Origin of the sequence: Mesorhizobium sp. B2-5-7 (assembly GCF_006440875.1) — a bacterium.
Lineage (GTDB): Bacteria > Pseudomonadota > Alphaproteobacteria > Rhizobiales > Rhizobiaceae > Mesorhizobium > Mesorhizobium australicum.
The window spans coordinates 456503-511877 of sequence record NZ_VFUO01000003.1 but is presented as its reverse complement, the minus strand read 5'-3'; the positions used below and the strand labels follow the sequence as shown (position 1 = coordinate 511877).

At 64.0% G+C, this 55375-nt stretch carries 58 protein-coding genes (2 of these 58 cut by a window edge); 35 read left to right on the top strand and 23 right to left on the bottom strand.

Annotation, left to right across the window (positions count from 1 at the left end):
* Positions 1-1020, bottom strand: the 5' portion of a protein-coding gene (gene xylA / locus FJ543_RS16400; RefSeq protein WP_015314599.1) for a xylose isomerase. Its footprint begins 306 nt before the window's first position; the window shows 1020 of its 1326 coding nt (coding positions 1-1020); the start codon lies at positions 1018-1020; the stop codon falls past the left edge of the window.
* 113 nt (positions 1021-1133) lie between these two features.
* On the opposite strand from xylA, the gene FJ543_RS16395 reads away from it, so the two are divergent.
* Complete coding sequence (locus FJ543_RS16395; RefSeq protein WP_140620574.1) at positions 1134-1496, top strand: nuclear transport factor 2 family protein; 363 nt, start codon at positions 1134-1136, stop codon at positions 1494-1496.
* A gap of 299 nt (positions 1497-1795) precedes the next feature.
* Here FJ543_RS16395 and xylB read toward each other — a convergent pair whose 3' ends face one another.
* Together xylB and FJ543_RS16380 are read right to left on the bottom strand one after the other, a co-directional pair.
* Positions 1796-3250, bottom strand: a complete 1455-nt coding sequence (gene xylB / locus FJ543_RS16385) for a xylulokinase (protein ID WP_140875925.1) — start codon at positions 3248-3250, stop codon at positions 1796-1798.
* 80 nt (positions 3251-3330) lie between these two features.
* Complete coding sequence (locus tag FJ543_RS16380; protein WP_140875923.1) at positions 3331-4656, bottom strand: tetratricopeptide repeat protein; 1326 nt, start codon at positions 4654-4656, stop codon at positions 3331-3333.
* A 226-nt stretch (positions 4657-4882) separates the two neighbouring features.
* Between FJ543_RS16380 and FJ543_RS16375 the strand changes: the two genes are divergently transcribed.
* The gene (locus FJ543_RS16375) at positions 4883-7669 is read left to right on the top strand and encodes an autotransporter outer membrane beta-barrel domain-containing protein (protein ID WP_140875921.1); all 2787 of its coding nucleotides are present in this window, start codon (positions 4883-4885) and stop codon (positions 7667-7669) included.
* A gap of 30 nt (positions 7670-7699) precedes the next feature.
* On the opposite strand, the gene FJ543_RS16370 is transcribed toward FJ543_RS16375, so the two are convergent.
* On the bottom strand, positions 7700-8323 hold the full coding sequence (locus FJ543_RS16370; RefSeq protein ID WP_140875919.1) for a LysE family translocator: 624 nt from the start codon (positions 8321-8323) through the stop codon (positions 7700-7702).
* Here FJ543_RS16370 and FJ543_RS16365 point away from each other — a divergent pair.
* From FJ543_RS16365 to FJ543_RS16345, 5 genes are all read left to right on the top strand, one after another.
* Entirely contained in the window at positions 8322-8591 is a 270-nt protein-coding gene (locus FJ543_RS16365) for a hypothetical protein (RefSeq protein WP_140660229.1), read from the top strand. The genes FJ543_RS16370 and FJ543_RS16365 overlap by 2 nt on opposite strands.
* Positions 8592-8654: 63 nt before the next feature.
* Complete coding sequence (locus tag FJ543_RS16360) at positions 8655-9422, top strand: L,D-transpeptidase (protein WP_140620583.1); 768 nt, start codon at positions 8655-8657, stop codon at positions 9420-9422.
* 153 nt (positions 9423-9575) lie between these two features.
* A complete protein-coding gene (locus tag FJ543_RS16355) occupies positions 9576-10742 on the top strand; it encodes a diphosphate--fructose-6-phosphate 1-phosphotransferase (protein WP_140620585.1) in 1167 nt (388 codons plus the stop codon).
* A gap of 51 nt (positions 10743-10793) precedes the next feature.
* Positions 10794-11513, top strand: a complete 720-nt coding sequence (locus tag FJ543_RS16350; RefSeq protein WP_140620608.1) for an MBL fold metallo-hydrolase — start codon at positions 10794-10796, stop codon at positions 11511-11513.
* Between the two features lie 186 nt (positions 11514-11699).
* Positions 11700-13247: a DegQ family serine endoprotease gene (locus FJ543_RS16345; protein ID WP_140875917.1), complete on the top strand. Its 1548-nt coding sequence runs from the start codon at positions 11700-11702 to the stop codon at positions 13245-13247.
* Between the two features lie 56 nt (positions 13248-13303).
* Here FJ543_RS16345 and coaA read toward each other — a convergent pair whose 3' ends face one another.
* From coaA to hisB, 9 genes are read right to left on the bottom strand one after another with little or no spacing between them, the layout of a single operon-like run.
* Entirely contained in the window at positions 13304-14263 is a 960-nt protein-coding gene (gene coaA, locus FJ543_RS16340; protein ID WP_015314589.1) for a type I pantothenate kinase, read from the bottom strand.
* A 24-nt stretch (positions 14264-14287) separates the two neighbouring features.
* Positions 14288-14611 (bottom strand): phosphoribosyl-ATP diphosphatase, encoded by a 324-nt coding sequence (locus FJ543_RS16335; RefSeq protein ID WP_015314588.1) that lies wholly within the window; start codon positions 14609-14611, stop codon positions 14288-14290.
* A gap of 60 nt (positions 14612-14671) precedes the next feature.
* Positions 14672-15466: an imidazole glycerol phosphate synthase subunit HisF gene (gene hisF, locus FJ543_RS16330; RefSeq protein WP_041163598.1), complete on the bottom strand. Its 795-nt coding sequence runs from the start codon at positions 15464-15466 to the stop codon at positions 14672-14674.
* Complete coding sequence (locus FJ543_RS16325) at positions 15463-16299, bottom strand: arginase family protein (protein ID WP_015314586.1); 837 nt, start codon at positions 16297-16299, stop codon at positions 15463-15465. Before FJ543_RS16325 ends, hisF begins: the two co-directional genes overlap by 4 nt.
* On the bottom strand, positions 16296-17045 hold the full coding sequence (gene hisA / locus FJ543_RS16320; protein ID WP_015314585.1) for a 1-(5-phosphoribosyl)-5-[(5-phosphoribosylamino)methylideneamino]imidazole-4-carboxamide isomerase: 750 nt from the start codon (positions 17043-17045) through the stop codon (positions 16296-16298). The genes FJ543_RS16325 and hisA overlap by 4 nt, the downstream gene beginning before the upstream one ends.
* Positions 17046-17336, bottom strand: coding sequence for a DUF1330 domain-containing protein (locus FJ543_RS16315; RefSeq protein WP_015314584.1), 291 nt, complete (start codon positions 17334-17336; stop codon positions 17046-17048).
* Between the two features lie 3 nt (positions 17337-17339).
* Positions 17340-17990 carry an imidazole glycerol phosphate synthase subunit HisH gene (gene hisH, locus FJ543_RS16310; protein ID WP_015314583.1) on the bottom strand — a complete coding sequence of 217 codons (651 nt, stop codon included), beginning with the start codon at positions 17988-17990 and terminating at the stop codon, positions 17340-17342.
* Position 17991: 1 nt separating this feature from the next.
* Positions 17992-18468 (bottom strand): DUF2628 domain-containing protein, encoded by a 477-nt coding sequence (locus FJ543_RS16305; protein ID WP_015314582.1) that lies wholly within the window; start codon positions 18466-18468, stop codon positions 17992-17994.
* Positions 18469-18472: 4 nt separating this feature from the next.
* Positions 18473-19072, bottom strand: a complete 600-nt coding sequence (gene hisB / locus FJ543_RS16300; RefSeq protein WP_015314581.1) for an imidazoleglycerol-phosphate dehydratase HisB — start codon at positions 19070-19072, stop codon at positions 18473-18475.
* A gap of 233 nt (positions 19073-19305) precedes the next feature.
* Here hisB and hslV point away from each other — a divergent pair, with 233 nt between their 5' ends.
* The 5 genes from hslV (at position 19306) to FJ543_RS16275 (ending at position 23473) form a co-directional block, all read left to right on the top strand.
* Complete coding sequence (hslV, locus tag FJ543_RS16295) at positions 19306-19857, top strand: ATP-dependent protease subunit HslV (RefSeq protein ID WP_015314580.1); 552 nt, start codon at positions 19306-19308, stop codon at positions 19855-19857.
* Between the two features lie 47 nt (positions 19858-19904).
* A complete protein-coding gene (locus tag FJ543_RS16290; protein WP_140875915.1) occupies positions 19905-20420 on the top strand; it encodes a GNAT family N-acetyltransferase in 516 nt (171 codons plus the stop codon).
* Positions 20421-20428: 8 nt separating this feature from the next.
* A complete protein-coding gene (locus tag FJ543_RS16285) occupies positions 20429-21028 on the top strand; it encodes a DUF2585 domain-containing protein (RefSeq protein WP_140719332.1) in 600 nt (199 codons plus the stop codon).
* Positions 21029-21032: 4 nt separating this feature from the next.
* Positions 21033-22343 carry an ATP-dependent protease ATPase subunit HslU gene (hslU, locus tag FJ543_RS16280; RefSeq protein WP_015314577.1) on the top strand — a complete coding sequence of 437 codons (1311 nt, stop codon included), beginning with the start codon at positions 21033-21035 and terminating at the stop codon, positions 22341-22343.
* 170 nt (positions 22344-22513) lie between these two features.
* Positions 22514-23473, top strand: a complete 960-nt coding sequence (locus tag FJ543_RS16275; RefSeq protein WP_140875913.1) for a DUF1402 family protein — start codon at positions 22514-22516, stop codon at positions 23471-23473.
* A 288-nt stretch (positions 23474-23761) separates the two neighbouring features.
* On the opposite strand, the gene FJ543_RS16270 is transcribed toward FJ543_RS16275, so the two are convergent.
* Genes FJ543_RS16270 through FJ543_RS16260 form a run of 3 tightly spaced genes read right to left on the bottom strand, consistent with a single transcriptional unit; the run spans position 23762 to position 26430 of the window.
* A complete protein-coding gene (locus FJ543_RS16270) occupies positions 23762-24991 on the bottom strand; it encodes an FAD-dependent oxidoreductase (protein WP_140875911.1) in 1230 nt (409 codons plus the stop codon).
* Between the two features lie 5 nt (positions 24992-24996).
* Entirely contained in the window at positions 24997-25311 is a 315-nt protein-coding gene (locus FJ543_RS16265) for a MocE family 2Fe-2S type ferredoxin (RefSeq protein ID WP_015314574.1), read from the bottom strand.
* A 27-nt stretch (positions 25312-25338) separates the two neighbouring features.
* Positions 25339-26430, bottom strand: a complete 1092-nt coding sequence (locus FJ543_RS16260) for a fatty acid desaturase family protein (protein ID WP_140620604.1) — start codon at positions 26428-26430, stop codon at positions 25339-25341.
* 135 nt (positions 26431-26565) lie between these two features.
* Between FJ543_RS16260 and FJ543_RS16255 the strand changes: the two genes are divergently transcribed.
* From FJ543_RS16255 to FJ543_RS16225, 7 genes are all read left to right on the top strand, one after another.
* On the top strand, positions 26566-27597 hold the full coding sequence (locus FJ543_RS16255) for a LacI family DNA-binding transcriptional regulator (protein WP_140719326.1): 1032 nt from the start codon (positions 26566-26568) through the stop codon (positions 27595-27597).
* 41 nt (positions 27598-27638) lie between these two features.
* On the top strand, positions 27639-28466 hold the full coding sequence (locus tag FJ543_RS16250; protein ID WP_245262939.1) for a hypothetical protein: 828 nt from the start codon (positions 27639-27641) through the stop codon (positions 28464-28466).
* Between the two features lie 334 nt (positions 28467-28800).
* Positions 28801-29742, top strand: coding sequence for a sugar ABC transporter substrate-binding protein (locus FJ543_RS16245; RefSeq protein WP_015314570.1), 942 nt, complete (start codon positions 28801-28803; stop codon positions 29740-29742).
* Between the two features lie 108 nt (positions 29743-29850).
* Positions 29851-30927, top strand: a complete 1077-nt coding sequence (locus FJ543_RS16240; protein ID WP_140615379.1) for an ABC transporter permease — start codon at positions 29851-29853, stop codon at positions 30925-30927.
* Positions 30928-30929: 2 nt separating this feature from the next.
* The gene (locus FJ543_RS16235; RefSeq protein WP_015314568.1) at positions 30930-31712 is read left to right on the top strand and encodes an ATP-binding cassette domain-containing protein; all 783 of its coding nucleotides are present in this window, start codon (positions 30930-30932) and stop codon (positions 31710-31712) included.
* 115 nt (positions 31713-31827) lie between these two features.
* Entirely contained in the window at positions 31828-32823 is a 996-nt protein-coding gene (gene iolG, locus FJ543_RS16230) for an inositol 2-dehydrogenase (RefSeq protein WP_015314567.1), read from the top strand.
* Between the two features lie 35 nt (positions 32824-32858).
* Positions 32859-33653: an SDR family oxidoreductase gene (locus FJ543_RS16225; protein ID WP_140875909.1), complete on the top strand. Its 795-nt coding sequence runs from the start codon at positions 32859-32861 to the stop codon at positions 33651-33653.
* 35 nt (positions 33654-33688) lie between these two features.
* On the opposite strand, the gene FJ543_RS16220 is transcribed toward FJ543_RS16225, so the two are convergent.
* On the bottom strand, positions 33689-34114 hold the full coding sequence (locus tag FJ543_RS16220) for a type II toxin-antitoxin system VapC family toxin (protein ID WP_224622823.1): 426 nt from the start codon (positions 34112-34114) through the stop codon (positions 33689-33691).
* Positions 34111-34356: a type II toxin-antitoxin system VapB family antitoxin gene (locus FJ543_RS16215; protein ID WP_140615375.1), complete on the bottom strand. Its 246-nt coding sequence runs from the start codon at positions 34354-34356 to the stop codon at positions 34111-34113. Before FJ543_RS16215 ends, FJ543_RS16220 begins: the two co-directional genes overlap by 4 nt.
* 265 nt (positions 34357-34621) lie before the next feature.
* Here FJ543_RS16215 and FJ543_RS16210 point away from each other — a divergent pair, with 265 nt between their 5' ends.
* The 3 genes from FJ543_RS16210 to FJ543_RS16200 all read left to right on the top strand — a co-directional run bounded on the left by FJ543_RS16210 (position 34622) and on the right by FJ543_RS16200 (position 36688).
* Positions 34622-35713, top strand: a complete 1092-nt coding sequence (locus tag FJ543_RS16210) for a 3-deoxy-7-phosphoheptulonate synthase (RefSeq protein WP_140719322.1) — start codon at positions 34622-34624, stop codon at positions 35711-35713.
* Positions 35714-35829: 116 nt separating this feature from the next.
* Positions 35830-36195, top strand: coding sequence for a metalloregulator ArsR/SmtB family transcription factor (locus tag FJ543_RS16205; RefSeq protein WP_015314562.1), 366 nt, complete (start codon positions 35830-35832; stop codon positions 36193-36195).
* 10 nt (positions 36196-36205) lie between these two features.
* A complete protein-coding gene (locus FJ543_RS16200) occupies positions 36206-36688 on the top strand; it encodes an SRPBCC family protein (protein WP_224525077.1) in 483 nt (160 codons plus the stop codon).
* Positions 36689-36730: 42 nt separating this feature from the next.
* Here the strand turns inward: FJ543_RS16200 and FJ543_RS16195 are convergent, their stop codons facing one another.
* Complete coding sequence (locus tag FJ543_RS16195; RefSeq protein ID WP_140875907.1) at positions 36731-37366, bottom strand: LysE family translocator; 636 nt, start codon at positions 37364-37366, stop codon at positions 36731-36733.
* Between the two features lie 129 nt (positions 37367-37495).
* Between FJ543_RS16195 and FJ543_RS16190 the strand changes: the two genes are divergently transcribed.
* The gene (locus FJ543_RS16190; RefSeq protein ID WP_140875905.1) at positions 37496-38194 is read left to right on the top strand and encodes a YafY family protein; all 699 of its coding nucleotides are present in this window, start codon (positions 37496-37498) and stop codon (positions 38192-38194) included.
* Between the two features lie 20 nt (positions 38195-38214).
* Here FJ543_RS16190 and FJ543_RS16185 read toward each other — a convergent pair whose 3' ends face one another.
* Positions 38215-39324: a Gfo/Idh/MocA family oxidoreductase gene (locus tag FJ543_RS16185; RefSeq protein ID WP_140875903.1), complete on the bottom strand. Its 1110-nt coding sequence runs from the start codon at positions 39322-39324 to the stop codon at positions 38215-38217.
* A 151-nt stretch (positions 39325-39475) separates the two neighbouring features.
* On the opposite strand from FJ543_RS16185, the gene FJ543_RS16180 reads away from it, so the two are divergent.
* From FJ543_RS16180 to FJ543_RS16130, 11 genes are all read left to right on the top strand, one after another.
* Complete coding sequence (locus FJ543_RS16180; RefSeq protein ID WP_015314557.1) at positions 39476-40321, top strand: MurR/RpiR family transcriptional regulator; 846 nt, start codon at positions 39476-39478, stop codon at positions 40319-40321.
* 158 nt (positions 40322-40479) lie between these two features.
* Entirely contained in the window at positions 40480-42414 is a 1935-nt protein-coding gene (gene iolC / locus FJ543_RS16175) for a 5-dehydro-2-deoxygluconokinase (protein WP_140875901.1), read from the top strand.
* 38 nt (positions 42415-42452) lie between these two features.
* Positions 42453-44303, top strand: a complete 1851-nt coding sequence (iolD, locus tag FJ543_RS16170; RefSeq protein WP_140875899.1) for a 3D-(3,5/4)-trihydroxycyclohexane-1,2-dione acylhydrolase (decyclizing) — start codon at positions 42453-42455, stop codon at positions 44301-44303.
* 105 nt (positions 44304-44408) lie between these two features.
* Positions 44409-45326, top strand: a complete 918-nt coding sequence (gene iolE, locus FJ543_RS16165; RefSeq protein ID WP_140875897.1) for a myo-inosose-2 dehydratase — start codon at positions 44409-44411, stop codon at positions 45324-45326.
* A 40-nt stretch (positions 45327-45366) separates the two neighbouring features.
* Entirely contained in the window at positions 45367-45579 is a 213-nt protein-coding gene (locus tag FJ543_RS16160) for a DUF3329 domain-containing protein (RefSeq protein WP_015314553.1), read from the top strand.
* A gap of 176 nt (positions 45580-45755) precedes the next feature.
* Positions 45756-46568, top strand: coding sequence for a 5-deoxy-glucuronate isomerase (gene iolB / locus FJ543_RS16155; RefSeq protein ID WP_140711811.1), 813 nt, complete (start codon positions 45756-45758; stop codon positions 46566-46568).
* 152 nt (positions 46569-46720) lie between these two features.
* Entirely contained in the window at positions 46721-47428 is a 708-nt protein-coding gene (locus tag FJ543_RS16150; protein WP_015314551.1) for a DUF1045 domain-containing protein, read from the top strand.
* A gap of 36 nt (positions 47429-47464) precedes the next feature.
* The gene (locus FJ543_RS16145; RefSeq protein ID WP_140875895.1) at positions 47465-48604 is read left to right on the top strand and encodes an alpha-D-ribose 1-methylphosphonate 5-triphosphate diphosphatase; all 1140 of its coding nucleotides are present in this window, start codon (positions 47465-47467) and stop codon (positions 48602-48604) included.
* Positions 48601-49230, top strand: coding sequence for a phosphonate metabolism protein/1,5-bisphosphokinase (PRPP-forming) PhnN (gene phnN / locus FJ543_RS16140; RefSeq protein ID WP_181166462.1), 630 nt, complete (start codon positions 48601-48603; stop codon positions 49228-49230). The genes FJ543_RS16145 and phnN overlap by 4 nt, the downstream gene beginning before the upstream one ends.
* A gap of 132 nt (positions 49231-49362) precedes the next feature.
* On the top strand, positions 49363-50118 hold the full coding sequence (locus tag FJ543_RS16135) for a COG4280 domain-containing protein (RefSeq protein ID WP_015314548.1): 756 nt from the start codon (positions 49363-49365) through the stop codon (positions 50116-50118).
* A complete protein-coding gene (locus tag FJ543_RS16130) occupies positions 50115-50330 on the top strand; it encodes a hypothetical protein (RefSeq protein WP_140824239.1) in 216 nt (71 codons plus the stop codon). The genes FJ543_RS16135 and FJ543_RS16130 overlap by 4 nt, the downstream gene beginning before the upstream one ends.
* A 100-nt stretch (positions 50331-50430) precedes the next feature.
* Here the strand turns inward: FJ543_RS16130 and FJ543_RS16125 are convergent, their stop codons facing one another.
* The 3 genes from FJ543_RS16125 to FJ543_RS16115 form a co-directional block, all read right to left on the bottom strand.
* The gene (locus FJ543_RS16125; RefSeq protein WP_015314546.1) at positions 50431-51426 is read right to left on the bottom strand and encodes an ABC transporter permease; all 996 of its coding nucleotides are present in this window, start codon (positions 51424-51426) and stop codon (positions 50431-50433) included.
* A gap of 12 nt (positions 51427-51438) precedes the next feature.
* On the bottom strand, positions 51439-52983 hold the full coding sequence (locus tag FJ543_RS16120) for a sugar ABC transporter ATP-binding protein (RefSeq protein ID WP_140876194.1): 1545 nt from the start codon (positions 52981-52983) through the stop codon (positions 51439-51441).
* A 121-nt stretch (positions 52984-53104) separates the two neighbouring features.
* Positions 53105-54067, bottom strand: a complete 963-nt coding sequence (locus FJ543_RS16115; protein ID WP_140875893.1) for a sugar-binding protein — start codon at positions 54065-54067, stop codon at positions 53105-53107.
* A 618-nt stretch (positions 54068-54685) separates the two neighbouring features.
* Here FJ543_RS16115 and FJ543_RS16105 point away from each other — a divergent pair.
* Positions 54686-55375 carry the 5' portion of a LacI family DNA-binding transcriptional regulator gene (locus FJ543_RS16105; RefSeq protein WP_181173985.1) on the top strand. The gene runs 435 nt beyond the window's last position, so 690 of the gene's 1125 nt are visible here — the first part of the coding sequence; it begins with the start codon at positions 54686-54688; its stop codon lies off the right edge, out of view.

Genomic DNA, 55375 nt, shown 5'->3' with positions numbered 1-55375 from the left:
GGTGCCGCCGGTCTTGAAACCGCCGGCCTGGAGCACCTGGTAATATGCCAGCGCCATTTCCGGCACGTTGTTGGGGAACTGGTCGGTGTCCCAGCCCGACTGGTAGTCGTTGCGGTTCATGTCGATCGAGCCGAAGACGCCGAGTGCATTGGCCAGCGCCAGTTCGTGCTCGAAGGAGTGGCCTGCCAGGATGGCGTGGCCCTGCTCGATGTTGAGCTTGACCTCCTTCTCCAGGCCGAAGCGCTTGAGGAAGCCGTAGACGGTCGCGACGTCGTAGTCATACTGGTGTTTTGTCGGCTCCTGCGGCTTCGGCTCGATCAGGATCGTGCCCTTGAAGCCGATCTTGTGCTTGTAGTCGACGACGAGGTTCAGGAAACGGCCGGCCTGTTCCTGCTCGCGGGCAAGGTCGGTGTTGAGCAACGTCTCATAACCCTCGCGCCCGCCCCACAGCACGTAGTTCTCGCCCTTCAGCCGCTTGGTGACGTCGATGCAGCTCTTCACCGTCGCGGCCGCGTAGGCGAACACATCCGGATCGGGATTGGTCGCCGCGCCCGACATGAAGCGGCGGTTGGAGAACAGGTTCGCCGTGCCCCACAAAAGCTTGACGCCGGTCTGCTTCATCTTGCCGGCGAAATAATCGGCGATCTCATCGAGGCGGGCCGCACTTTCGGAGAAATCCTTGCCCTCAGGCCGCACATCGGCGTCGTGGAAGCAGAAATAGGGAGCGCCGAGCAGCGAGAACATCTCGAAGGCGACATCGGCTTTGAGTTTCGCCAGTTCCATCGTGTCGATCCCGCCGGCCTTGGGGAACCAGGGACGGTCGAAGGTCTGGCCGCCGAACGGGTCGCCGCCCGGCCAGGCGAAGGAATGCCAGTAGGCGACGGCAAAGCGCAGATGGTCTTCCAGCCGCTTGCCGGCCACCACTTCGTCGGGATTGTAGAAACGGTAGGCCAGCGGATTGGTCGAATCCGGTCCTTCATATTTGATTGTCTGGATATCGCCGAAAAAGCCGCTGCTCATGGTTCTCTTCCTCTCCAAGATAGGTTTGCCCGATTACCTCAGGCGTAATTGGTTTCACGCCGGCGCTGGTCGAAAACGGTCCTGTCCAAACCGTCAAACGAAGGAGACAGACCATGACCGACCTCAACACGATCGCCCTGAACTACATCACCGCCTGGAACGAAAGCGATGCCGACCGCCGGGCGGCCTTGCTCAAGGCTGTCTTCACCGAGGACGTCAGCTATCGCGATCCGCTCATGCAGGGCGACGGCCATGAAGGCGTCGCGGCGCTGATCGGCGGCGTCCAGCAGCGCTTTGCCGGCTTCCGCTTCTCGCTGAAGGGCACGCCGGACGGCTTTGCCGACAAGATCCGCTTCTCCTGGAATCTCGGGCCCGAGGGCACTGCTTCCGTCATCGAAGGCACTGACATCGGCATCATCGAGAACGGCCGCCTGAAGAGCGTCACCGGCTTCCTCGACAAGGTGCCGGCGCAGTGAGGTCTTGCTGGCAAGTTGAGTGGCTCCCACGCTTACAGTAGTTGCTTGTCCAATCTGTAGAGGGGACCGATTGGCGAAGTCGGCGCCGCCCCTCATCGCCCTGCCGGGCACTTCTCCCCGTATAGTGACGGGGAGAAGGGGGCCGGCGGCAATCTCGACGCCTTTCCTGCGACGTTGGTGATTGGCGAAACCAGCAATGACAGCGCCCCTCTCTCCGTCTCTATGCGGGGAGAGGATGCCGGCAGGCAGGTGAGGGGCAGCGCCAGCGCCCGGACGAAAGGAATGGGACAAGCGCCAACTCACGCGGTTACGGCCTTGATCGCCGGATAGAGCGCGCGGTAGCGGTGATAGGCATCGGCGAAGGCGCCGCCAAGAGCTGCATCCGGCTCGATCGTGGCATCTGTCCTCGGCGCGGAGCACACGGCCAGCGGATCGGCGCCCGTCGCCGCGATCAGGCCAAGCCTGGCCGCTCCAAACGCAGCGCCGAAATCGCCATCAGCCGGAATATCCACCGGCAATTGCAGCGCGGTGGCGATCGCCTTCAGCCAGTAGCGCGAGCGCGAGCCGCCGCCGACCGCGGTCACGCGCGTCAAGGTCGTGCCGGCGGTTTTCAATGCCTCCAGGCTGTCGCGGAAGGCAAAGGCGACGCCTTCGAGCACGGCCTGTGTCAGCACTGCGCGGCCCGATTCATGCGCCAGGCCTGTGAACGAACCGCGAATGGCGGAATCATTGTGTGGCGTCCGCTCGCCCGAGAGATAGGGCAGGAAGGATACGCCGGTCGGCGCCTTCAGCGTCTCGCCGAGTTCCGATGTCAGTTCGCCCGCGCCCTTGCCCGTGATCTCCGACAGCCAGTTGAGCGAATCGGTTGCCGACAGGATGACGCCCATCTGGTGCCAGGTGTTGGGCAGCGCATGGCAGAAGGTGTGCACCGCGCTGGCCGGGTTGGGCAGATAGGCGGCGTTGGCGGCAAACAGCACGCCCGATGTGCCGAGCGAGACAAAAGCGTGGCCGGCGCCGACCGTGCCCATGCCGCAGGCGGAAGCCGCATTGTCGCCGGCGCCGCCAGCCACCGGAGTGCCGGCCGCGATGCCCCACCGCAACGCGAGTTCGGCGCGCAGGGCGCCGGCTTTTTCCGTGCCCTCGACCAGCGACGGCATCTGCTTTTCCTCAAGCGAGGTCGCCGCAAGCAACTCGGAAGACCAGCGCCGCTTGCCGACATCGAGCCAGGACGTGCCTGCCGAATCCGACATTTCCGAAATATGCTCGCCGGTCAGCCAGAGCCGCAGGAAATCCTTGGGCAAAAGCACCTTTGCCACCTTGGCGAAGACAGCGGGTTCGTTGTTCTTCACCCAGGCGAGCTTGGGCGCGGTGAAGCCGGGAAAGACGATGTTGCCGGTGAGCGCGCGGAAGCGCGGATCGGCGTCCAGTGCCGCCGCCTCGACATGGCTGCGCGTATCGTTCCACAGGATGCAGGGGCGCAACACCTGATCGGCCGCATCGAGCAAGGTCGCGCCATGCATCTGGCCCGACAGGCCGATGCCCTCGATCGCCGCGAACTGCCCGGGATGTGCCGCCTTCAGGTCGGCGATCGCGTCTTCGCAGGCGCGTATCCAGTGCAGGGGATCCTGCTCGGACCAGCCCGGATGAGGGCGAGAAACATCAAGCGTGCCATGGCCGGAGCCGATGACGCCCTGTCCGGCATCGATCAGCAGCGCCTTGACGCCCGATGTGCCCAGGTCGAGGCCGAGATACATGGTTTCCTCCCACGTTCTTATTTTTTTCGGAACCCGAAAAATATGTTTGAGCCAGTTTTTAAGGCAAGATCCGCTCCGGGTCAATTCTCTGACAAATCGGCGGCGCGTCTCGAAAACAGCGCCGACAGCGGACTGTCCGGGCGTACGGTCGAGCGCTCCGTCGTCAGCGCCCTGGCCAGTGCACCGTCGCCGGCACGCAAGGCGGCTTCTATCAGCGTCAGATCGATGACGTCGCGCTGCGCGTGGCTGCCGCCAAATCGATGGGCGATGGCCCGGATCGGCCGGATCAGTCGGATGGTTTCGGCGTAGTTGCCCTCTCCGAACGCCTCGATCGCAAGCGTCAGGGGATGGCCGACATCCCGCGTGAAAGCGGCATTGTCGTCACCGCCCCGCATCGCTTCGCGCTGTGCCCCGAGCAAGGTCCGGGCCGGAGCATCGAGCCCGGCGCCGACAAAGGCCATCATCGCGTGGGCGTCGTTGAAGGCATAGTTGGAGGCAGCGGCCTTGGGCACCCAATTGGCGGCCAGCGCCGTCCAGCGGTCGCCGACGTCGACGCCGCCGAGGTGAAGCCGCCACAGGATCGCCGATGCATCGACCATGTTGAGCGCCAGCGTCGATCTGCTGCCATAGATCGGCCCGTCATAGAGCGCCAGCACCTCGCCGGTCTCGCCGAGATCGTAGTGGAACAGCGCCAGGTGCCACCAATTGTGGACCTGGAGGAAGCTCTCCTTCGTCCAGGCTTCGGGATCGGTACGCATCCAGGCGATGCCGTCCCTTTGCCGGCTTTGCATCTCCATCACATGCGCGACCGCATGTTGCGCCCAGCCATCGCGCGGTTCGATCTCGACCGCCGTACGGCCGAGCCTTTCGGCCTGCGCATACTCAGCCATCTCTTCGAGCCCGAAGGCCTGCATGCCGAGAATGGCGTGATACCCCGGCATGTCCGCCTGCCATGACGGCAGGGCGCGGGCGATGCGGTCGCGCAGCATGCGGGCGTTGCCGGTGAAGAAATCGACCTGGTGTCCGACCTGGAGCGCCACGGCGTCGAGCGGAAAATCGATCGCTATGTCCCGCAGAATGCCGGAGGCCTGATGCCAGCGCCCGTTGGCGAGGTGGCCGAGGGCCGAGACATGCGCCCGCTCACGCGTTGTCGCGGCAAGCGGCAGCGCCGCCTCGTGGCAGATCCTGGCCACGGCCGTCGCCTCCGGTTCGGTGGCAAGGCCGAAAAGGTAGCCCTTGAAGACATGCGCCATGACAAAACCGGGGTCCTGCGCGATGGCGCGATCGACGGATTTCACGGGATCGCCAATGAAACACTGCAATTCGCGCACGGCCTGGCCGTAGGGCGCGAATCCAGCTTCCGTCGCGCCCGAAAATGCCAGGCCAAATGCGTCCCTGATGGCCATGCGAGAGTCCCCGGTCGAGGCCCGATGGGCATGATGCCCACGGTCCAACGTGATCTTAAAGCATAGGCCACGGCTACGCCATTTCACGAGTCGCGCCGCGGCATGTCAGACATTTTTGCAGTTCATCAACCATGGGAGACAGAATAGGCTTTGTAAAACTGGACGAATTGTGGCTTGATTGCGGCGCGGGTAAGGGGCTTGAAATCGCGATCTGAGAGGGGACGCGATGCGGCATTTTGAAATACAGGTTCCGAACAGCGGTTCGGAGCACATTGGCAGGGCTGTTTATTTGCCGCAGCGAAAGCCCAGGCGGATCAATGCTGGGTTTATTAGCTTACTTGCAACTACGACCCTTATGTTGCTGCCGAACTCCGTGGCCCTGGCGGCATGCCTGCTGGTTCCGTCTCCGGGCAATGACGTCTTCACTTGCGATAGTGGCGATTCGGGCGGCAGCCTCAACGACACCATCGGCAACAACACGCTGAACTTTCCCGCCGGCGGCACCGGCCAGGTGAGCGGTAACGTCACCTTCGGCCCGGGCACGGACCGCATCAACATGCAGTCAGGCACCATCACCGGCACGGTCGATCAGGGCGACGGCACGGATTTCTTCACCATCGGCGGCGGCACCGTCGCCGGCAATGTCCAGCAGGGCGCCGGCATCGACGACTTCAACATGAGCGGCGGCCAGGTCGGTTCGCTGAACCAGGGCGACGGGCTGGACACCTTCACCATGACCGGCGGGCGCATCGTCGATTTCTTCGACGACGGCGACCGTGCCGTGATGACCGACGGCCGCATCGGCCGCGTCAACATGAAGCTCGACAAGAACTATTTCAACATGTCGGGCGGCATCATCGACCGCAACCTGGTCACCGGCTTCGACCAGGACACCATCATTCTCTCCGGCGGCACGATCGGCGGCAACATCAGCGTCAGCGGCGGCAACGACAGCGTGACGATCACGGGCGGCACCGTCGGCGGCGATGTGCTGATGAGCTTCGGCGCGGACAATTTCGTGTGGAATGGCGGCGGCATCATCTATGGCGCCGTCGACCTCGGCGGCGACAACGATACGGCAAAGCTGAGCAACCTGACCAAAGCCAATCTGGGCGGCGCCGACGCGCTGAATGGCGGTCTCGGCACCGATATGCTGACCTTCGATAACGTCAAGCTCGACGGCATCAGCCGGATCCAGAACTGGGAGACCGTCGACGCCACCAACGACACCCAGCTCACGCTGGACGGCAATCTCGTGCTTGGAGACAGCGGCACCGGCACGGGATCGCTCAATGTCGATGCCGCGAGCACGCTCTATGGCGGCGGCTTCAACGCATCGATCCAGGCCTTTACGTCGGGCCAGCTTGCGGACGTCGTCAATGCAGGCCGCATCGACCTGACCAATGGCAGTACCGGCGCGACGGACCGGCTGATGATTTCGGGCAATTACACCGGGCTCGGCGGCCTGCTGCTCATCCAGACCGAGCTCGGCGATGATTCGTCGGCGTCGGACAGGCTGGTGCTTTCGGGCGGCACGGCTTCCGGCTCGACCGGCATCGCGGTGGTCAATGTCGGCGGCGCGGGGGCCGAAACGATGCAGGACGGCATCATGGTCGTCCAGGCGGTCAACGGCGCCACCTCCACCTCAAGCGCCTTCGCGCTCGACGTGCCGGTCGCGGCAGGCGCCTTCGAATATTATCTGTTCAAGGGTGGCGTCACCGCAGGCAGCGCGGAGAACTGGTATCTGCGCTCGTCGCTGATAACGCCGACATCGCCGGCCGCGGCGCCGCCGGCGGCAGAACCAACACCCGCGCCGGAACCGGTGCCGCCCGAGGCCGAACCTCCGCCGCCGCCATCCGCGCTGCCGCCGGTGCCGGCGCCGACCGAGGGCGACATCAACACTCCGCCGGCCGACCCGACGCCGCCCGTGCAGGCTAGCGATCCGGTGCCCGTGCCGCCGCCGCCGCCGCCGCCGGCGCCGGCGGCTGATCCACCGCCACCGCCCCCGCCGGTCCCGACCGCCGTGCCCGATCTTCCGATGCCCGCGGCAGGGGAGGAAATCCTGCTCTATCGCGTCGAGGTGCCGGTCTATTCCGCGGTGCCGCCTGTGGCCGAGCATCTGGCGATGACGACACTTGGCACCTTCCATGAGCGGCGCGGCGAACAGAGCCTGTTGTCGAACACGGAGCTGTCGCCGGTCTGGGGCCGCATCTACGGCCAGGACGCCAAGATGGGCTGGTCGGGAACGGTGTCGCCGTCCTTCGACGGCACCTTGTTCGGCCTGCAGGCGGGCTTCGACGTCTTCGGACGCGAAACCGCGTCGGGCGGGATCGATCGCGCCGGCCTGTTCGTCGCCTATGCCAGCATGAAGGGCGATGTGCGCGGCCGGGCGCTGGGGCAGAATGATCTGTCCGTCGGCGGCATCGATGTCAGCGGCACCAGCGCCGGCGGTTACTGGACCCGCATCGGCCAAGGCGGCTGGTACCTCGACGGCGTCCTCATGGCCACCTTCTTCGGCGGCGACGCGACGTCGTCGCGCGATGTCGGCATCGACATTGGCGGAACAGGTGTCACCGCCTCGCTGGAGGGCGGCTATCTCATTGCGCTGGCGCAGGGCTGGACGCTCGAACCGCAGGCGCAACTGATCTGGCAGCATCTGTCGCTCGACGATGCCAAGGATCGTTTCTCGTCGGTTTCCTTCGATAGCGAGGGCAGCGTCACCGGCCGGATCGGGGCTCGGCTGCAGGGCGAGTCCGTTGTCAATGGAATAGCGCTGCAGCCCTACCTCAAGGCCAATATCTGGCATGATTTTGGCGGCACCGATCGTGTCAGTTTCGACACCACCGACATCTCGACGGAGGGCAGGTCGACCTCGTTCGAGTTCGGCGGCGGTATCGTCGCCAAGGTGACCGACAAGGTCAGCATCTTCGCCACCGGCGACTACACCACCAATCTCGGCGGCGACAAACGCCGCATCCTCGAGGGCAATCTGGGCTTCAGTGTTAAATGGTGAGGCCCTCCGGGCCTCACCCGCGTCGGGACGTCAATTGCCGGAACGCATCGCCACCGTGGCGATGCCGGCGCCGACCAGGAGCGTGCCGCCGGTGCGGTTGAAGATGCGGATCGCCTTGGGATTGCGCACCACGTTGCGGGCGCGTGCCGCGATCAGCGCGTAACCGAAGGCGTTGGCGAAGGCGAGCGCCAGGAAGGTCGTCTCGAAGATCAGCATCTGCGTCCGGAAGTCGGCGTGCCGGTCGAGGAACTGCGGCAGGAAGGCGACGAAGAAGGTGATGCTTTTCGGGTTGAGCGCGGTGACCAGCCAGGCATGCACCATCATCTTGGCCGACGACACCGCGTCGGTGCGTGGTTCAGCCTTCAGCGTGCCGCCGGCGCGGAACAGTTTCACGCCGAGATAAATCAGATAGCCGGCGCCGATCAGTTTCAGGATGGTGAAAACACCAGCCGAAGCGGCAAGCAGCGCGCCGATGCCCAGCATCGACAAGGTCATGGCGGTGAAGTCGCCGAGCGCCACGCCGACGGCCATCGGCAAAGCGGTGCGCCAGCCCTGGCCCAGCGCATAGGAGACGACCAGAAGGATTGTCGGGCCCGGGATGATGAGGAGGATGGTCGACGCGGCAGCGAAGGCGGCCCAGTTTTCGAAGGACATGCTCGTCTCCTTTGAGCTCAAAGAAGAGGATAAGTCCTTGGCTCCCGAAGAATGTAAAGGGACCGAATCCTTGTTTTTGCGTATTCCGGCCGGGCAACCGGCACGACTCTTACGGGACCGCGACGTCAATTGCGCCAGCGGCAAAAAGCTTGATGACGGTTTCAACGTCTTGCAGATGTTTAATGGCGACCGCGCGGGAGGGCGGAGCGGCGCCTCGGCAAGGCGCAAACGCAAGCAGCGCAAGGCATTCACGCTTTATCAACCATGAATGATGAAAATGCCCACTATCCGGCCGGACCGTGCTTCCCGCCGACAGCGTAGGGTTGGGTATATGCGTGAGTTGCCGCAAGGTCCGACGCCGCCACGAAACGGCGACGCAGTCGAAACCGATCTTCTTCTTTCCCGCCGCGCCGTCCTGTCCGGGGCGGGCGCTTTGGCATTGCTCGGCGTCGCCGGCTGCTCGACCTCGGGTGGTGGCGATCTGCCGGCGCTGCAGCTCGACGATACGGTCACCGGTTCGGTGCCGATCCGGCCCTCGATCAGCGTCGACAAGAACATCACCAGCCCCGACGTCATGTATGCCTCCTTGACGGATAACGGCTTCAACGTGCCCGAGGTGCCCTATCTCAAGGTCAAGCCGGAGTTCCGTCGCCAGATCGTCGTCGATACGACCGGCGAGGCGCCCGGCACCATCGTCGTGCATCTCAAGGAACGCATGCTCTATCTCGTCCAGCCGGGCGGTGACGCCATCCGCTACGGCGTCGGCATCGGCAAGGACGGTTTCCGCTGGTCCGGCCGCGCCAACATCCAGTATGGCAGGGAGTGGCCGACCTGGACGCCGCCGCCCGAAATGATCCAGCGCAAGCCGGAACTGGTGAAGTGGCAGGGCGGCCAGCCCGGCGGCCTGACCAATCCGCTCGGGGCGCGTGCGCTCTACATCTACCAGGACGGCAAGGACACCGGCTACCGCATCCATGGCTCGCCGGAATGGTGGAGCATCGGCCAGGCGATGTCGTCGGGCTGCGTGCGCCTGATCAACCAGGACATTATCGACCTCTACAGCCGGGTGTCGAAGAAAAACCCCGTCGTCGTCATGTGATCGTCCAGCCCTCCGTTTCTCCCGTTGCGCGATGCGGCAAGACAGGCCAAGGTGACCTGAAAACCATCGCCTAGAGGCGGATGATTTCAGGTCCGTTCGATCTGAAATCCGAATCCGTCTCTTTCGGCGTCATGCTCCAGGGAGACATCAAGCATGGCCGGAACTTTCGTTATCGCGCAGGGCGGCGGCCCGACCGCCGTCATCAACCAGACGGTCGTGGGCGCCACGCTGGAGATCCGCAGGCGCCATCCCGGCGCCAAGGTGCTGGGCTCCCTGCACGGCGTGCGCGGCATCCGTGACGGCAACTATGTCGACCTCTCCGCGATCCCGGAGGACCGGCTGCGGCTGATCGCCGGAACGCCGAGCGCCGCCCTCGGGTCGACGCGCGACAAGCCGGATGCCGCCTATTGCGAGGTCATCCTGAAGGGCCTGCAGAAGGCGGGCGCCGACGCTTTCATCTATATCGGCGGCAACGACACCTCGGGCACGCAGCAGATCCTGACCGATGCCGCCGGCGGCAAGATCGCTTTCGTCCATGCGCCGAAGACCATCGACAACGATCTCGAGGAAAACGACCATACGCCGGGCTTCATGTCCGCGGCCGAATTCGTCGCTGGCGCCTTCCTGTCCGTCGATCTCGATTTCCGCGCGCTTCCCGGCATCTATGTCGGCATCGTCATGGGCCGCCATGCCGGCTTCCTGACCGCGGCGTCGGCGGCCTGGCAGCTCGATTCCGACAGCGGCCCGCATCTGGTCTACGTCCCGGAGCGGCCGTTCTCCGCCGCCGGTTTCATCGACGACGTGCGCGCCACCCTCGACCGCCACAAGCGCTGCATCGTCGCCGTGTCGGAAGGCGTCAGCACCGCCGACGGCAAGGCACTGGTCGAAAGCCTGGTGCCGGCGGACAAGCTCGAGCGCGACCAGCACGGCAACGTCAAACTCTCGGGCAGCGACCTGCCGGCGGCGCTCGAACGGGCATTGGCCGAGGGGCTGCCGGGCAAGCGTGCCCGCGTCGACGCACTCGGCTACATGCCGCGCGGCTATGTCGGCTCCATCAGCCCGGTCGATGCGCAGGAGGCCTTCGATGCCGGCGCCTTTGCCGTCGGCGTCGCCGAACAGGGCGGCGGCTCGGTGGCGTTGCAATATGATGGCAGCAAGATAGTGCTGAAGAAGGTGCCGCTGAAGAACGTCGCCGGCAAGACCCGTCACATGCCCGACGATTTCATGAAGCCCGACGCCAACCAGCTGTCCGAGGCCGGCATGGCCTATCTCAAGCGGCTGGTGCCGGAAAAATACAAGGTCGGAAAGCCGTTCGTCTGATGCCGGGTTCGCTTGATGCCCGGCTCACACTTGATGCCCAGGCTCATCCTGATGGATAACTGGTTCTCCAGGCGCATCGTCGACGGCAGGACGACGATGCTGACCGAGCCGTTCGTGCACGACTATGTGCGCGCCAATATCTGGCATTTCACCGGCCGCGACGCCGACCTTCTGGTCGACACCGGGATGGGCATCTGTCCGCTGGCGCCGGAGATAAAGACGGCCGAAGGCAAGCCGCTTCTGGTCGTCGCCACCCATATCCACCTCGACCATGTCGGCTCGCTGCACGAATTTCCGCTGCGGGCCGGGCCAAGGATGAGCGCAGCGCAATTCGAGAGCATGGATGAGGCCGCGACTTACGCCTACATGTTCCACGATCTCGAGGGGGCCGTTTCGAAATTGCCGGCGCCTGGCTGGAAGTCGGCCGACTATGCGATAGCGCCGGCACCGTTGACGCGTATGCTCGACGAAGGCGACGTGGTCGATCTAGGCGACCGCCGGTTTCGGGTGCTGCATCTCCCCGGACATTCGCCGGATTCGATCGCGCTTTTCGATGAGACCGACGGCCTGTTTTTCAGCGGCGACGCCATCTATGACGACACGCTGATCGACGATTTGCCGGATTCCGACCGGGAGGCCTATCGCAACACGATGCGCCGGCTGCTCGACCTGCCGATCAGGATCGGCCATGGCGGCCACGGCCCGAGCTTCGACGGCGGGCGCATGCGCGAAATCGCGTCGGCCTATCTGCGATCCGTAAGCGCACTCTGAATTAAATCTTCGTAAGGTCGGGCTAAAACCCTAAATCGCGCGGATCGGCGCCCTAGATAGTTGTTGTCGATCCGGCCGGCTGCCATGCGTGGCGAGGCAGGCAACCCGGGCCGTCGGCACGCTGACGGGCACTTCTCCCAGGAAGACCCGCGGCGCGGATCAACCCCTCGCCCGGACAGAACGACCATGTCAAACCTGAGCATTCTTCGTAGGCATCGCATCGCCGCCCTGCTGGGCGCCGCGCTGCTGGTTTCTCCCTTTGTCGTCTCATTCGCCGACAGCGCGAACGGCGTCGGCACGGGCAACACGGTTGCAACGACGCAGACCCCCGTTGCCGGGACCACGGCCCCGAGCGGTTCGTTGGCGCCGATCGTGGCCACGACCAAGCCGGCCGTCGTGACCGTGACCACGGTCATGAAAGGACAGCCGGAAGCAATGAACGAAGCGTCGCCCTTCGATGGCGCCTCGCCCTTCGACGATTATTTCCGCCAGTTCTTCGGCGATCAGGGCATGCCCGCTCCCAAGACGCCTCCGCAACAGCGGTTGCCGCGGGCCGAAGCGCTCGGTTCGGGCTTCATCGTCGGTGCCGACGGCACCATCGTCACCAACAACCATGTCGTCGACGGCGCTTCCTCGATAAAGGTCACGCTCGACGACGGCACGGAGCTCCCGGCCAAGCTGGTCGGTCACGATGCCAAGAACGACCTCGCCGTGCTGAAGATCAACGCCGGCAAGTCGTTGCCAACCGTGAAGTGGGGCGACTCCGACAAGCTCATGACAGGCGACCAGGTGCTGGCGATCGGCAATCCGTTCGGCATCGGCACCACGGTAACAGCCGGTATCGTCTCGGCGCGTGGCCGCGACCTGCATAGCGGGCCCTTCGACGATTTCATCCAGATCGACGCGCCGATCAATCACGGCAATTCCGGCGGCCCGCTGGTGGACGTCAATGGGAATGTCGTCGGCATCAACACGGCGATCTATTCGCCCAATGGCGGCAGCGTCGGTGTCGGTTTCGCCATTCCGTCTGACCAGGCTGAGAAGGTGGTCGCCAAGCTGATGAAGGGCGGCAACATCGAATACGGCTATCTCGGCGTCGAGATCCAGCCCGTCACCCCGGATGTGGCAAGCGCCATCGGGCTGGACCATCCCAGCGGTGCCTTGGTCTCGCAGGTCAATGACGGCTCGCCCGCGGCCAAGGCCGGCGTCGAGACCGGCGACGTCATCACCGGCTTCGCCGGGCAGGACGTCAAGGATCCCAAGGACCTGTCACGAGCCGTCGCCGACGTCGCGCCGGGTGCCAAGGAGAGACTGGATGTCTGGCGCAAGGGCAAGGCCATGCAGATCTCGGTGGAGGTCGGACGCAACAGCGACGATGTGAAAACGGCGTCGACGGACGACTCCAGCGCGCCGGGCACCGAACAGGGTTCCCGCGTGCCGGCCGTCGGCCTTGGCTTGATGGATATCACGCCGGACATCCGCCAGCAGATGAACCTGCCCGAGAACGAGCACGGCGCCGTGGTTGCGAGCGTCAATCCCGACAAGCCGGCAGCGACTGCCGGCATCCAGCCGGGCGATGTCATCGTCGCCGTCAACCAGGCTCCGGTGAAGAGCGCCAGGCAGGTGACCCAAGCGATTGCCCAAGCCGGCAAATCCGGACGCAAATCGGTGCTGCTTCTGGTCGAGCGTGGTGACACCCAGATCTATGTCGCCGTGCCGTTCGCCAATGGCTGACACATAAACAGCGGCGTGGCGGGCTTGTGGAGCGCCCGCTACGCCCAGTCTATCGGCTACAACTTGCGCAGCGCCACTTCCTCGATCAGGTGGTCGGCGCCCTTGCGCAGGATCAAGTCGGCGCGGGCACGCGTCGGCAGGATGTTTTCGCGCAGGTTCTTCAGGTTGATGTTGGTCCACAGGCCCTCGGCGATGGCCTTGGCCGCATCCTCCGACAGCTGCGAATAGCGGTGGAAGAAGGAGTCCGGATCGCGGAAGGCGGTTTCGCGCAGCCGCATGAAGCGGGAAATATACCAATTGTGAATCAGCTTCTCGTCGGCATCGATGTAGATGGCGAAGTCGAAGAAGTCCGACAGGAAGGGCACGATCTTGCCGTCCTGCGGCAGCTTGCCCGGCTGCAGCACGTTGATGCCTTCGAAGATCAGGATGTCGGGCCGGTCGATGGTGACGAACTCGCCGGGGATGACGTCATAGGTAAGGTGCGAATAGACCGGCGCGCGGACATCGGGCAACGCCGACTTGATACCCGAGAGGAAACGCAGCAGCGCGCCGACATCGTAGCTGTCGGGGAAACCCTTGCGCTCCATTAGGTTTTGGCGGCGCAGCACCTCGTTGGGCAGCAGGAAGCCGTCCGTGGTGATGAGGTCCACCTTCGGGCTCGACGGCCATCGCGCCAGCAATTCCTTCAGCACGCGCGCCGTGGTCGATTTGCCGACCGCGACAGAACCGGCAATGCCGATGATGAACGGCGTCTTGGCCACGTCGGCGGCGTTGAAGAAGGCCTGGCGCTGCCGGAACAGAAGCTGGCTCGCCTCGACATGCGCCGACAAAAGCCGCGACAAGGACAGATAGATGCGCTTGACCTCTTCGAGGTCGACCGGGTCGTTGAGCGAACGCAGGCGGCGGAACTCGTCCTCGCTCAGCGTCAGCGGCGTATCGGCTCGGAACCGCGACCATTGCTCGGCTGAGAAGAAGCGAAACGGAGAATATTTCTCTGTTGGCGCGAGCTGATCCATCGAGATACCTGCCCTTCCTCCCGATCAGCCCTTGGGCCGCGACGCCTTTTCGGCGATGCCCGAACGCCCGGTACGGGCTTCAAGCTCCTTGAGCACGTCGTTCAACGGGACACCCGAGATGCCGAGAACGACAAGCCAATGATATATAAGATCGGCGCTTTCGGAAACGAGGCCCTGTTTGTCGCCCTTGACGGCGGCGATCACGGTCTCGACCGCCTCCTCGCCGAGTTTCTGCGCCGCCTTGTCGATGCCCCGGGCGTAAAGCTTGGCCGTCCACGAATCCGGATCGCCGGAATGGGCGCGGTCGCTGACGATTTTTTCCAGGTCGGAGAGCGAAAACTCGGCCATGTCGATCTATCTTCTTGTTTAAGCCGGGTTTTTTCCGAACGCCGGCTTCGGGAGCATGCTCTAGGACCTGTTGCCCAGCGAGTCCAGCCGCATCGGCAGGCCGGCCTTGGCCATATGCGCCTTGGCTTCGGCGATGGTGTAGGTGCCGAAATGGAAGATGGAGGCCGCCAGCACAGCACCCGCATGGCCGTCGCGAATGCCTTCGACCATGTGGTCGAGCGTGCCGACGCCACCCGAAGCGATGACCGGCGCGCGCACCGCGTCCGACACCGCGCGGGTCAGCGCGATGTCGTAGCCGGCCTTGGTGCCGTCGCGGTTCATCGAGGTCAACAGGATCTCGCCGGCGCCGCGATCGACCATTTTCCGCGCGAATTCCACGGCGTCGATGCCGGTCTTCTCGCGCCCGCCATGGGTGAAGATCTCCCAGCGGTCGGCCTCGCCGGGGCCGGAGACTTTCTTGGCGTCGATGGCGACGACGATGCATTGGTTGCCGAACTTGTCGGCCGCTTCGGCGACGAAATCCGGGTTCTTCACCGCCGCCGTGTTGATCGACACCTTGTCGGCCCCGGCCAGCAGCAATTTTCGGATGTCGGCCACCTGGCGCACGCCGCCGCCGACGGTCAGCGGCATGAAGCATTGTTCCGCGGTGCGGGCGATGACGTCGAAGATGGTCTCGCGATTGTCCGACGAGGCGGTGATGTCGAGAAAGCAGAGTTCGTCGGCGCCGGCGGCATCATAGGCCTTGGCGGCCTCCACCGGATCGCCGGCGTCGATGAGGTCGACGAAATTGACGCCCTTGACGACACGGCCGTCCTTGACGTCGAGGCAAGGGATGACGCGGGCTTTCAGCATCAGCGGCCCTCTATCGTGGCAAGCAGATCGTTGAGCAGCTGACCGACCAACGGCGGCACATCGGCTTGGGCATCGAAGGCCGGATCGTAAGCGGAAACGGTGATGCCGACGACCGGTACCGCAAGCGCCATGGCGCAGGCCGCGTCGCGCAGCTGCTCCGGGTTCGGTCCGCCTGATGTGACGTAACGGTTGGCCTGCAGCGCCTTGGGATCGTGCACGTCGAGATCGAGATGCATGTGCACGCTGTTGGCGCCGGCGGCCTTCAGTTTTTCCGTCGCTTGCGCCACGCCTGGACATTCCGTCCGGATGACAGGCAATGTTTCGAGTAGTTCTTCCTCCGCCGGATCGAGATCGCGGGCGTTGACGAGCACGCAGCGCGCGGGATCGATCGGCCTGAAGCCGGGAATGGCGGCCGCCATCGGACGCCAGCACAGGCCGAGCACCGTCGACAGCGCCATGCCGTCGAGAAAGCCGTAGACGGAGGTCTCGGGCGTGTTGAGGTCGCCATGCTGGTCTGCCCAGATGATCGCGTCGGCGCCTTCGCCGGCGACCGCGCCGGCTGACGTCAGGCAGTTTCCGGCCAGCACGATGGGAAACCGCCCCCTGTCGCGGGCCATGCGGACCTCGCCCGAGACGGCGTTGCAGACGGCAAAACCCGTGGCGATCTCGCGCTCCTGGCCGTCGCCGACCCTGCCGATATCCTCGACCGTGACGTCGTGGCCGGCAAGGGTCAGGGCATCGACGAGCCCGCCCGATATCAGCGCGTCCGGTCCCTGGCCCATGCCGCCATGATAGTGGCCGCTGTCATAGGGGGCCAGGATGAGCGAAACCTTCACGACCGCGTCTCCATCGCCGGCCGGCCCCGCAGGATGGCCAGCGCCTCTGTGGGATCGATGCGGCCGTCATAGAGGGCACGGCCCGAGATCGCGCCTTCGAGTTTTTTCGCATCGGGCATGGTCATGCGCACGATGTCGGCGATCGAAGCCAACCCGCCCGAGGCGATGACCGGGATCGACACCGCGTCGGCGAGGTCGATGGTGGCGTCCCAGTTGATGCCGGTCAGCACGCCGTCGCGGTCGATGTCGGTATAGATGATGGCGGCGACGCCGGCGCCTTCGAATTTCCTCGCCAGTTCGATGACGCCGAGGCTCGAGGCTTCCGCCCAGCCTTCGACCGCCACCTTGCCGCCCTTGGCATCGATGCCGACGGCGACCTTGCCCGGAAATGCCTTGCAGGCCTGCCTGACCAGATCGGGATCGCGCACCGCCACCGTGCCGAGGATGACGCGGGCCAGTCCACGGTCTAGCCAGTCCTCGATCTGCTCCAGCGTGCGAATGCCGCCGCCGAGCTGCACCGGGTTCTTGGTCGCCTTCAGGATGGCCCCGACCGCGGCGCTGTTGACGCTCTGGCCCTGGAAGGCGCCGTTGAGGTCGACGACATGCAGCCACTCGAAGCCCTGCCCTTCAAAGGCTTTTGCCTGCGCGGCGGGGTCGTCATTGTAGATCGTCGCGGTCGCCATATCGCCGTGCTTCAGCCGCACGCATTGGCCGTCCTTGAGGTCGATGGCTGGAAACAGGATCACTCAGGCACCCTCGACGATCGCGAAATGTCCGGTCGAAGCCGCCAGCCTGTTCTGCAACGCTGTCTGGTAGGCTGGCGATCGATAGCAGCTGAGCGCGGTTTCATAAGAGTCGAACTCGACCACCACCTGCCTGTCAAATTCCGATCCTTCGGGATTGGTCACTTGTCCGCCGCGCACAAGATAGCGGCCTCCGAAAGACGAAACCGCGTCGCCGATGGCGTCGCGGTAACGCTGATACCCTTCCGGATCTGTCACCGTCAGCATTACCATCCAGTAGCCCTTCTTGCTCATGGTTCAGGGCCTCCAGCGCAGGAAATTGGTGATCAGCGCCAGGCCCAGCGCCTGGCTCTTCTCAGGATGGAACTGCGTGCCAGCGAGATTGTCACGGGCGACCGTGGCCGTCACCGGGCCCCCATAGTCGGCGACCGCGAGGATCTCGTCCGGTTTTTTTGCGTCGAGATGGTAGGAGTGGACGAAATAGGCATGCAGTCCCGCCGCGCCGGTCGGAATGCCGGAGAACAATGGGTGCTTATGCCTCAATTCGATCGTGTTCCAGCCGATCTGCGGGATCTTCAGCGCCGGATCGGAAGGCGTGATCTCCTTGACGTCGCCCGATATCCAGCCGAACCCGTTGGTGACGGTCTTTTCGAGGCCGCGCTCGGACATCAGCTGCATGCCGACGCAAATTCCCAGGAAAGGCCGGCCCTTGGCGATGGCGACGTCCTCGACCGCCTCCCACATGCCGTCCACGGCACGCAGGCCGGCCGCGCAATCGGCGTAAGCGCCGACGCCGGGCAGGACGATGCGGTCCGCGGTGCGCACCCGGTCGGCATCGGCCGTCAGGTCGATCTCGGCCGCGATGCCGGCCTCGCGCGCGGCGCGCTCGAAGGCCTTGGTGGCCGAGCGCAGATTGCCCGAACCGTAATCGATGATCGCAACCCGCATCTCAGCGCCGTCCCGGAATGTGGGTCAGCCCCAGCGCCATGCCTGGCTGTGCCGGGCGCGCCAAAGCGGCATCTGGGACGATGCGCGGCGCGGGTGCCGCTTCATCCGAAAGCCCTTCGACCTCAAGGGCATAGCGCATGTCGGCGTCGGCGAGCCAGCCGGCCTCGACGACGCCCCACTCATGCCAACCGCGGCGGCGCAGTGCCGCGATGCGCAAGCCCTGTCCTTCCAGTCCGACATAGAGCGAGACGAGCAGCGACAAAAGCGAGCCGGCCACACCGAGCCCAAGTCTCTCGCCAAGCATCGACAGCACGCCCATGACGACAAAGGCGAGCGCCGCTTCGACCCACATCCGGTGCCAGGCAAGCCACAGCGGCGGCACAAGCAGGCCGAGCCAGGTGAAGCCGTCGCGGACTAAGGTCGTCGTGTCGACTTTCTCGCTGCGGCCAGGTGGCTCCATCACGACATAGGCGGTCATGAGGCTATCCCTTCAAAGAACCCTTGGTGGAGGGAACCGCGTCAGGCTGGCGCGGATCGCGCTCGAGCGCGGCGCGCAGCGCGCGCGCCACCGCCTTGAAGCAGGTCTCGGCGACATGATGGTTGTTGGCGCCATAATGGTTGGTGACATGCAGCGTGATGCCGGCGTTCTGCGCCAGCGCCTGGAAGAATTCGCGCACCAGTTCGGTGTCGAAGGTGCCGATCTTCGGCGACGAGAACGACACGTTCCAGACCAGGAAGGGGCGGCCCGACACGTCGATCGCCGCGCGCGTCAGCGTCTCGTCCATGGCAAGGTCGATCGAGGCGTAGCGCATGATGCCGCGCCGCTCGCCCAGCGCCTTGGTCAAGGCCTGCCCGAGCGCGATGCCGGTGTCCTCGACCGTGTGGTGGTCGTCTATATGCAGGTCGCCCGTCGCCCTGACTGTCATGTCGATCAGGGAATGGCGGGAAAGCTGGTCCAGCATATGGTCGAAGAAGCCGACGCCGGTGGCGATATCCGATTTGCCGGAGCCGTCGACATGGATCGACACGGAGATATCGGTTTCCCCAGTCTTGCGGCTTGCATCGGCGGAACGAGGCGCCATCACTCTATCCTTGTGCCAGTGGTTCAGATCGTGACCGGTTCACGGGTCTCAAGCGCTCGCTGGCTTGAAAACGAGAGCCTTCTAGCAGCATGATCCGGCGATTGCCAGTTGCGATCCCGGCCGCTATCGAGCGGTTTGCAATCATTGGCCCCGTGCATACATATGGCCGATCAAAGTCACTCGTACCGCGCCAAATCGCCTTTTGAAGGGATGGTGCGAATCGGAGCCAAGAAATGTCCAATGAATTGACCATGCACGCCACGACCATCGTGACGGTGCGCAAGGGCAACAAGGTGGTGATCGCCGGCGACGGCCAGGTCAGCCTGGGCCAGACCATCATGAAGGGCAATGCCCGCAAAGTGCGCCGCATCGGCAAGGGCGGCAATGTGATTGCCGGTTTCGCGGGCGCTACCGCCGACGCCTTTACGCTGCTGGAACGCCTCGAAGCCAAGCTCGAACAATATCCCGACCAACTGACGCGCGCCTGCGTCGAGCTCGCCAAGGACTGGCGCACCGATCGCTATCTGCGCCGGCTGGAGGCGATGATGCTGGTCGCCGACAAATCGGTCTCGCTGGCGCTGACCGGCAATGGCGATGTGCTGGAACCCGAACATGGCGTCATGGCCATCGGTTCGGGCGGCAATTACGCGCTGGCCGCGGCGCGCGCGCTGATGGACACCGACAAGGATGCCGAGGAGATCGCCCGCAGGGCGATGCAGATCGCGTCCGACATCTGCGTCTACACCAACAACAATTTCGTCGTCGAAACGCTCGATGCGGCCTGAAGCAGACCATGACCCCGCACGGTGGGAACCGGTTTTCGGAAAAGATCATGGTCAAACGAGAAAGTAGCTACGATTTTCGGCCGGTGACCAAAAAGGATCTCCCGATGATCGCCGGCTGGCTCGCCGAGCCGCATGTCGCAGAGTGGTGGGACGACCCCGTGACGGAAATCGCGGAGATTGCCGATCACATAGACTCGATTTCCGTCGAGCCGCTGATCGTTGAGCTCGACGGAAAGCCGATCGCCTATCTGCAGAGCTATGACCCGCATATGGAAGACGGCCATCCCTATGCCGATCAGCCGTTCGGCACGCTGGGCATCGATGTCTCGATCGGCCGGCCGGAACTGATCGGCATCGGCCATGGCTCTGCCATCGTGCGTCAGTTCGTCGAAGACCTGTTCGAGGAAGGCGTGCCGCGTGTCATCATCGATCCCGACCCCGCCAATCTCAGGGCCATCCGCGCCTATGAAAAGGCGGGTTTCCGGGCCATTGATCGCAGGCAGTCGATCTATGGCGACGTCGTGCTGATGGCGATCGATGCCGAAGACGCGCAAGAGGGGTAATCCAGGGCATGGTCATATCCAGCGAGGACAAGGGCCTTTCGGCCTACGAGGACAGCTGGCGGATGGGGCTGCTGATCGTCGCCGGCCTGCTCGTCGCCCAGGCTCTCACGCTCTATCTGATGGGCCATCCGCCGATCTGCACCTGCGGCTATGTCAAGCTGTGGCATGGCGTGGTGAACAGTTCGGAGAATTCCCAGCACATTTCGGACTGGTACACCTTCTCGCACATCATCCACGGCTTCCTGTTCTATGCGCTGGCCCGGTTCCTGTTCCCGCGCTCGCCGATCGGCTTGCGGCTGGCATTCGCCGTCCTCGTCGAGGGCGGCTGGGAAATCCTCGAAAACAGCCCGTTCATCATCGAGCGCTACCGCGCCGGCACCATTTCGCTCGATTATTACGGCGACTCGATCATCAATTCGGTGTCCGACACACTGGCCATGGTGCTGGGATTTGTGATGGCGCGAAGGCTACCTATATGGGTGATCGTCAGCCTCGCCATCCTCTTCGAACTGGGTACCGGCTACCTTATCCGGGACAATCTTACACTCAACGTGATCATGCTGCTGCATCCGTTCGAGGCCATCAAGCAGTGGCAAAGTGGAATTTAGTGATATGAGCACATTTTCTCCCCGCGAAATCGTTTCGGAACTCGACCGCTTCATCATCGGCCAGAAGGACGCCAAGCGCGCCGTGGCCATTGCCTTGCGCAACCGCTGGCGCCGCCAGCAGCTCGAAGGCCAGATGCGCGAAGAGGTGATGCCGAAGAACATCCTGATGATCGGCCCGACCGGCGTCGGCAAGACCGAGATCTCGCGCCGCCTGGCCCGGCTGGCCGGCGCGCCTTTCGTCAAGGTCGAAGCGACCAAGTTCACCGAAGTCGGCTATGTCGGTCGCGACGTCGAGCAGATCATCCGCGATCTGGTCGAAATCGCCATCGGGCTGGTGCGCGAAAAGATGCGCGAGGACGTGAAGGCACGCGCCCACGTCAACGCCGAGGAACGCGTGCTGGAAGCGTTGGTCGGCAAGACGGCGAGCCCGGCGACGCGCGATAGTTTCCGCAAGAAGCTGCGCGACGGCGAACTCGACGACAAAGAAATCGAAATCGAGGTGGCCGACACCGGCAATGGTGGCATGCCCGGCTTCGAAATTCCCGGCATGCCGGGCGCCAATATCGGCGTGCTCAACATCAACGACATGCTGTCGAAGGCAATGGGCGGCAAGAAGACCAAGTTGCGCAAGACGACGGTGAAGGAGTCCTACGACCTGCTGGTCAGCGACGAGTCCGACAAGTTGCTCGACCAGGACGAGGTGGTGCGCCGGGCTCTGGACGCAGCGGAAAATGACGGCATCGTCTTCCTCGACGAGATCGACAAGATTGCCGCCAGGTCGGATATTTCGGGCGGCCCGTCGCGCGAAGGCGTGCAGCGCGACCTGCTGCCGCTGGTCGAGGGCACCACGGTGGCGACCAAATACGGGCCGTTGAAGACGGACCATATCCTGTTCATCGCCTCGGGCGCGTTTCACGTCTCGAAGCCGTCGGACCTGTTGCCGGAATTGCAGGGTCGCCTGCCGATCCGCGTCGAACTGCGTGCGCTGGAGAAGGACGATTTCGTCCGCATCCTGACCGAGACCGAGGCCAGCCTGATCAAGCAGTATATCGCGCTGATGAAAACCGAGGGCGTCGAGCTGACCTTCACCGACGACGCCATCGATTCGCTGGCCGGCGTCGCCGTCGACCTCAATGCCAGCATCGAGAATATCGGCGCGCGGCGGCTGCAGACGGTGATGGAGCGAGTGCTGGACGAGATCTCCTATGATGCGCCCGACCGCAACGGCACGGCCGTCACCATCGATGCTGCTTATGTGCAGAAGCATGTCGGAGACCTCTCCAGAAACACCGATCTGTCGCGGTTCATCCTCTGAACGAAGAAGCCGGAGCGGTCCGGCGCGGCATCGAGTACAAACTCCGGCAGGAGCCATGTGTGGCCAGATGGTACCATCTGGCCACCTTTCGTCTCGCCGGATGAAGAGGCGCTCTCGACTCGACCAGGTGCTTTACCTAGTTTGCGCGGCAATTCTCTAGGCGGCGGCGCATGAAAAAACTCATCCTGGTCATTCTCGGCTTGACTCTGGCGGCGACGCTGTTCGCCGCCGACGCGGCTACATTGGTGCCGCCGGGAAACCGCAATGCCGAGCAGCCCGACATTCCCGGCGCCTCCAGTCGCCGCACCCAGGCGACCAACACCAGCTTCCAGGCGAAGTATCGCAAGGTCTATGCCTTGCTGCAGAACGACGCCGACCTGCGCGGCAAGATCAAGAAGGCGGCAAGCGCCTATGGCATCGACCCGATGCACATCGTCGGCGCCATCGTCGGCGAGCACACCTACAATGTCGACGCCTATGACCGGCTGCAGACCTATTATGTCAAGGCGATCTCCTACCTCTCGAGCAAGCTCTCCTTCGCCTATGATGGTGAGGACATCACCGATTTCGTGCAGCGGCCGGAATTCAGGAAATGCGACGCGATTTCGGACAGCTACGATCTGTGGGAATGCCGTGAACAGGTTTGGAACCGCTCGTTTCGCGGCAAGACCGTCGGCGGCGAGGATTTCCCCGACAACCGCTTCGGCGCCACCTTCTTCCAGCCCTATTATGCCGGCCAGACCTTCGGCCTCGGCCAGCTCAACCCGCTCACCGCCCTACAGATGAGCGATCTCGTGCACAAAGTCTCCGGCCTGCCGAAGCTCGACGTCTCCGATCCCAATTCGGTCTACAAGACCATCATGGATCCGGACCTGACGCTTCCCTACGTCGCCGCGACGATCAGGAAGTCGATCGACGCCTATAAGAGCATCGCCGGCTTCGACATTTCGGGCAATCCGGGCCTGACCGCCACGCTCTACAATGTCGGCAATCCGGAACAGCGCGCCTATGCGCTGAAGGCGGAAAACGAAAAACGCCGCGCCACCGGCGAGCCGGAGAAGCTGCCGGAAGAGAATTATTACGGCTGGCTGGTCAACGACAAATTGCCGGAGCTGAAGGCGCTTTTCTAGGGCGGACCCGGCGCGCTGACGTTGATTTGCCAAAGCCGCGCCGCCCCTCATTGTCCTGCCGGACGTTCGTCGTTCGAAAAGCCAAGCAATTGGCTTTTCGTCCGCTGCGCGGACCACTTCTCAACTCCCCGTATAGTGACGGAGAAAAAGACGCTGTTATCAATGATTTCGCCAATCGGTGCATGAATTGCGGCGAGGTTGCCATAGCCCCCTTCTCCCCGTTCCACGGGGAGAAGATGCCGGCAGGCAGATGAGGGGCGGCGCCGACATCCACAAGGTGCACGACCCCTATGCCGCCAGCAACGCCTTCAGCTTGACTTCAGGCGATCCCAGCGCGTCCGCCGACGGTTTTGCCCGCTTCGCGATCAGCATTTCGGCCAGCCTGATGTCGCGCGCCACCGCATTGCCCGGGCCGATGCCGCTGGCCGCCACCAGCCTGCCGTCCTCGGCGAGATGAAAGAGGATGAAGGCGCCGTCACCGAGATCGCGGCGCACGGTGCTACGGCCTTCGTCGGACAATCCCGCGATCTGCAGGGACAGGCCATACTGATCCGACCAGAACCACGGCACAGCGGCATGCGGCTCGCCGGCGCCCAGCATGTTCCTGGCCGCCAGTGCGCCCTGTTCCTGCGCGTTGCGCCAGGCTTCCAGCCGCACGCGGCGGCCGCCATAGATGGCAAGCGGGAACGAGCAGCAGTCGCCGGCGGCGAAGATGTCGGGATCGCTGCTGCGCAGTTCTGCGTCGACCGCGATGCCGTTTTCGATGGCCAGGCCGGCCTCCGCCGCCAGCCCGGTCACCGGCACGGCGCCGATGCCGATCACGGCGAGGTCGGCAACGATCTCCCGGCCGCCGGCAAGCGTCACCCGCACCTCCTTGCCGTCGTCGGCGACGGCGGAGATGCCTTCCCTGCAGATCACGTCGACACCCTCGGCGATATGCGCGTCATGGATGATTTCGGCGATCTCGGCCGGAACGCCGCGCATCAGGATGCGCGACTGCGCCTCGATGACGGTGACATCTGCGCCGAGCTTGCGTGCCGCCGCGGCAAGCTCGAGGCCGATGAAGCCGCCGCCGATGACGGCGATGCGATTGCCGGCGCTGAGATGAGCGCGGATGGCCAGCGCATCGGCGAAGGTCCTGAGATAGACACAGCGTCCGCCAAGGCCAGGCATCGGCAGCTTGCGTGGGGTCGAGCCAGTGGCCAGCAGCAGCTTGTCGTAGGGCAGCACCGAGCCGTCGGACAGGCGCACCGTGTGCGCCGCGCGATCGATCGCGATCGCCTGAACGGAATGGATATGCCGGATCGCTTTTCCCGCCAGGATTTCGTCGCTGGCGATCGCCTTGATTGCAGGCGCGTCGCTGGCCATCGCCTCCTTGGACAGAGGTGGCCTCTCATAGGGCAGATGCGGCTCGTCGCCGACCAGCGTCACCGGCCCGTCATAGCCGAGATCGCGCAGCGTCAGTGCTGCCCGTCCGCCGCATTCGCCGGCCCCGATGATCACCATTCCCGGCGTCATGCCCTTTACCCGATCTGAACCAGCACTTTGCCGGCGTCGACCTTGACCGGATAGGTCCTTAGGTTGACGCAGACCGGCGCGCCCCTGGCCGCGCCCGTCTTGTAGTTGAAGCGGCCATTGTGCTTGGGGCATTCGATGATGTCGTCCATCACCAGCCCGTCGGCGAGATGCACCTTCTCATGCGTGCAAAGTCCGTCGGTGGCGAAATAATCGTCGTCAGGGCTGCGATAGATGGCGAAGGTACGCCCGCCATGATCGAAGCGCATCACATCTTCTTCGTCGATGTCACCGGCGGCACAGGCCTCGACCCAATCGCTCATTCAGTCCTCCCCTGGAGTTGTCGGATGTCATTCCGCCGCCGCGGCGACGATGTCGTTGTGGAATTCCTCGCGGTACGGCCTGGCGGTCGGCGGCAGCTCGCGCTTGAGGAAATAATCCTCGTTGCGCAGCTGGCGGCGGAAGGCCGGGATCATCTCGCGGTAACCGGCCAGGATCGAGGGCGTCGGCGCCGGCAAATCGTGCTTGATCAGCGCGTGCAGCCTGGGCAGCGCATGGTAGGGCACCATCGGGAACATGTGATGCTCGACATGGTAATTCATGTTCCAGTAGATGAAGCGGCTGATCGGGTTCATGTAGACGGTACGGCTGTTCAGCCGATGATCGGTGACGTTGTCGGCAAGGCCGCCATGCTGCAGCAGGCCGACCATCACATGATGCCAGGCGCCGTAGAGCCGGGGCAGGCCGACCAGCATCAAAGGCAGGAACGACCCGGTATAGAGTGCCAGCGCGATAGTCGCTGCATAGATCGCCGTCCAGATGCGGGCAATATGGATCGCCTTGGGCTGCTCCTGTTCGGGAATGAAGGTTTTTTCCGCAGCGCTGATATTGCCTGCGGCGTTGCGCAGCATGTCCGACATCGCGTGCCAGGCGTCGAGCACGCCGACAAAACCGAGGACGAGGCGCGCCAGGTCCGGCGGCCGCATCACCGAGATCTCGGGATCGCGGCCGACGATGATGGTGTCGGTGTGATGGCGCGTGTGGCTCCAGCGCCAGGTCACCGGGTTGCGCATGATCATGAAGCAGGCGATCTGATAGACCGCGTCATTCATCCACTGCGTGCGAAACGCGGTTCCATGGCCGCATTCGTGCCAGCGTGAATCGGTCGACGAGCCGTAGAGCACGCCATAGACGAAGAAGAACGGCACGCACCACCAGCTGCCCCAGAACCAGGCACCGCCGGCGCCGCTGACGATGAGGGCGGTCAGCCAGATCGCGGTGTCGCGGATCGCCGGGCCATCGGAGCGCTGCATCAACTCCTTCATCTGCTTGCGGGGAATGTCGGTGTGATACCACTCGGCGGCCGACAGGCCGTTCTCGACGGCAAGCCGGGCGTCGCGGCCGATCAGGCTGTAGTCACGCCGGGACGGCGCTGCGGTCATGATTGCCTCCCAAGGCAACGGGCTCGATACCCAGAAATAACGCCGCGCCATGATAGACTCAACATCACAAAGATAGTTTCTATCATTTCCTATCAAAGTAAGGTATCGATATCAGGCAATCGAGCGGGGACGATCATGGCGAAACGGCCGACCATCACTGATCTGGCGCGCGTCTCCGGCGTCAGTGTCGCCACGGTGGACCGCGTGCTCAACAATCGCTTGCCGGTGCGCGAGGAAACGGCGCGCCGCGTCTACGAGACCGCGACCGAGATCGGCTATCATGCCGCCGGCCTGATCAAGCAGAGGATGCGCCACGAGCTGCCGGAATACCGGCTGGGCTTCCTGCTTTTGAGAGGCAACGACGTCTTCTACACGGAGTTCGCGCGGCAGCTCGAACTCGCGGTGTCGCAATCGCAGCGCTTCCGCGGCGTCGCCGTCATCGACTTCGCCAGTTCGCTGACGCCGGATGAAATCGTCGAGCGCACGCGCAAGCTGGCGGCCAAATGCAGGGCGGTCGCCCTGGTCGGGCCCGATCATCCGGCGCTGACGGTCACCGTCGAGGAGATGAAGGCCAAGGGGTTGCCGGTCTTTTCCCTGCTGTCCGATTTCGCGGCCGGCATTCGCGAGGGCTATGTCGGCCTTGACAACCGCAAGGTCGGCCGCACCGCGGCCTGGATGATCTCCAAGGCGGCGAAGCGGCCGGGCAAGGTCGCGCTCTTCGTCGGCAGCCACCGCTTCCACGGCCATGAACTGCGCGAGATCGGCTTCCGCTCCTTCTTCCGCGAGCAGGCGCCGGACTTCACCTTGCTGGAAACGCTGGTCAATCTCGAGGCCAACCAGATCACGCAGGACACGCTGCTCGACCTGCTCGGCCGCCACCCGGACCTCGTCGGCTGCTACGTCGCGGGCGGTGGCATGGAAGGCGCGGTCGCGGCGCTGCGGCAGGCCAGGCCCGCCGAGATGCCGGCGGTCGTCTGCAACGAGATATCGGCGGTCTCGCGGTCCGCCCTGGCGGACGGGGTGCTGACCATGGTGATCTCCACGCCGCTGGCTGCCTTGTGCCGCGAACTGCTCGGCCTCATGGCGCATGCCATCGAGACGGGCGCGGCCAACGCACCCGGCCAGACCTTCCTGCCGTTCGACATCTACCTGCCCGAGAACATCTAGCGAGCTTTGGCCTAAAGCATAGCGCCCGACCTGCATCCAAATTGACGCATTACCGATCGCTAATATATACATACCCAATGGACGGGGATGGGTTTGGGTACATCGCTTTTGGGAGCGACGAGCTCTATGCGCGTGGCGCGCTCTTCAGCGCGCTTCGCTTGCTTCACTATTGCCCGGGTGCCAGGATCACGGTGCTGACCGACCGACCCTCCATTTTCGACGGCTATCCCATCGAAGCGATCGAGCTCACGGCCCAGAGACAGACCGAGATGTCCTTCGGCAATCGATACAGATTTGGCATCAAGGCCGCCGGCATCATCGATCTGCTTCAACGTTGCGAGCGCCTGTTCTTCATGGATGCGGACATGTATCCGACCGGCGACATATCGCGCTGTTTCAACCGAATTTCAGCCTTGTCCTCGATAATGTGGCGGTGCGAAGGGCGCCCAAAGGCTCCCTATCGCTCGCTCGAAGGCGAGGGGCTCTCCATTGGAGGCCGCATCCTGATCGGAGATGAAACGATGTGGGCGAGCGGCGTCCTTGGCGTTCATCATCACAACATTCCGGCGCTGGAGCGAGCATACGCGGCCAGCGAGAAAGTCAGTGAAATCGTGCATTTGCACACCCCGGAACAATTCTGTACCGGCGTCGCGCTATCCCAGGATGGGCGAACGATCAGCCGCCACTGGCTGCCGATCCGCAACTACAGTACCAGGGGAAAGAAGCTCCATGCCCGAAGGCGAATTGGAGCTTTCTTCGATCTCAACGGCAAGCTCAGTGTCGAACGGCAGGTGAAGCAGGCGGCGTCGTGCAGGGTCTGGAGAGCGCCGCTCGACCTCTTGTTGCAGAGAGACATCTGGCATTTCTGAACGCCATGCCATCGCCCGCCGACGGCATCCAAGGAATGGACCCGGCGCGCAGACGCCGTCGGCTCCGCACCGCATTCCCGTGTCCGCCAAAATCGCACATCCGGTTCTGGAATCTCCCTTGACGCCTCCCGAGCAAATGGAATAAATATTTCACCAGTCACGTATTTTGGTTCTTTCGTTCCGGAACATCTGTTTCATCAAGAGGCCTTGGCGTTCCAGCAAACGGCAGGCGCAACCCGGGGAGAGAGACGGTAATCGGGAGAGATTCCCCAGGCAGAACGGGGATTCCGGAGAGATCGGTGCAACCGGACACCAAAAGTGGAGGAGAAATACAATGAAGAAACTGCTTTTGGGCGTCGCCTTCGCGGCGCTGATGAGTTCATCGGCCATGGCCGCCAAGATCGGCGTGTCGATGGCCAAGTTCGACGACAATTTCCTCACCGTGCTGCGCAACGGCATGATCGAGCAGGCCAAGGGCATGAGCGGCGTCGAGTTGCAGGTCGAGGACGCGCAGAACGACGTCGCCAAGCAACTCGACCAGATCAAGAACTTCGCCGCTTCGGGCGTCGACGCCATCATCGTCAACCCGGTCGACACCTCGGCCACGCAGGCGATGTCGGATGCGGCGGCCGCGGCCAAGATCCCGCTGGTCTATGTCAACCGCCAGCCGGTCAATGTCGACACGCTGCCAGACAACCAGGCCTTCGTCGCCTCGAACGAGGCCGATTCCGGCACGCTCGAAACCAAGGAAGTCTGCCGCCTGTTCAAGGAAGCCGGCAAGAAGGAAGCCAATGTCTATGTGATCATGGGCGAGCTTTCCAACCAGGCCGCCGTGCAGCGCACCAAGGACATCGACGATGTCATCGCCACACCGGACTGCAGCTTCATCAAGATCATCGACAAGCAGACCTCGAACTGGGATCGCGACCAGGCGCAGAACCTGATGACCAACTGGCTGTCGACCGGCAAGAAGTTCGACGGCGTCATCGCCAACAATGACGAAAGCGCCATCGGCGCCATCCAGGCGATGAAGGCCGCCAACATCGACATGAAGTCGGTTGTCGTCGGCGGCGTCGACGCCACCCAGGACGCGCTTGCCGCCATGCAGGCGGGCGACCTTGATGCCACCGTCTTCCAGGACGCCGCCGGCCAGGGCGCGGGGGCGCTGGATGCCGCGCTGAAGCTCGCCAAGGGCGAGAAGGTCGAGCACAAGGTCTATGTCCCGTTCCAGCTGGTCACGCCGGCCAACATCGACAAGTTCCTGAAGAAGAACTGAGCCGCGGACATACGGAGCGGCGCTCTCGCGCAGCGACAGCGCCGCTCCGCTTCCCTCGGCGCCCGAAGGTGCTCGGGGAACGACCGCGGCTGACGGAGGATAGAAGAATTGGCACAGACATCTCACGGCGTCGGCGGGGTCAGCTATGACGCCAGGAAGCGCACATGGCCGGCCGAATTCAACGTCTTCCTGGCGCTCGTCATCCTCGTCGTCATCTTCGAACTGATCGGCCGGGTCTTTCTCGGCGACAGCTTCCTGTTCAACACCCGCAGCGACGTCTCCGGCCTCTTCAACGAGGCGCGCCTGCAGATCATCATTCTGCAGGTGTCGATCGTCGGCATCATCGCCATTGGCGTCACGCAGGTGATCATTACGGGGGGCATCGACCTGTCCTCCGGCTCGATCGTCGGCGCGACGGCCATGATCGCCATGAGCTTTGCCCAGGTCGCGACCGTCAACGGCAATCCCAACCCCAAGGCGATGTTTCTGGCCCAGGGCTGGACCGACCTGCCCGTGATCGTCCCGGTGCTGGTGGCGATCGGCTGCGGCCTGCTCGCCGGCCTCGTCAACGGCTCGCTGATCGCCTACACGCGCATCCCGCCCTTCATCGCCACGCTCGGCATGATGGTGACCGCGCGGGGCATCGCCAAATGGTGGTCCAAGGGCCAGCCGATCTCGTTCCCGACGGACAGTTTCGCCGCCATCGGCAAGGGCCTGATGCCCGTCATCATCTTCCTGTCGCTGGCCGTGCTGTTCCAGCTGATCATGACCTACACCAGATATGGCAAGCACTGCTACGCGATCGGCTCCAACGAGGACGCAGCGCGCATGTCTGGCATCAAGATCGCCAACCACAAGATCCTCGTCTATGTCATCGCCGGCATTCTCGCCGCGCTCGCCGCCGTCGTGCTCTCCTCCAAGAATCTCACCGCCCAGGCCGGCATGGGCGTCATGTACGAACTCGATGCCATCGCCATGGCGGTCATCGGCGGCGTCTCGCTGTCGGGCGGCCGCGGCTCCATCATCGGCACGGTGATCGGCGCGCTGATTTTCGGCGTCATCATCTCCGGCTTCACCTTCCTGCGCCTCGACGCTTACTATCAGGAGATGGTCAAGGGCGTGATCATCGTCGGCGCGGTCGTTCTCGACCAGTGGCGCCAACGCATGCGGGCATTGAGGGCTTGACCATGCCAGATATCTCCACGACAGACATCGTCCTGAAGACCGAGAACCTCACCAAGCGCTATGGCGGCGTGCATGCGCTTGAAGGCGCCAATTTCGAGCTGCGCAAGGGCGAGCATGTCGCCATCATGGGTGACAACGGCGCCGGCAAGTCGACCTTCGTGCGCCAGATCACCGCCGTCGAGCAGCGGACCAGCGGCCAGGTCTGGTTCGATGGCAAGGAAGTGAATTTCGCCGGACCGATCGAGGCCCGCGAGGCGGGCATCGAGACGGTGTTCCAGAACCTGGCGCTGGCCGACGACCTCGACGTGCCGTCGAACCTGTTCCTCGGCCGTGAAAAAGTGCTGTTCAATCTCGGGCCATTCTCGATCCTCGACCGCAAATACATGCGCAAGGCAACCGAGGCGGCGCTGGTCCGCACCGCGGTCAAGATCCCCAACCTCTCCAACACCATCCGCCATATGTCGGGCGGCCAGCGGCAGTGCGTGGCGATCGCCAGGACGGCGACCTTTGCCTCCAAGCTGATCATCATGGACGAGCCCACGGCGGCTCTCGGCGTGCAGGAGACGGCGCAGGTCGAAAACATCATCCGCACGCTGAAGGACAATGGCGAGCCGCTGATCCTGATCAGCCACAACATGCGCCAGGTGTTCGACCTTTGCGACCGCATCGTGGTGTTCCGGCGCGGCCGCATCGTCGCCAATCTGCGCAAGGAAAATACCGACGGGCAGGACATCGTATCCTATATCACCGGCGCCAAGACCGGCGAGGCGGAACTCGCGGCCTAAGGGCCGGGCTCGGAGGCGATGGTCATCGCCTTCCCGTCGATTTGTCTTGACCGTAAAATCATTCAGCGCCCATGACCGGCGCCCCGCTTCGAACCATCCCCAGAGGAAAATATCCATGACTGTTCGCTTCGCCCTCCTTGGTGCCGGCCGCATCGGCAAGGTCCACGCCCGCGCCGTGGGTTCCAACCCCCAGGCAAAACTGGTCGCCGTGGCCGATGCCTTCGAGAAGGCGGCGAGCGAATTGGCTGTTGCCTATGGCGCCGAGGTGCGCAGCATCGACGAAATCGAGAAGTCCAAGGACATCGACGCGGTCGTCATCTGCACGCCGACCGACACCCATGCCGATCTGATCGAGCGCTTCGCCAAGGCCGGCAAGGCGATCTTCTGCGAGAAGCCGATCGACCTCGACGTCAAGCGGGTCGAGCAGTGCCTGGCCGTTGTCGACAAGGCCAAGGCGACCCTGATGGTCGGCTTCAACAGGCGTTTCGACCCGCATTTCGCCGCCGTGCGCAAGGCGATCGACGACGGAGCCATCGGCACCGTCGAGATGGTCACCATCACCTCGCGCGATCCCGGCGCGCCACCCATCGACTACATCAAGCGCTCGGGCGGCATTTTCCGCGACATGACCATCCATGATTTCGACATGGCGCGCTTCCTGCTCGGCGAGGAGCCTGTCGCGGTCAGCGCGCATGCCTCGGTGCTGGTCGACAAGAAAATCGGCGAAGCCGGCGATTTCGACTCGGTCAGCGTCATCCTCGAAACGGCTTCGGGCAAGCAGGCAGTCATCTCCAATTCGCGCCGCGCCACCTATGGCTACGACCAGCGCATCGAGGTGCACGGCTCGAAGGGCATGGTGGCGGCCGAGAACCAGCGGCCGGTGTCGATCGAGCTCGCCAACGAGAAGGGCTACACGCGCCCGCCGCTGCACGACTTCTTCATGACCCGCTACCTCGACGCCTATGCCCTCGAGATCGCCGCCTTCATCGCTGCGGCGACATCTGGCAAGAAGGCGGCGCCGAGCGGCGCTGATGGCCTCGTGGCGCTGAAGCTGGCAGATGCCGCGCTGAAGTCGGCGACCACGGGCAAGACCATTCGTCTCGACAAGTAAGAACCGGACCCCCCCAAAGGCACAGGAGCAGAGCGATGAGCGCATCCGCCGATCGCAATTCGAATACACGCGCCATCGTCACCGGCGGTGCGCAAGGCATAGGATTCGCGGTCGCCGAAGCGCTGGCCGACGAAGGCTGCCGGGCGCTGGCGCTCATCGGCCGCTCACAGGAGAAGGGCGACAAGGCTGTTGCTCATTTCAGGAAATCAGGCGTCGACGCGATCTTCATCAGCGCCGACGTCTCGAAGGTGGCCGACTGCAAGCGCGCGGTCGCCACCGCGCTCTCGCATTTCGGTACGATCAACGCGCTGGTCAACGCCGCCGCCACCTCGGCGCGCGGCTCGCTGGTCGAGACCTCAGAAGAGCTGTTCGACCAGATCTTCGACACCAATGTGCGCGGCCCGTTTTTTCTGATGCAGGGCGTGGTGGCGCATCTCTTGGAGAAAAAGGCGCCCGGATCGATCGTCAACGTGCTGTCGATGTCGGCGCATACCGGGCAGTCTTTCCTGACGCCCTATTCGACCAGCAAGGGCGCGCTGATGACGCTGACCAAGAACGTCGCCAACGCCTATCGCTTCAACCGCATCCGCTGCAACGCCGTGCTGCCCGGCTGGATGGACACTGAGGGCGAGGACGTCGTGCAGAAGAAATGGCACGATGCGCCCGACGACTGGCTGGCGAAGGCCGAAGCCGCGCAGCCGATGGGCCAATTGGTCAAGCCGGACCAGCTCGCGCGGCTGATCAGCTACATGGTCAGCCCGCAATCGGGCGTCATGACCGGATCGCTGGTCGACTACGATCAGAGTGTCGCCGGGTCGTCGCCGGAGTAGGTTCATGCGAGCGATCTGCGTGGCGCACCTTGAACCTATCCTATGTCTGTCTTTGTGAAATCCTGACCGGTGTAGAGCAAAGCCAAATTATATGCCTTGCAACAGGCGTAGGAAAAGCAATCGCCCATGTTGAGCTGCGCCGGCGAATCGACACCCTTGCCGTAACTGCGTGCGGCTTCGATGGCGAGCCGCCCGACTTCGGCCGAAATGAGGACCTCGCCGATTCCCAAATCCTGCACGAAACGGTCCACGGCCGCATTCGCCTTTGCGACTGCCGCCGGTTGGATGGGTGAAGGCAGGGGGGTCTTTGAACGCGCCAAGGCCATCGCGGTCTCGAAACGAACGATCGCCGAAATGAAGAAAGGCCCGCCATGGGCGTCCATCCGGGCGGCGAGTTCTCCTGCCGTGGGCTCCGGACGCAACAGAGCGACGACCGCCGAAGCGTCAATGAACAAGCTCATAGCCCCCCTGAAAGCTCGTCCGAATAGGCTCTCATGTCGAAGTCAGGATTATCCGCTCCGATTTCGCCAGCCATTCTGACTGCCTCCGCCAAGCGTTCCGATACAGTTTGCACACTGCGGGCGCGCTCAATTTCATGCGTCAGGGCCCGGCGAACCGCCTCGGCTTTGCTCGGCGCCTTTGTGAGGCGCTGCACCTCAAGTACCAGCCGGTCGACTTCCCGGTCCTTCACATAAAGCGGCATTGGAGCATATCCTTTTTGGAATATCCAACATATACCCTCTTACATATTCAAACAAGACCGCCATCAGGTGCGTGACATTCAATGCGAGTTCAGCTATAGCCCACGCATGATCAACCTGACCGCCACGTATTGGTACTTTAGGAGCTCGCTGGCGGCGGGAGGATTGCGCTCGATCTGAAGATTGCAGCAACAAGATCCGAACAGCCGCCAGACCTGGCGGCTTTTTTGTTTCAGCCGGCAGGTTCCCAAACAGGAGCAGAAAGCCGTGTTGACCACCACAGACGACCTTCGGGTCAAGGAACTGAGACTGCTGAGCACGCCGGACGAGGTGATGCGCGAGATACCGCGCTCACTCACGGCGACACGCACCGTTGCCGCCTCGCGCAACGCCATTCACTCCATCCTCACCGGGGCCGACGATCGGCTTGTTGTCATCGTGGGCCCTTGTTCCATCCACGATCCGGTCGCGGCCGTTGATTATGCCAGCCGTCTGGCGGCGCTGCGCGAGGCTCTGTCCGACCGGCTCGAGATCGTCATGCGCGTCTATTTCGAGAAGCCGCGCACCACGGTCGGCTGGAAAGGCCTGATCAACGATCCCGACCTGGATGGCAGCTTCAACATCGACAAGGGGTTGCGGATGGCGCGCAACGTGCTGTCCGCCGTCAACAATCTCGGCCTTCCGGCGGCGACCGAATTCCTCGATATGACCACGCCGCAATACATTGCCGACCTCGTCGCCTGGGGCGCGATTGGCGCGCGCACGACCGAGAGTCAGATCCATCGCGAGCTGGCCTCGGGTCTCTCCTGCCCGGTCGGCTTCAAGAACGGCACCGACGGCAATCTCAGGATCGCCGGCGAGGCGGTGAAGTCGGCCGCCCAGCCGCATCATTTCATGGCGGTGACCAAAGGCGGACGCAGCGCCATCGCGGCGACCACCGGCAATGAGGATTGCCATGTCATCCTGCGTGGTGGCGTTCAGCCCAACTACGATGCGGCAAGCGTCGAAGCCGCATCGGTCGAACTCGTCCGCATCGGTATCGCCCCCCGTCTGATGATCGACGTCAGCCATGCCAACTCAGCCAAGAAGCCGGAGAACCAGCCCAAGGTCGCGGCCGATGTCGCGGGCCAAGTGGCGGCTGGCGACGAGCGCATCATCGGCGTCATGATCGAGAGCAATCTCGTCGCCGGCCGGCAGGATGTCGTGCCCGGCAAGCCACTGGTCTACGGCCAGAGCATCACCGATGGCTGCATCGACTGGGCGACCACGGAGACGGTGCTGCACGGCCTTGCCGGCGCCGTGGAATGGCGCCGGTCGGCGCGCCGCAACTTGCTGGACAGCCGGCAAGGCGCCGCCTGATCTGGGGGAGCATAAGGGCGGCGCTTCCAGTTTCAGTCCAGGACCACGCCGCTCTTAGGTCCCGCAGCGCTCACCTCCTTGCATGTCACCGATCCGCGTGTTACATACTGAACCAAATGGTTCAGTATTCTCCTGCCCGCCTGGATGCCTCGTTCGCCGCGCTTTCGGACGCCACCCGACGCGGGGTTCTGGAGCAGCTCGGCCGTGCGGATGCCTCGATCACGGACTTGGCCCAGAAATTCCACATGACCCTCACGGGCATGAAGAAGCATGTCGGCGTTCTGGAGCAGGCAGGCCTCGTCACGACGCGGAAGGTCGGGCGCGTGCGGACCTGCAAGCTCGGCCTGCGCCGCCTGGAGGAGGAGACGGGATGGATCGAGAGATACCGCCAGCTCTGGGCCGCACGCTTCGACGAGCTGGACAAGGTTGTCGAGGAAATGAAACGGAAGGAGGAAGCCGATGGACGAAACAAGAGCGAATGAGCCCACCCCCATGCAGAACCGCACGACGGTGGAACGGAAGTCCGACCGCGAGCTGGTCGTCACGCGAAGCTTCGACGCGCCGGCCCGCATCGTGTTCGAGGCCTGGACAAAGCCCGAGCTGTTCAAGCAGTGGTGGACGCCGAAATCGATGGGCATGTTCCTGCGTTCCTGTGAGATGGATGTTCGTGTCGGAGGCGGGTACCGTTTGGTGTTCGGGCATGATGACTCGCACCCTGCCGAGTTCTTCGGCAGGTATCTCGAAGTGACACCGCCCACGCGCCTCGTCTGGACCAATGACGAAGGTGGTGACGGTGGACCCGTGACCACAGTGACCTTCGAGGAAAAAGGCGGCAAGACGCTGCTGGTCATGCACGAGGTCTATCCCTCGAAGGAGGCCCTCGACGCCGCCGGCACCGGGGCGGCGGATGCGATGGCCGAGACGTTCGGGCAGTTGGACGAGCTTCTCGCCACGCTTCGGCACGGCGCCGCCTGATCCGGCAGGCGCCAGAAGGCGGCGGTTCGGTTCAGCCCGAGACTACGCCGCCCTCAGTCCCTCCCATGCGGTGAACACGGAGACCGCGAAGAGCAGCAGTCCGGCCGACCGGCCGGCAAGAATGGTCACCCGTGGATTTGCGATCAGAAGCTTGCGGCTGCGGCCGGCCGATATTGCGAGCCCGCCATAGACCGCGGCCTGCGTCAGCACGGTCAGCAGGCCCATGATCGTCGCCTGCATCCAGATCGGGCCGTAGTCCGGTTTCAGGAACTGCGGATAGACGGCGAGCACGAAGAGGTAAGCCTTCGGGTTGATCAGGCAGGTCACCAAGCCCTGGCGAAACGCCTTCCATGCCGAGCGGCTGCCGGCGGGGCCCTCGTTGCCGACGGTGATGGAGCTGCGCATCAGCGTGATGCCGATGAAGGCCATGTAGGCGGCGCCCGCAAGCAGCAGCGGCTTGAACAGGATCGGCAAGAAATGCACCAGCAGGCCGACGCCGATAGCGCCGTTCAGCGTGTGCACCATGCCGCCGACCATGATGCCGCCGGTCGCGGCGAAACCCCTGTCGCGCCCGCCGGTCAACGCATTGGCAAGCACGAACAGCATGTCCATGCCTGGAACGGCGATGATGCCGAACAGGAGGATAAAGAACAGCCAGAGATTTTCAGCATAGCCCATGTCAGTTGCCTGTTGTCCCGCTCGGCCCAGCCTCGGCGGAACCTGTTGATTTTCAAATCGATAGGCAGTCCTATAGGCAGGCCCAACTGACGATGGTGTGTCAGTTGTGATCGGTACCAGGTCAGAAAAATGCGCAAGGCCTCGCGCCTGTTCGAGATCATCCAGATCCTGCGGCTGGCGCGGCAGCCGGTGACGGCGGCAATGATCGCCGGGCAACTGGAAGTGACGATCCGCTCGATCTATCGCGACATCGCGGCTCTGCAGGCGATGCGCGTGCCGATCGAGGGCGGGCGCGGCATCGGCTACATCCTGCGTCCCGGCTTCGACCTGCCGCCGCTGATGTTTTCGATCGAGGAAATGGAGGCGATCGTCCTGTCGCTGGCGCTGCTGGAGCGCACGGGCGACGATGAGCTCAAGCAGGCGGCCAAGCGCGTCGGCGCCAAGATCGCCGGGGCGGTGCCGCCGCCCTTGCGCCAGACGCTCGACGCCAATGCGTTGCACGCCTGGGGCTTCGCCGCGCCCTCCGCCGGCGCGATCGATCTGGCGCTGGTGCGCCGCGCCATACGCGACGAGGAGAAGCTAGAGCTCTCCTATCGCGACGAGCTTGGCCGCGCTTCCGAGCGCCTCATCCGCCCGATCGCTCTGATCTATTACGCCGAAACCGCCAACATCGTCGCCTGGTGCGAGCTGCGCCAGGCGATCCGCAACTTCCGCAGCGACCGCATCGAGGATTGCCGGCCGACCGGGCTACGTTTCAAGGGCGAAGGCGATCGCCTGCGGCAGGTCTGGGTCGATGGATGGGAAGTCAATGCAGCGGCCGCCGGCTAAAGCGACCAGCGCAGCGAACCCTACCTTACATCCACCCAGCGCTTCTCCTCGAAGGAGCGCGCCATGGCGTGCACGGTGCGCTCGATCTCCAGTCCTTCGGCGAACTCGATGAGCCGGGCCGGCTTGCCGGCAAGCCGTGTCAGCAATTCATGGCATTCGATGATCTTGAGGTCGTTGAAGCCGAGGCTGTGGCCGGGCGCCGGCACGAAGAGGTCATAGGGTCTGTGCTGCGGCGCCACCAGAATGGTGCGGTAGCCCTGTTCGGTGGGTCGGTCGGACGTCAGGTAGAGCTGGAATTCGTTCATCCGCTCCTGGTCGAACAGGATCGATCCCTTGGACCCGAAGATCTGGATGGCGATGCGGCCCTTGCGGCCCCAGGCCGAGCGGTTGACCTGCAGCGTGCCGGCAATGCCGTTCTCCAGATGCATGAGCACGCTGGCAATGTCGTAGGTCTCCACCGCGCGCCGGCCGCCTGAAGCCAGCTTGCGGTCGGCATAGGGCTTGGCCATGTCGCAGATGACGCTGCCGACGCGGCCGAACAGCGCGGAGACCAGCGACAGCGGATGCACGGCGAAATCGTCGAGCGCGCCATAGCCGGAAGTCGCCTCGTGTTTCCAGAAGAACAGAGCCTCGGGATCGGCCATGAAATCCTCGTCCATCTCGATGCGCAGATGGTTGACCTCGCCGATGATCTTCTCGTCGAGCAGCGCGCCGATGTGGCGGATGGCCGGGCCCTGGATGTAGTTGTAGCCAAGCGCGGCGACCCTGCCTGATTTCTTCGCCGCGGCCGCCATCGCCTCGGCTTCGGCAAAGCTCGGTGCCATCGGTTTTTCGCACCACAGATGCTTGCCGGCTTCGAGGACAGCGATGGCCATTTCCGGATGGAACTGATTGGGGGTTGTCAGCGACACGATATCGACCTCCGGGTCGTTGACGACGGCGCGCCAGTCACTGGTGGCCTTGGCGAAGCCGAACTCGCCTGCCTTGCGCCTGGCGAGATCCTCATTGACCTCGCCGAGATGGACGAGCCGTGGCTTGGCCGCATCGGGGAAGACGGCCCCGACGGCGCTCCACGCGATGGCGTGGCATTTGCCCATGAAACCCGTGCCGATAAGACCGACGCCGACCATTTTTCGTTCCTCCGCTGCCATAAAGCTGAGTGGATGAATTAGTCCATTTTTTCCAGGAATGGAATGTCTGCCTCATTTTTTATGGCGTTCTTGCGCAGGCTCGCTATGATGGGGCAGAGAGGGTGTCCAGACAGGCTTGGGCAGAGGGACGATGGACGAACAGGTACCCCGCGACTTCGAGACGCTGCGTGCCACGATTCTGGACCGGCGCGAGAGCCTGCCCAAGCGCATCGCCCAGATCGCCGCCTACGCGCTCGACAATCCCGACGACATCGCCTTTGGTACCGCCGCCAGCATCGCCGCTTCGGCCGGCGTGCAGCCCTCGACCCTGATCCGTTTTGCCCAGCAACTCGGCTTCGACGGTTTTACCAGCCTGCAGCAGGTGTTCCGCGAGCGGCTGCGCGAGCGCAACTCTTCCTATGACGAGCGGCTGCAGGCGCTGCGCGCCAAGGCCGAGGGCGGTGCCGGCCACCGGGCGATCTTCGACGGCTTCATCGCCGCCGCCAGCACCTCGCTCAACGACATTTCCCGCACGCTGGACGATGCCCATCTGGAAGACGCGATTTCGCTGCTGGCGAAGGCGCAGACCATCTATGTCTTGGCCAAGCGGCGCTCCTATCCGGTGGCCTCCTACATCGCCTATGCGCTCGGCAAGCTGAAGATCCGCAACCAGTTGATCGAATCGGCCGCCGGCCTGAATGCCGAGATGGTCGGCTTCGCCACACCGGCCGACGCCGTCATCGCCATCAGCTTCTCGCCCTACGCGCCGGCCACGATCGAGGAGGCGCGCGCCATTTCCGAGCAGGGCGTGCCGATCGTCGCCATCACCGACAGCTCGTTCTCGCCGCTCGCCCAGTTCGCCAGGGTCTGGTTCGAGGTTGCCGAGGCGGATTTCGCCGGCTTCCGTTCGCTGTCGGCGACAATGGCGCTGGCCATGGCGCTGACCGTCGGCGTCGGCGAGAAGCGGCGCGACGCGAGCCGTAAGCGCAAGGCTTGATCAGGCGTCCCATCAAGGCAATTTTAGCCTAGGGAATGCTCATTCCATATTGACTATGGATTGGAATTATTATTTCATATTGCCGGCGCCACGCAGCCGCTCGCGCGTGTTACCCAAAACAATGTTGTCCATGACGACAAGACCGACGGGAGGTTCCAATGAGCGAAGCCGTGGACGCAAGACAGGCGCCGCTCGATGTCATCACCATCGGCCGCGCGTCCGTCGACCTCTATGGCCAGCAGATCGGCTCGCGGCTGGAGGACATCACCTCCTTCGCCAAGTCGGTCGGCGGCTGCCCGGCCAATATTTCCGTCGGCACGGCGCGGCTCGGGCTGCGCTCGGCTCTGCTGACGCGCGTCGGCGACGAGCAGATGGGCCGCTTCATCCGCGAGCAGCTGAAACGCGAAGGCGTCAACACCGACGGTCTGAAGACCGACAAGGAGCGGTTGACCGCTCTGGTTCTGCTTTCGGTCGAGAGCGAAGGCGTTTCGCCGATGATTTTCTACCGATCCGACTGTGCCGACATGGCGCTGGCCGAAGAGGACATCGATGAGGCGTTTATTGCCTCGGCCCGTTCGATCGTCGTCACCGGCACGCATTTTTCCCGCCCCAATAGCGATGCCGCCCAGCGCAAGGCGATCCGCATCATGAAGGCCAGGGGTGGCAAGGTCGTGTTCGATATCGACTATCGCCCGAATTTGTGGGGTCTTGCCGGCCACGCCGAAGGCTTTGAGCGCTATGTCAAATCCGACCGCGTCTCGGCCCAGTTGAAGACGGTGCTGCCCGATTGCGACCTCATCGTCGGCACCGAGGAAGAGATCATGATCGCGTCCGGCGCTGACGACTGCCTGAGCGCGCTGAAGACGATCCGCTCCCTGTCCTCGGCCACCATCGTCCTGAAGCGCGGCGCCATGGGCTGCATCGTCTATGACGGACCGATCAGCGACGATCTCGAGGACGGCGTCGTCGGCAAGGGTTTCCCGATCGAGATCTACAATGTGCTGGGCGCCGGTGACGCCTTCATGTCCGGTCTGCTGCGCGGCTGGCTCGGCGGTGAAAGCCTTGCCACGGCGGCGACCTGGGCCAATGCCTGCGGCGCCTTCGCCGTGTCGCGGCTGCTCTGCGCGCCGGAATATCCGACCTTCGAGGAGCTGCGGTTCTTTCTCGAGAACGGCAGCAAGCATCGCGCGCTGCGCAAGGACGAGGCGATCAATCACATCCATTGGGCGACGACACGCCGGCGCGACATCCCGTCGCTGATGGCGCTCGCCTGCGACCACCGTATGCAGCTCGAGGATGTGGCGGCCAAGACCGGCGCCAATCCGGCGCGCATCCGCGATTTCAAGGTGCTGGCGGTCAAGGCAGCGGCCAAGGTCGCCGCCGGCCGCGACGGCTATGGCATGCTGATCGACGAGAAACATGGCCGCGAGGCGATGTTCGAATTCGCTCGCCACCCCTTCGCCTGGCTTGGACGCCCGGTGGAACTGCCGGGCTCGCGGCCGCTGCGCTTCGAATTCTCGCAGGACATCGGCTCGCAGCTTACCGAATGGCCCGTCGATCACTGCATCAAGTGCCTGTGCTTTTATCATCCCGACGATCCGGCGGAACTGAAGGAAGAACAGCAGCAGAAGCTGCGCGCGCTGTTCGAGGCCGCGCGCAAAGTTGGACGCGAACTTCTCATCGAGATCATCGCCGGCAAGCACGGCAAGCTCGACGACACGACGATCCCGCGCGCGCTGGAGGAACTCTATGCGCTCGGCATCAAGCCGGACTGGTGGAAGCTCGAACCGCAGGCGTCGAGCGGCGCGTGGGCCAAGATCGAGGCGGTGATCCTGAAGCACGATCCCTGGTGCCGGGGCATTGTGCTGCTTGGCCTGGAGGCGCCGCAGGACGAGTTGGAGGCCGCTTTTGCCGCCACGGCCAACGCGCCCATCGTCAAGGGCTTTGCCGTCGGGCGCACCATCTTCGTCCACGCAGCCGAACAATGGCTGGCCGGCAGGATGTCCGATGACGAGGCTGTCGCCGACATGGCGTCGCGCTTCGAACAGTTGACCGAAGCGTGGCTTGCCGCGCGCGGCCGCAAGGCGGCATAACAAGGCGCAACGGCGTAGGGACTGCGGAGGAAAACACCATGAGCAAGACAATCCGCCTGACGATGGCGCAGGCGCTGACCCGCTTCCTGTCCCGCCAGATGACCGAGGTCGACGGGAAAAAAACGCCGATCTTCGGCGGCGTCTGGGCGATCTTCGGCCACGGCAATGTCGCCGGCATCGGCGAGGCACTCTACCAGGTGCGCGACGAGTTGCCGACCTTCCGCGCCCACAATGAGCAGGCGATGGCGCATGCGGCGATCGCCTATGGCAAGGCCAATTTCCGCCGCCGTTTCATGGCCGCGACCTCTTCGATCGGCCCCGGCGCGATGAACATGGTGACGGCGGCGGCCCTCGCCCACGTAAACAGGTTGCCCGTCCTGTTTTTGCCGGGCGACGTCTTTGCCAACCGCATTCCCGATCCCGTGCTGCAGCAGGCCGAGGATTTTTCCGACGGCACGGCGACGGTCAACGACTGCTTCCGCCCGGTGTCGCGCTATTTCGACCGCATCACCCGGCCGGAGCAGATCATCCCGGCGCTGAGCCGCGCCATGCAGGTGCTGACCGATCCGGCCGAATGCGGCCCGGTGACTTTGTCGCTTTGCCAGGACGTGCAGGCCGAGGCCTATGACTATCCCGAGAGTTTCTTTGGCGAGCGGATCTGGCGCCAGCGCCGGCCGCGTCCGGACCGTGACGAACTGGCGGCGGCCGTGGCGGCGCTCGAGGGAGCCAGGAAGCCGCTGATCATCGCCGGCGGCGGCGTGCTCTACTCTCAGGCTTCCGACGAACTGGCCAAGTTCGCCCAAGCCGCCGGCATTCCGGTCTGCGAAACGCAAGGCGGCAAGTCCTCGCTGCCAGACGATCACCAGCTCAACATGGCGGCGGTCGGTGTTACCGGCACCTCTGCTGCCAACCGGCTGGCGGAAGAGGCCGATGTCGTGCTCGCCATCGGCACACGGCTGCAGGATTTCACCACCGGCTCGTGGGCGCTGTTCAAGAATTCCGGCAAGACCATCATCGGGCTCAACGTGCAGCCCTTCGATGCGGGCAAGCACCGGGCGCTGCCGCTGGTCGCGGATGCCTGGGAAGGGCTGGCCGAGTTGGCAACCGCTCTGCAAGGCTGGAAGGCGCCCGCCGCCTGGACCGACAATGCGGCCGCCGGCAAGAAGGCCTGGCAGGCCGACGCGGCCAAGGTGACGGCATCGACCAACGCTGCTTTCCCCTCGGATGCGCAGGTGATCGGCGCCGTTCAGCGCGCCATGGGCTCAGGCGTGACGCTGCTGCATGCGGCAGGCGGCCTTCCCGGCGAACTGCACAAGCTCTGGCAGGCCGGCGCGCCCGGCTCCTACCACGCCGAATATGGCTTCTCGACCATGGGTTACGAGATCGCCGGCGGGCTCGGCACCAAGATGGCCAAGCCCGACGAGGAGGTCGTCGTCATGATCGGCGACGGCTCCTACTTGATGCTCAACTCCGAGATCGCCACCTCGGTGATGCTCGGCCTGAAGCTGACCGTGGTGCTGCTCGACAATAGGGGTTTTGGCTGCATCAACCGGCTGCAGATGGCGACCGGCGGCGCCAACTTCAACAATCTCTTGCAGGACTCGCGCCATGAAATCCTGCCTGACATCGATTTTGCCGCGCATGCGGCGAGCATGGGTGCGATATCAGAGAAAGTGCCGTCGGTTGCCGAGCTGGAAAACGCGCTGCAAAAAGCCAAGAAGAACGACCGCACCACCGTGCTGGTCATCGACACCGATCCGCTGGTTTCGACCGATGCCGGTGGCCATTGGTGGGACGTGGCGGTGCCCGAGGTTTCGGCGCGGCCTCAGGTGAACGCCGCGCGCAAGGCCTATGACGAGAAGCGGCGGATGCAGAGCGTCGGCGATTGACGCCAGCTCCCTTCTCCCCGTCACGATACGGGGAGAAGGTGCCGGCAGGCGGATGAGGGGCGGCGCTAGCGCCAAAAATTGAACTGTCTAATCCGGAGTGACGACTTGAAAGCCAAATTGGGCATGTCCCCCATCGCGTGGTGGAACGACGATCTTGCCGAACTGAGCGATGACGTGTCGCTGGAGGAATGTCTGCGCCAGTCGCGCTCTGCCGGCTTCACCGGCATGGAGATGGGCCGGCGCTTTCCCAACGACCCCGCCATCATGCTGCCGATCCTGAAGGCCGCCGACGTGACGCTGTGCGGCGGCTGGTTTTCCGGCACGCTGGTCGATGAGGAGATGGCTGCCAACAAGGACCGCATCCAGCCGATGATCGACCTGTTCAAGGCGGTCGACGCGCCCTGCATCGTCTATGGCGAGGTCGGCCGCTCGATCCAGGGCGACCGTTCCAAGCCGCTCGCCACCAAGCCGAACCTCACTGGCGACGAGATGAAGGCCTACGCGCGGCGCCTGACCGAATTCGGCGAATGGTGCGCCGAGCAAGGCATGCCGCTGTCCTATCATCATCACATGGCGGCCGTGGTCGAGACCGAGCCGGAGCTCGACGCCTTCATGCGCCATTCCGGCGAAGGCATCCCACTGCTGCTCGATGCCGGACACCTCGCCTTTGCCGGCGGCGACGTGCTGCGCGCCATCGACCATCACCACAAGCGCATCAGCCACGTCCATGTGAAGGACGTGCGCATGGGCGTGATCGAGAAGCTCGACCGTACGAGGCAGTCCTTCCTCGATGCCGTGGCGCTCGGCGCCTTCACCGTGCCGGGCGACGGTTCGCTCGACTTCGGCGCCATCGTGCAGCGCTTCGCCGACCACGGCTATGAAGGCTGGTTCGTGGTCGAGGCCGAGCAGGACCCGAAGAAGAACCCGCCGCTGAAGATGGCGCAGGTTGGCCATAAGGAGCTGATGCGGGTGATGACATCAGCCGGCTACACGGTGGAGACGCAAGGGTTTCCGAATGCCTGATCGGGTTCTCGCCAGGCCGGGCTTGCTGTAGGCTGGCCAGATGAAAGATTCCGAGCACCCCTTCTTCCGGCCATTGTGGCGGCGTGTCGCCGTCGTCGCGGTCTGCCTCATCTGGTCGGTCATCGAGTTCGCCACCGGCACGCCGTTCTGGGGCGTCATCGCGCTCGGCTTTGCCGGCTACGGCGCCTGGCAATTTTTTTATCTTTATAAGCCGGCCGACGAGACGAAGCCTCCGGCCGATCCGAAGGAATAGGCGGTCCATGGCGCGAGCAGTTTTGTGGATTGGATACTGCGAGCGTAACGGATCGCACACGTCGGCGATTGGCCGAAACGCCCCTCGCTTCGTCATCCTAGGGTCTTCGCGACGGAGCTTCGCTCCTGCTCCGCCCCAGGATGACGAAGTTGGAAGGCTAGGATAGGAGAGACAAAATGTCGAAACTGCTCGTCAAGGCCGACAAGGGCCATGGCCGCGTCGCCCATGTGACGCCGAAAAGCGCCGGCTGGACCTATGTCGGTTTCGACCTGCATCGGCTGAAGCCGGGCGAAAGCGCCTCGGGAAAGACGGACGACCGCGAAGTCTGCCTGGTGTTCGTGACCGGCAAGGGTACCGCGAAAGCCGGCGGCAAGGATCTCGGCCTGCTCGGCGAGCGCATGTCGCCCTTCGATGGCAAGCCGTGGTCGGTCTACGTGCCGCAGGGATCGGACTGGTCGGTAACGGCCGATACCGAGCTGGAACTTGGCGTCTGCTCGGCGCCTGGTCTTGGCGGTGGCCTGCCGGTCCGGGTGATCGGACCGGACGATCTCGGCCAGGAGGTGCGCGGCAAGGGCACCAATACGCGCTACGTCACCAACATCCTGCCGGAAGGCCAGCCGGCCGACTCGTTGCTGGTCGTCGAGGTCATCACGCCCGGCGGTCACACGTCGAGCTACCCGCCGCACAAGCATGACCAGGACAATCTGCCTGCCGAATCCTATCTGGAGGAAACCTACTACCATCGCCTCAACCCGCCGCAGGGCTTTGCCTTCCAGCGCGTCTACACCGATGCCGACAAAAGCGGACATCGTGCGCTGGACGAAGCCATGGCGATCGAGGACGGCGATGTGGTGCTGGTGCCCAAGGGCTATCACCCCTGTGCCGCCTGCCACGGCTATGACCTCTATTATCTCAATGTGATGGCCGGACCGAAGCGGACCTGGAAATTCCACAATGCGCCCGAGCACGAGTGGTTGATGAAGGCCTGACCGTCTCGCGTTTCCGGCCGAACTTATTGGTCCAGCTGGGAAAAATCGTCGGCTAAGGACCCTAGGGGTCGATTTGCCTTCTAAAACCCGTCAAAGCTTCGTCAATCCGTCATGGAAATCACCTATGGCAACGGTTCTGACGAGGACTTCCCATGCGTTATGCCATTTATTTCACCCCCCGGCAGGACGAGCCGCTGGCGCGCATCGCCGCCGACTGGCTGGGCCGCGATCCGTTCGGTGCCGCGACCAGGCCGGTTGAGGCCGTTGCCGATCTGTCGGCGGCGGAAGTGGCCTTCCACACCGCCTCGGCACGCCGCTACGGCTTTCACGCGACGCTGAAGGCGCCCTTCCACCTGGCTGCCACGGAGACCGAGACCTCGCTGCGCGCGGCGCTGGATCATTTTGCCGAGGTTACGCCTGTCGTCACGATCCCGCGCCTTATCGTCAGCCAGATCGACAGCTTCTTCGCGCTGGTGCCGGAAGGGCCGCTGCCGCCGCTCAACCGCTTCGCCGACAATGTGGTACGCGATTTCGACCGGTTTCGCGCACCGCTGTCAGAGGCCGAGATCGAGCGGCGCAGCCCGGATTCGCTGAAGCCGGCCGAGTTTCGCAATCTCTGCCAATGGGGCTATCCCTATGTCTTCGAGACCTTCCGCTTCCACATGACCCTGTCCGGCCGGGCCGGCCCACAGGAAAGCCCTCGCCTGCGCGCCGCGATCGACAGCCTGTTCGCCGATGTGTTGCGCCAGCCCGTGCTCGTGGACGCGCTGACATTGTTCGTCGAACCCGAGCCGGGGGCGCCATTCATGGTGCTTTCCCAGCACGCGCTCGGACGCCGCCCGGCCCGGAAAACCGCCTGAACGAAACCCGACTGCAAGAACCAAGGACTACCCGCAATGACCGCCGAAACTGTTCTTTCCAACGCCCGCATCGTTCTTGCCGACGAGATCGTCGAAGGCTCACTGGTGCTGCGCGATGGCTTGATCGCCGGCATCGATGCCGATGCTGCCCGGACCGGCGAGGACATGGGCGGCGACTTTATCATTCCAGGGCTGGTCGAACTCCACACCGACCATCTCGAGGGCCATTATGCGCCGCGGCCGAAAGTGCGCTGGAACCCGATCGCCGCGGTGCTCGCCCATGACGCGCAGGTGGCGACCGCCGGCATCACGACCGTGCTAGATGCCTTGCGCGTCGGCATGGACGAGGACGCCGACCTGACATTGGACGACATCCGCAAGCTGGCCGATGCGATCGAGGACAGCGTCGCGCGGGATCGTCTGCGGGCCGATCACTTCCTGCATCTTCGCTGCGAGGTTTCAGCGCCGGATTGCCTCAACGCATTCGCCAATTTCGACGGTGACGAACGGGTCAAGCTGGCGTCGCTGATGGACCACGCGCCGGGCCAGCGCCAGTTCGTCAACCTTGAAACCTATGCCTACTACTACCAGCGCAAGCTGAAACTCTCGGATCGCGATTTCCAGAAATTCTGCGAGAAGCGGATGGACGAATCGGCACGCAACTCCGGGCCGAACCGCGTCTTCATCGCCGCCGCCTGCCAGGAGCGCGGCATCGTGCTCGCCAGCCATGACGATGCGACGTCCGCTCATGTCGACGAGGCCATCGAGCAGGGCGTGCGGGTCGCCGAGTTCCCGACCACCGAGGAAGCGGCGCGGGCCTCGAAGGCCGCCGGGCTCGGCGTGCTGATGGGCGCGCCGAATGTCATGCGCGGCGCCTCGCATTCGGGCAATGTCTCGGCACGCACCTTGGCCAGCGATGGCCTGCTCGACATCCTGTCGTCCGACTACATTCCCTTCAGCCTGATCCAGTCGGCCTTCTTCCTGGGCGACATGGTGGAAGGCATTTCGCTGCCGCAGGCCGTCGCCATGGTTTCCAAAAACCCGGCGCAGGCAGTCGGCCTCGACGACCGCGGCGTCATCGAGCAGGGTCGTCGCGCCGATCTGGTGCGCGTGCGCGTCGACGATCATGTTCCGGTCGTGCGCACCGTCTGGCGGCAGGGGCGCCGGGTGGCATGATGGTGTCGGCCTCGATCGAGCGCGAACTGTCCGCCGAAACCTTTCCGATCCGTCACGGCGTCTTTGTCGCTGTCGTGGGCCCCAGCGGTGCCGGCAAGGACACGGTGATCGGCTATGCCAAGGCGCTGTTTGCCGACGAGACGCAGCTGGAGTTCGTGCGCCGCGTCATCACCAGGCCGAGCGATGCGGCGAGCGAAGACCACGATACGCTGGCCGACGCCGCCTTCGCCGAGGCCGATGCCGACGGCGCTTTCGCCATCTCCTGGGAAGCGCATGGCCTGCGCTATGGCCTGCCTGCCGATGTCGACTGGTCTGTTTCCAATGGACATGTCGCCGTCGCCAACGTGTCGCGCGCGATCATCCCCACCTTGCGCGAGCGCTATGCCAATCTGGCGATCGTCGAGATCACCGCTTCGCCCGAGGTGCTGGCCGAGCGGCTGGCGATGCGCGGCCGCGAGTCGCGCGGCGAGGTGCTGGCGCGGCTGGCGCGCAGCGCCAATATGAGCTTGTCCGGCCCTGGCGTCACGTCGATCGACAACAGCGGTCCGCGCGAAGTGGCCGGCGAGCGTTTCGCCGAAGTGCTGCGCAAGGCCATGGCGTTTTCCGACATGTCGGGCCTGATCTGATCCGGACTTGTTTCACCCGCCTGCTTGCGCTGTCGCTGGAAATGCTCCGGGCTGCTGGCCGCATAGGGTGATTCTGGATTACGCTCCGGGAATTCGCCCCAGGAATCAGGGGCGAGCCAGACAGGAAGCTTCATGCAGACACTGACACCCATCCTCTCGACAGTCACGGCGGCATTTCTCGCCTCCCTGGTCGAGGTCGTCGAAGCTTTCACCATCGTGCTCGCGGTGGGGGTGACACGCAGCTGGCGCCCGGCATTGACCGGCGCCGCGCTGGCGCTGGCGGTGCTGGCGGCCCTGGTGCTGGCCTTCGGCCCGCTGCTGGCGCTGGTCCCGATCACCACCCTGCAGTTCGTCGTCGGGGTGCTGCTCATCCTGTTTGGCATGCGCTGGCTGCGAAAAGCCATCCTGCGCAGCGTCGGCGTCATTGCCCTGCATGACGAGGAAGCGGCCTTCGCCAAGGAAACCGCGGCCCTGCACCGGCAGGCCGCCGACCGGCGCGCCGACTACCTCGCCGGGCTGGCCTCGTTCAAGGCGGTGCTGCTCGAGGGTGTCGAGGTGGTGTTCATCGTCATTGCCGTCGGCGCCGCGCATGGGCAGACATTTTACGCCAGCATGGGTGCGCTGGCGGCTTTCGTCCTGGTGATGCTTGTCGGCCTGGCCGTCCACCGGCCGCTGGCGCGCGTGCCCGAGAATGCGCTCAAATTCGTGGTCGGGCTGATGCTGACCAGCTTTGGTATCTTCTGGACCGGCGAAGGCATCGGCGCCGATTGGCCTGGCGCCGATCTTGCCCTGCTGGCCATCTTCGCCATCGTCGCGCTAGCGTCCTTCGCCATGGTGCGCTGGCTGCGCGGCATCAGTCCAACGGCAGCCGGAGGGCTCGCCCGATGAACGTCCTTCGTCTCGTTGCCAGGGAAGTCTTCGGCATGTTCGTCGATGACGGCAATCTGGCGCTGCTGGCGCTGGTCCTGGTGGCCGCCGTGACCGCGGCGGTGAAGTTGCTCGCGCTGCCGCCGCTGCTTGGCGGCGGGCTGCTGCTGGTCGGCTGCCTTGCCATCCTGTTGCAAAGCGTTCGCCGCGCCGCGCGCCAGGGCGGCAGGTAATTTCAGTCAAGCCGCATGGCTGATAACCAGAGGGTGGCCGCGAAAGGCACGCCACCCCGTCAGCTCCCAGCACCGGTAAGCTATTTCTGCCGGGAGGAACCTATTCGGCGGCGGCGCCGACCGCGCCCTTACGGGCGGCATCGACCATCCGCCGGCGCGCCCGGAACACACCCCATTGCTGGTCGACCAGCACGCCGATGAGGATGACGCCACCCATCACCGCGAAGTTGAGGGAGGAGGGAATGCCGAGCAGGTTGACGAGGTTCTGCAGTTCCTGCAGCAGCACCGTGCCGAGGATGACGCCGATCAGCGAGCCCTCGCCGCCGCGCAGAGAGAAGCCGCCAAGCACCGCGGCCGCAATGGCGTAGAGCTCGTAGAACTGGCCGTGGCTGGCCGGCGAGATCGAGCGCGTGTACATGGCGAAATAGATCGCCGACAGCGCGGTAAGCACGCCGCAGATGACGTAAGCCGCCATGACGACGCGGCCGGTGCGAATGCCGGAATATTTTGCCGCTTCCTCGTTCTTGCCGATGGCGTAGAGATAGCGCCCGAACACCGAGCGGTGCAGCACCACCCACATGACGATGGCGATGACGATCAGCGCGAAGAAGGAGTTCGGCACGCCCCAGGAGCGGCCGGCGGTCAGGAATTCGAGATCGGGAAAATTCTGCCCGAAGGCGAAACCGGCGGTGCCGTCGGCGGTGTAGAAGCGCGCGACGCCGCGATAGATCAAAAGCCCGCACAAGGTGACCACGAAGGGCTGCAGCTTGAGCCGCGTGATCAGCCAGCCATGTGCCAGGCCGATGATGGCGCCGAGCACCAGGATGAGCACGAAGGCAACAGGCCATCCCATGCCGCGCACGGCGATGAAGTCGATGAACAGCGTGCCCAGCAACGCGACAACGGAGCCGACGGACAGTTCGATGCCGCCGGTGATGATGACGAAGGCCTGGCCGATGGAGAGAATGCCGAACAGGCCGATCAGGTTCGAGGTGTTGGCGAGGTTGATCGGCAAGAGGAAGCGCGGATTGATGATGGCGACGATCGCCCCGACCACCAGGATCAGGATCAGCAGGCCGAGATCTTTCTTTGTCATCGTCGTCTCCGCTTACGGCCTGTTCGCCGGTTTGCCCACCGCGAGCAAAAGCACGTTTTCCTGGCTGAACTGATCCTTGTCGAGAATGCCCGAGATCTGGCCCTCATGCATGACGGCGATGCGATCGGAGACGCCGATCACCTCTTCCATGTCGGAGGAGATCATCAGCACGGCGACGCCGGCGTCGGCCAGCGCCCGCATCAGCCCGTAGATCTCGGCCTTGGCGCCGATATCGATGCCGCGCGTCGGCTCGTCGAGGATCATCACCTTCGGGTTCATGGCCAGCCATTTGCCGAGCACGACCTTCTGCTGGTTGCCGCCCGACAGCGTGCCGGTGCGCGTCTGCACCGAGGGCGCCTTGATGCCGAGGTTTTTCTTCTGCTTCTCGGCGGTGGCGGTCTCGGCGCTTGCGGAGACCAGCGAGCGCCTGGCATGCGCCGGCAGATTGGGGAGTGAAATATTCTGCGCGATCGACAGGTCGAGCAGGATGCCGGTCAGCTTGCGGTCTTCCGGCACGAGGAAGATGCCTTGCGTGACTGCGTCCGCCGCGCTGGCCAGCGTTAACGGCTTGCCGTTGAGCTCCAGCGTGCCGCCAAGGCTGGCTTCGATGCCGAAGAACACCCGCGCCAGTTCGGTTCGGCCGGAGCCGACAAGGCCGGCAAGGCCGAGGATTTCGCCGCGCCTGACGTCGAGATCGACCGGCCGGCTGGGGTAGGTGGGGGTGCGGACGGCCTTGGCCGCAAGCGCCACGGCGCCGGGGGCACGCGCCGCCTCGGAGGCCTTTTCGCGCTCCTTCAGCATGCGGCCGATCATCAGCTTGACCATCTGGTCGTGATTGATGTCGCGCTTGCCGAGCGTCCCGGCCAGCATGCCGTCGCGCAGCACCACGACGCGGTCGGCGACGCGCTCGATCTCGTGCAGGCGGTGCGAGATGAAGATGACGCTGATGCCGTCGGCCTTCAGCGCCTTGATGACGTCGAGCAGCTTGTCGGTCTCGGCCAGCGGCAAGCTCGATGTAGGCTCGTCGAGGATCACCAGGCGCGCCTTGATCGACAGCGCCTTGGCGATCTCGACCATCTGCTGCTGCGCCAGCGACAGATCCGCGACCTGCGTGTCGGCGGAGAAGTTGGCGCCGACGCGCTTCAGCAGCGGCGCCACCATGTCGCGCAGTTTCGCGCGGTCGACCAGTCTCAGCGGTCCGGCGCGCAGCGGCTCGCGGCCGAAGAAGATGTTGGCGGCGACGTCGAGGTTTTCGAAGAGGTTGAGTTCCTGGTGGACGAAGGCGATGCCCGAACCCAGGCTCCCCTCCACGCTCAGGCCTTTATGGGCGGTGCCGTCGACCGTGATGGCACCGCTATCGGGCGTGGTGACGCCGCCGAGGATCTTCATCAGCGTCGATTTGCCGGCGCCATTCTCGCCGACCAGGCCGATGACCTCGCCCGGCCTGACCTCCATGGAAAACCCGTCGAGCGCCACGACGCCCGGATAGGTCTTGCGCACGTTCTCGAGGCTGAGAAACGGGGTGGTCGCCGCGATGGATGTGTCGGAATAATTCATCATGCCTGACAGCAGCCGGTGGGCCGACATGACCCGTTCTGCAGACTGACGACCCCGGCAGGGTTCGTCAATGCGAACAGCCGGCTCAAGCGAAGTTGAGCCGGCTGAACTGCTTCTGGTCTTAGTTTCCAGCCATCGCCTTGAGATTGGCGGCGTAAGCGTCGACGTCATCCTTGCCGATGATCTTGGTCGGGATGATGATCAAATTGCCGGCCGGGATGCCCGACTTGTCACCCTTGAGATAGGCGGCCATCAGCCTCATGCCCTGATAGGCCCATTCGAAGGGCTGCTGCACGACGGTGGCGGCAATGGTGCCTTCCTTGACGCCGCCCAGCGTGATCGGATCGTCGTCGAAGCCGACGACGGTGATCGAGCCAAGCTTGCCGGCATCGCGCAGCGCTTCATAGATGCGTGGCGTGTTGTAGGAGTAGAAGCCGACCATGCAGGTGACGTCGGGGCTGGCGACCAGCGCGTCCTCGACATTCTTCTTGGCACGCGCCTGGTCAATGTCGTCGCCGCGCACGTCGACGAGTTCGATCTTGGTGCCGGCGAGGCCGTCCTTCATGCCCTGGATGCGCTCCTTGGCATTGTCGGCGCCGAGCAGGCCGACGAAGCCCAGGCACTTGCCGCCGTCCGGCATCGCCTTCTTGGCGATTTCGGCCGCCTGCTTGCCGGCGTCGACATTGGACGAGCCGATATAGGCGACACGCTTGGTCTGCGGGGCATCGCTATCGGTGGTGAACAGCGCCGTTTGCGAAGCGATCTTGTTCAGGCCATCCGTCGAGGTCTTGGGATCGACGGCCGAGACCATGATGCCCTTGACGCCGGCGGTCACCAGGTCGTCCATCAGCCGCTGCTGGATGGCGACGGAGGATTGTTCGGGATATTTGAGTTCGAGCGTATAGTCGGGCAGTTCGCCCTGCGCCTTCTTGACGCCGGCTTCGGCCGCTTTCCAGAAGTCGGAAGCGCCGTTGACGACGAAGGCCAGCGTCGGCTTGTCGTCGGCGCGCGCGATTGCCGTCGCCGTCAGGCCGACAGCCAGGGCCGCGGCGGCCACGGATGCATTGCGTATCAAGGATTTCATGTTCAACCTCCCGTTTTGGTCAGTCGTAGGACTGGCCGGACTTGCTCACTGGATTGTCTTGCACACTAAATTTGTCTTGCTCACCTGAATTGCCGTCTGCGGCGTGGACGCCCTCCTCCTCAAGGGGTTCCCGGCAGTGAAAGAATGGCGTCGTTACCAGCCACGGCCACGGACTTTAGAGACTCATTCTTCGTTCGTAAATAGTCCGATTTGTCTGACATATCACATATCTGAGACATGGTTTGCGGAAGTCATATCCGCCCCCCATCGGGCCATTCACAGACACTTCCATCGCAGCCGGACCAATCGGGGCCGGCGGCGATGGATTGACGGTATAGCGCATCCTTGTATTAGTAAACACTATTAGCAAACGACCGGTCCGGTGGCGCTCGGGTGTCATGGCCGAATCGATCTACCGACGCGGCGATGGCTGATCGCACGCAGCCAGGGCCTTTGCGACCTCTGGTTTTTGCGGGGGCTCGAGCCGGTGTGTCGGGGATGGGTCTCAAGGATGGTAATAATTATTAGTGCGGTCGATGCGCATGTGAATCGGAAGCGCCGCCTCATCTTGTTGGACCGGGGGGCTGCGGCTAGACAGGCTGGGGATTTGGGGGCGGCATGAGCGAGACGACGGACCAGGCCATCAGGAAGCGCCGCAAGGCGGCGGCAAAGCCCAAGGGCCGCGTCACCATGACCGACATCGCACGCGCCGCCGGCTGCTCGCAGGCGACGGTTTCCTTCGTGCTCAACAATTCGCCTGGCATTCGCCTGTCGCGGCAGACGCGGGAGCGGGTGATCGAGGCGGCGCGGGCGCTCGGCTACAGCGCCCCCGCCTTCTCCGCGCTGAAGCCCGTTGCGGCTTTCGAGGGAATTTTTGATGGCCCCGCCTTCGACGGACTCGACGGCGTGATCGGCTTCGCCGTCGACCAGCTCGCCACCAGCCCGGAAGCCGTGGTCGCCATCGAGGGCGCGCGCCAGGCCTCGTGGAATGCCGGCAACGTGCTTCTGGTGGCGCAGACCATGGGCGACGCCGTGATGGAGCCGCGCGCCATCTCGGCGCTGACCAGGCGCGGCATTTCGGCACTGATCTACATGACCATCTTCACCCGCGAAATCACGGCGCCCGATTTCCTCTATGGCCTCGAGATCCCGGTCATCCTGCTCAACTGCTACACGGCGGACTATGCATTCCCCGCCGTGGTGCCCTCCGAAATCGCCGGCGGCCAGAGCTCGACGCGACACCTGATCAGCCATGGCCACCGCCGCATCGCCACCATCACGGGCGAATCCTGGATGCAGGCAGCGCAG

Bases quoted from the DNA above. Each gene is read 5' to 3' on its own strand.
- FJ543_RS16350 (WP_140620608.1), top strand. From the start codon at position 10,794: ATGGATAACTGGTTCTCCAGGCGCATCGTCGACGGCAGGACGACGATG.
- FJ543_RS16115 (WP_140875893.1), bottom strand. From the start codon at position 54,067: ATGAAATCCTTGATACGCAATGCATCCGTGGCCGCCGCGGCCCTGGCT.
- FJ543_RS16380 (WP_140875923.1), bottom strand. From the start codon at position 4,656: ATGGCCATCAGGGACGCATTTGGCCTGGCATTTTCGGGCGCGACGGAA.
- iolB (WP_140711811.1), top strand. From the start codon at position 45,756: ATGTCGAAACTGCTCGTCAAGGCCGACAAGGGCCATGGCCGCGTCGCC.
- FJ543_RS16130 (WP_140824239.1), top strand. From the start codon at position 50,115: ATGAACGTCCTTCGTCTCGTTGCCAGGGAAGTCTTCGGCATGTTCGTC.
- FJ543_RS16265 (WP_015314574.1), bottom strand. From the start codon at position 25,311: ATGAGCGATTGGGTCGAGGCCTGTGCCGCCGGTGACATCGACGAAGAA.
- FJ543_RS16200 (WP_224525077.1), top strand. From the start codon at position 36,206: ATGCAGAACCGCACGACGGTGGAACGGAAGTCCGACCGCGAGCTGGTC.
- FJ543_RS16120 (WP_140876194.1), bottom strand. From the start codon at position 52,983: ATGAATTATTCCGACACATCCATCGCGGCGACCACCCCGTTTCTCAGC.
- FJ543_RS16395 (WP_140620574.1), top strand. From the start codon at position 1,134: ATGACCGACCTCAACACGATCGCCCTGAACTACATCACCGCCTGGAAC.
- FJ543_RS16150 (WP_015314551.1), top strand. From the start codon at position 46,721: ATGCGTTATGCCATTTATTTCACCCCCCGGCAGGACGAGCCGCTGGCG.
- FJ543_RS16125 (WP_015314546.1), bottom strand. From the start codon at position 51,426: ATGACAAAGAAAGATCTCGGCCTGCTGATCCTGATCCTGGTGGTCGGG.
- FJ543_RS16360 (WP_140620583.1), top strand. From the start codon at position 8,655: ATGCGTGAGTTGCCGCAAGGTCCGACGCCGCCACGAAACGGCGACGCA.
- FJ543_RS16285 (WP_140719332.1), top strand. From the start codon at position 20,429: ATGGTCATATCCAGCGAGGACAAGGGCCTTTCGGCCTACGAGGACAGC.
- FJ543_RS16225 (WP_140875909.1), top strand. From the start codon at position 32,859: ATGAGCGCATCCGCCGATCGCAATTCGAATACACGCGCCATCGTCACC.
- coaA (WP_015314589.1), bottom strand. From the start codon at position 14,263: ATGGATCAGCTCGCGCCAACAGAGAAATATTCTCCGTTTCGCTTCTTC.
- FJ543_RS16290 (WP_140875915.1), top strand. From the start codon at position 19,905: ATGGTCAAACGAGAAAGTAGCTACGATTTTCGGCCGGTGACCAAAAAG.
- FJ543_RS16305 (WP_015314582.1), bottom strand. From the start codon at position 18,468: ATGACCGCCTATGTCGTGATGGAGCCACCTGGCCGCAGCGAGAAAGTC.
- FJ543_RS16275 (WP_140875913.1), top strand. From the start codon at position 22,514: ATGAAAAAACTCATCCTGGTCATTCTCGGCTTGACTCTGGCGGCGACG.
- FJ543_RS16135 (WP_015314548.1), top strand. From the start codon at position 49,363: ATGCAGACACTGACACCCATCCTCTCGACAGTCACGGCGGCATTTCTC.
- hisH (WP_015314583.1), bottom strand. From the start codon at position 17,990: ATGCGGGTTGCGATCATCGATTACGGTTCGGGCAATCTGCGCTCGGCC.
- FJ543_RS16220 (WP_224622823.1), bottom strand. From the start codon at position 34,114: ATGAGCTTGTTCATTGACGCTTCGGCGGTCGTCGCTCTGTTGCGTCCG.
- iolG (WP_015314567.1), top strand. From the start codon at position 31,828: ATGACTGTTCGCTTCGCCCTCCTTGGTGCCGGCCGCATCGGCAAGGTC.
- FJ543_RS16245 (WP_015314570.1), top strand. From the start codon at position 28,801: ATGAAGAAACTGCTTTTGGGCGTCGCCTTCGCGGCGCTGATGAGTTCA.
- FJ543_RS16335 (WP_015314588.1), bottom strand. From the start codon at position 14,611: ATGGCCGAGTTTTCGCTCTCCGACCTGGAAAAAATCGTCAGCGACCGC.
- FJ543_RS16345 (WP_140875917.1), top strand. From the start codon at position 11,700: ATGTCAAACCTGAGCATTCTTCGTAGGCATCGCATCGCCGCCCTGCTG.
- FJ543_RS16185 (WP_140875903.1), bottom strand. From the start codon at position 39,324: ATGGTCGGCGTCGGTCTTATCGGCACGGGTTTCATGGGCAAATGCCAC.
- hslU (WP_015314577.1), top strand. From the start codon at position 21,033: ATGAGCACATTTTCTCCCCGCGAAATCGTTTCGGAACTCGACCGCTTC.
- FJ543_RS16255 (WP_140719326.1), top strand. From the start codon at position 26,566: ATGGCGAAACGGCCGACCATCACTGATCTGGCGCGCGTCTCCGGCGTC.
- FJ543_RS16145 (WP_140875895.1), top strand. From the start codon at position 47,465: ATGACCGCCGAAACTGTTCTTTCCAACGCCCGCATCGTTCTTGCCGAC.
- iolD (WP_140875899.1), top strand. From the start codon at position 42,453: ATGAGCAAGACAATCCGCCTGACGATGGCGCAGGCGCTGACCCGCTTC.
- xylB (WP_140875925.1), bottom strand. From the start codon at position 3,250: ATGTATCTCGGCCTCGACCTGGGCACATCGGGCGTCAAGGCGCTGCTG.
- FJ543_RS16180 (WP_015314557.1), top strand. From the start codon at position 39,476: ATGGACGAACAGGTACCCCGCGACTTCGAGACGCTGCGTGCCACGATT.
- FJ543_RS16195 (WP_140875907.1), bottom strand. From the start codon at position 37,366: ATGGGCTATGCTGAAAATCTCTGGCTGTTCTTTATCCTCCTGTTCGGC.
- FJ543_RS16315 (WP_015314584.1), bottom strand. From the start codon at position 17,336: ATGAGCAAGAAGGGCTACTGGATGGTAATGCTGACGGTGACAGATCCG.
- FJ543_RS16355 (WP_140620585.1), top strand. From the start codon at position 9,576: ATGGCCGGAACTTTCGTTATCGCGCAGGGCGGCGGCCCGACCGCCGTC.
- FJ543_RS16260 (WP_140620604.1), bottom strand. From the start codon at position 26,430: ATGACCGCAGCGCCGTCCCGGCGTGACTACAGCCTGATCGGCCGCGAC.
- FJ543_RS16215 (WP_140615375.1), bottom strand. From the start codon at position 34,356: ATGCCGCTTTATGTGAAGGACCGGGAAGTCGACCGGCTGGTACTTGAG.
- hisB (WP_015314581.1), bottom strand. From the start codon at position 19,072: ATGGCGCCTCGTTCCGCCGATGCAAGCCGCAAGACTGGGGAAACCGAT.
- phnN (WP_181166462.1), top strand. From the start codon at position 48,601: ATGATGGTGTCGGCCTCGATCGAGCGCGAACTGTCCGCCGAAACCTTT.
- FJ543_RS16270 (WP_140875911.1), bottom strand. From the start codon at position 24,991: ATGACGCCGGGAATGGTGATCATCGGGGCCGGCGAATGCGGCGGACGG.
- FJ543_RS16375 (WP_140875921.1), top strand. From the start codon at position 4,883: ATGCGGCATTTTGAAATACAGGTTCCGAACAGCGGTTCGGAGCACATT.
- FJ543_RS16160 (WP_015314553.1), top strand. From the start codon at position 45,367: ATGAAAGATTCCGAGCACCCCTTCTTCCGGCCATTGTGGCGGCGTGTC.
- FJ543_RS16235 (WP_015314568.1), top strand. From the start codon at position 30,930: ATGCCAGATATCTCCACGACAGACATCGTCCTGAAGACCGAGAACCTC.
- FJ543_RS16370 (WP_140875919.1), bottom strand. From the start codon at position 8,323: ATGTCCTTCGAAAACTGGGCCGCCTTCGCTGCCGCGTCGACCATCCTC.
- FJ543_RS16205 (WP_015314562.1), top strand. From the start codon at position 35,830: ATGGTTCAGTATTCTCCTGCCCGCCTGGATGCCTCGTTCGCCGCGCTT.
- FJ543_RS16365 (WP_140660229.1), top strand. From the start codon at position 8,322: ATGCTCGTCTCCTTTGAGCTCAAAGAAGAGGATAAGTCCTTGGCTCCC.
- FJ543_RS16190 (WP_140875905.1), top strand. From the start codon at position 37,496: ATGCGCAAGGCCTCGCGCCTGTTCGAGATCATCCAGATCCTGCGGCTG.
- iolC (WP_140875901.1), top strand. From the start codon at position 40,480: ATGAGCGAAGCCGTGGACGCAAGACAGGCGCCGCTCGATGTCATCACC.
- hslV (WP_015314580.1), top strand. From the start codon at position 19,306: ATGTCCAATGAATTGACCATGCACGCCACGACCATCGTGACGGTGCGC.